This is a genomic window from Streptomyces sp. NPDC050504 (assembly GCF_044458065.1).
In the GTDB taxonomy this organism is placed as follows: Bacteria; Actinomycetota; Actinomycetes; order Streptomycetales; family Streptomycetaceae; genus Streptomyces.
In genome coordinates this window covers 173015-227562 of sequence record NZ_JBITHO010000011.1, presented here as the reverse complement: position 1 = coordinate 227562, position 54548 = coordinate 173015, and the positions used below count along the sequence as shown (strand labels likewise).

General features: G+C 71.9%; 57 protein-coding genes and 2 pseudogenes (2 of these 59 running past the window's edge). 29 read left to right on the top strand and 30 right to left on the bottom strand.

Features of this window, described 5'->3' with window-relative positions:
- Positions 1-928 carry the 3' portion of a winged helix DNA-binding domain-containing protein gene (locus ACIBNE_RS34400; protein ID WP_399278707.1) on the top strand. It extends 290 nt beyond the left edge of the window, so the window shows 928 of its 1218 coding nt (coding positions 291-1218); the start codon falls outside the window, past its left edge; the stop codon is at positions 926-928.
- A gap of 329 nt (positions 929-1257) precedes the next feature.
- Here ACIBNE_RS34400 and ACIBNE_RS34395 read toward each other — a convergent pair whose 3' ends face one another.
- Positions 1258-2253 carry a GlxA family transcriptional regulator gene (locus ACIBNE_RS34395; RefSeq protein WP_399278705.1) on the bottom strand — a complete coding sequence of 332 codons (996 nt, stop codon included), beginning with the start codon at positions 2251-2253 and terminating at the stop codon, positions 1258-1260.
- Between the two features lie 168 nt (positions 2254-2421).
- Between ACIBNE_RS34395 and ACIBNE_RS34390 the strand changes: the two genes are divergently transcribed.
- The gene (locus ACIBNE_RS34390) at positions 2422-3012 is read left to right on the top strand and encodes a cysteine hydrolase family protein (RefSeq protein WP_399278703.1); all 591 of its coding nucleotides are present in this window, start codon (positions 2422-2424) and stop codon (positions 3010-3012) included.
- A gap of 802 nt (positions 3013-3814) precedes the next feature.
- Positions 3815-4957 carry a twin-arginine translocation signal domain-containing protein gene (locus ACIBNE_RS34385; RefSeq protein WP_399278701.1) on the top strand — a complete coding sequence of 381 codons (1143 nt, stop codon included), beginning with the start codon at positions 3815-3817 and terminating at the stop codon, positions 4955-4957.
- Positions 4958-5223: 266 nt separating this feature from the next.
- On the opposite strand, the gene ACIBNE_RS34380 is transcribed toward ACIBNE_RS34385, so the two are convergent.
- Positions 5224-7881 (bottom strand): Helicase associated domain protein, encoded by a 2658-nt coding sequence (locus tag ACIBNE_RS34380; RefSeq protein ID WP_399278933.1) that lies wholly within the window; start codon positions 7879-7881, stop codon positions 5224-5226.
- Between the two features lie 61 nt (positions 7882-7942).
- Positions 7943-8402, bottom strand: a pseudogene (locus tag ACIBNE_RS34375) (GntR family transcriptional regulator).
- Positions 8403-8405: 3 nt separating this feature from the next.
- Between ACIBNE_RS34375 and ACIBNE_RS34370 the strand changes: the two are divergent.
- Positions 8406-8813: an NUDIX hydrolase gene (locus ACIBNE_RS34370; RefSeq protein ID WP_399278931.1), complete on the top strand. Its 408-nt coding sequence runs from the start codon at positions 8406-8408 to the stop codon at positions 8811-8813.
- A 104-nt stretch (positions 8814-8917) separates the two neighbouring features.
- Here the strand turns inward: ACIBNE_RS34370 and ACIBNE_RS34365 are convergent, their stop codons facing one another.
- Together ACIBNE_RS34365 and ACIBNE_RS34360 are read right to left on the bottom strand one after the other, a co-directional pair.
- Complete coding sequence (locus ACIBNE_RS34365) at positions 8918-9355, bottom strand: ATP-binding protein (protein ID WP_399278699.1); 438 nt, start codon at positions 9353-9355, stop codon at positions 8918-8920.
- A gap of 162 nt (positions 9356-9517) precedes the next feature.
- Entirely contained in the window at positions 9518-10258 is a 741-nt protein-coding gene (locus ACIBNE_RS34360; protein WP_399278697.1) for a GntR family transcriptional regulator, read from the bottom strand.
- 80 nt (positions 10259-10338) lie between these two features.
- Between ACIBNE_RS34360 and ACIBNE_RS34355 the strand changes: the two genes are divergently transcribed.
- Positions 10339-11424, top strand: coding sequence for a DUF1152 domain-containing protein (locus tag ACIBNE_RS34355; protein WP_399278695.1), 1086 nt, complete (start codon positions 10339-10341; stop codon positions 11422-11424).
- Positions 11425-11560: 136 nt separating this feature from the next.
- Here ACIBNE_RS34355 and ACIBNE_RS34350 read toward each other — a convergent pair whose 3' ends face one another.
- The gene (locus ACIBNE_RS34350) at positions 11561-12280 is read right to left on the bottom strand and encodes a DUF5677 domain-containing protein (protein ID WP_399278693.1); all 720 of its coding nucleotides are present in this window, start codon (positions 12278-12280) and stop codon (positions 11561-11563) included.
- A 308-nt stretch (positions 12281-12588) separates the two neighbouring features.
- Between ACIBNE_RS34350 and ACIBNE_RS34345 the strand changes: the two genes are divergently transcribed.
- Positions 12589-13044 carry a nuclear transport factor 2 family protein gene (locus ACIBNE_RS34345; RefSeq protein ID WP_399278691.1) on the top strand — a complete coding sequence of 152 codons (456 nt, stop codon included), beginning with the start codon at positions 12589-12591 and terminating at the stop codon, positions 13042-13044.
- A gap of 298 nt (positions 13045-13342) precedes the next feature.
- On the opposite strand, the gene ACIBNE_RS34340 is transcribed toward ACIBNE_RS34345, so the two are convergent.
- On the bottom strand, positions 13343-14059 hold the full coding sequence (locus ACIBNE_RS34340) for a class I SAM-dependent methyltransferase (protein WP_399278689.1): 717 nt from the start codon (positions 14057-14059) through the stop codon (positions 13343-13345).
- A 224-nt stretch (positions 14060-14283) separates the two neighbouring features.
- Between ACIBNE_RS34340 and ACIBNE_RS34335 the strand changes: the two genes are divergently transcribed.
- A complete protein-coding gene (locus ACIBNE_RS34335) occupies positions 14284-14640 on the top strand; it encodes a hypothetical protein (RefSeq protein ID WP_399278686.1) in 357 nt (118 codons plus the stop codon).
- Positions 14641-14732: 92 nt separating this feature from the next.
- Here the strand turns inward: ACIBNE_RS34335 and ACIBNE_RS34330 are convergent, their stop codons facing one another.
- Both ACIBNE_RS34330 and ACIBNE_RS34325 read right to left on the bottom strand, forming a co-directional pair.
- A complete protein-coding gene (locus ACIBNE_RS34330; RefSeq protein ID WP_399278683.1) occupies positions 14733-15440 on the bottom strand; it encodes a DinB family protein in 708 nt (235 codons plus the stop codon).
- 119 nt (positions 15441-15559) lie between these two features.
- Positions 15560-16327 carry an NAD(P)-binding domain-containing protein gene (locus ACIBNE_RS34325; protein WP_399278681.1) on the bottom strand — a complete coding sequence of 256 codons (768 nt, stop codon included), beginning with the start codon at positions 16325-16327 and terminating at the stop codon, positions 15560-15562.
- 132 nt (positions 16328-16459) lie between these two features.
- Between ACIBNE_RS34325 and ACIBNE_RS34320 the strand changes: the two genes are divergently transcribed.
- On the top strand, positions 16460-17221 hold the full coding sequence (locus ACIBNE_RS34320) for a DNA alkylation repair protein (protein ID WP_399278679.1): 762 nt from the start codon (positions 16460-16462) through the stop codon (positions 17219-17221).
- Positions 17222-17261: 40 nt separating this feature from the next.
- On the opposite strand, the gene ACIBNE_RS34315 is transcribed toward ACIBNE_RS34320, so the two are convergent.
- Together ACIBNE_RS34315 and ACIBNE_RS34310 are read right to left on the bottom strand one after the other, a co-directional pair.
- Positions 17262-17468, bottom strand: a complete 207-nt coding sequence (locus ACIBNE_RS34315) for a hypothetical protein (RefSeq protein ID WP_399278677.1) — start codon at positions 17466-17468, stop codon at positions 17262-17264.
- Between the two features lie 31 nt (positions 17469-17499).
- Positions 17500-18177, bottom strand: a complete 678-nt coding sequence (locus ACIBNE_RS34310) for a hypothetical protein (protein WP_399278675.1) — start codon at positions 18175-18177, stop codon at positions 17500-17502.
- A gap of 221 nt (positions 18178-18398) precedes the next feature.
- On the opposite strand from ACIBNE_RS34310, the gene ACIBNE_RS34305 reads away from it, so the two are divergent.
- Entirely contained in the window at positions 18399-18704 is a 306-nt protein-coding gene (locus ACIBNE_RS34305; protein ID WP_399278673.1) for a hypothetical protein, read from the top strand.
- A 394-nt stretch (positions 18705-19098) separates the two neighbouring features.
- On the opposite strand, the gene ACIBNE_RS34300 is transcribed toward ACIBNE_RS34305, so the two are convergent.
- The 3 genes from ACIBNE_RS34300 to ACIBNE_RS34290 all read right to left on the bottom strand — a co-directional run bounded on the left by ACIBNE_RS34300 (position 19099) and on the right by ACIBNE_RS34290 (position 21365).
- On the bottom strand, positions 19099-19506 hold the full coding sequence (locus ACIBNE_RS34300; protein WP_399278671.1) for a rodlin: 408 nt from the start codon (positions 19504-19506) through the stop codon (positions 19099-19101).
- 165 nt (positions 19507-19671) lie between these two features.
- Positions 19672-20733, bottom strand: coding sequence for an LCP family protein (locus ACIBNE_RS34295; protein ID WP_399278669.1), 1062 nt, complete (start codon positions 20731-20733; stop codon positions 19672-19674).
- 224 nt (positions 20734-20957) lie between these two features.
- The gene (locus ACIBNE_RS34290) at positions 20958-21365 is read right to left on the bottom strand and encodes a rodlin (protein WP_399278667.1); all 408 of its coding nucleotides are present in this window, start codon (positions 21363-21365) and stop codon (positions 20958-20960) included.
- A gap of 253 nt (positions 21366-21618) precedes the next feature.
- Between ACIBNE_RS34290 and ACIBNE_RS34285 the strand changes: the two genes are divergently transcribed.
- Complete coding sequence (locus ACIBNE_RS34285) at positions 21619-22014, top strand: rodlin (protein ID WP_399278929.1); 396 nt, start codon at positions 21619-21621, stop codon at positions 22012-22014.
- A gap of 138 nt (positions 22015-22152) precedes the next feature.
- On the opposite strand, the gene ACIBNE_RS34280 is transcribed toward ACIBNE_RS34285, so the two are convergent.
- Positions 22153-23259, bottom strand: coding sequence for a hypothetical protein (locus tag ACIBNE_RS34280; protein ID WP_399278665.1), 1107 nt, complete (start codon positions 23257-23259; stop codon positions 22153-22155).
- A 203-nt stretch (positions 23260-23462) separates the two neighbouring features.
- Here ACIBNE_RS34280 and ACIBNE_RS34275 point away from each other — a divergent pair, with 203 nt between their 5' ends.
- Complete coding sequence (locus ACIBNE_RS34275) at positions 23463-23696, top strand: chaplin (protein WP_399278663.1); 234 nt, start codon at positions 23463-23465, stop codon at positions 23694-23696.
- Positions 23697-23969: 273 nt separating this feature from the next.
- Positions 23970-25205 (top strand): glycoside hydrolase family 26 protein, encoded by a 1236-nt coding sequence (locus tag ACIBNE_RS34270; protein WP_399278661.1) that lies wholly within the window; start codon positions 23970-23972, stop codon positions 25203-25205.
- A 38-nt stretch (positions 25206-25243) separates the two neighbouring features.
- Here ACIBNE_RS34270 and ACIBNE_RS34265 read toward each other — a convergent pair whose 3' ends face one another.
- From ACIBNE_RS34265 to ACIBNE_RS34230, 8 genes are read right to left on the bottom strand one after another with little or no spacing between them, the layout of a single operon-like run.
- Complete coding sequence (locus tag ACIBNE_RS34265; RefSeq protein WP_399278659.1) at positions 25244-26416, bottom strand: GNAT family N-acetyltransferase; 1173 nt, start codon at positions 26414-26416, stop codon at positions 25244-25246.
- Complete coding sequence (locus tag ACIBNE_RS34260; RefSeq protein WP_399278657.1) at positions 26413-27147, bottom strand: lipopolysaccharide biosynthesis protein; 735 nt, start codon at positions 27145-27147, stop codon at positions 26413-26415. Before ACIBNE_RS34260 ends, ACIBNE_RS34265 begins: the two co-directional genes overlap by 4 nt.
- A 7-nt stretch (positions 27148-27154) precedes the next feature.
- Positions 27155-28291, bottom strand: a complete 1137-nt coding sequence (locus ACIBNE_RS34255) for a glycosyltransferase (protein WP_399278656.1) — start codon at positions 28289-28291, stop codon at positions 27155-27157.
- Positions 28288-29007 carry a polysaccharide deacetylase family protein gene (locus tag ACIBNE_RS34250; protein WP_399278653.1) on the bottom strand — a complete coding sequence of 240 codons (720 nt, stop codon included), beginning with the start codon at positions 29005-29007 and terminating at the stop codon, positions 28288-28290. The genes ACIBNE_RS34255 and ACIBNE_RS34250 overlap by 4 nt, the downstream gene beginning before the upstream one ends.
- Positions 28976-30748, bottom strand: coding sequence for a lipid II flippase MurJ (locus tag ACIBNE_RS34245; RefSeq protein ID WP_399278652.1), 1773 nt, complete (start codon positions 30746-30748; stop codon positions 28976-28978). Before ACIBNE_RS34245 ends, ACIBNE_RS34250 begins: the two co-directional genes overlap by 32 nt.
- Entirely contained in the window at positions 30741-32099 is a 1359-nt protein-coding gene (locus ACIBNE_RS34240; protein WP_399278650.1) for an O-antigen ligase family protein, read from the bottom strand. Before ACIBNE_RS34240 ends, ACIBNE_RS34245 begins: the two co-directional genes overlap by 8 nt.
- Complete coding sequence (locus ACIBNE_RS34235; protein WP_399278648.1) at positions 32099-33574, bottom strand: exopolysaccharide biosynthesis polyprenyl glycosylphosphotransferase; 1476 nt, start codon at positions 33572-33574, stop codon at positions 32099-32101. Before ACIBNE_RS34235 ends, ACIBNE_RS34240 begins: the two co-directional genes overlap by 1 nt.
- Positions 33571-34743, bottom strand: a complete 1173-nt coding sequence (locus tag ACIBNE_RS34230; RefSeq protein ID WP_399278646.1) for a glycosyltransferase — start codon at positions 34741-34743, stop codon at positions 33571-33573. The genes ACIBNE_RS34235 and ACIBNE_RS34230 overlap by 4 nt, the downstream gene beginning before the upstream one ends.
- A gap of 489 nt (positions 34744-35232) precedes the next feature.
- Here ACIBNE_RS34230 and ACIBNE_RS34225 point away from each other — a divergent pair, with 489 nt between their 5' ends.
- The 6 genes from ACIBNE_RS34225 to ACIBNE_RS34200 all read left to right on the top strand — a co-directional run bounded on the left by ACIBNE_RS34225 (position 35233) and on the right by ACIBNE_RS34200 (position 39153).
- Positions 35233-35472, top strand: a complete 240-nt coding sequence (locus ACIBNE_RS34225) for a chaplin (protein WP_399278644.1) — start codon at positions 35233-35235, stop codon at positions 35470-35472.
- 824 nt (positions 35473-36296) lie between these two features.
- A complete protein-coding gene (locus tag ACIBNE_RS34220) occupies positions 36297-37100 on the top strand; it encodes a hypothetical protein (RefSeq protein WP_399278642.1) in 804 nt (267 codons plus the stop codon).
- Between the two features lie 244 nt (positions 37101-37344).
- Positions 37345-37620, top strand: coding sequence for a hypothetical protein (locus tag ACIBNE_RS34215; RefSeq protein WP_399278640.1), 276 nt, complete (start codon positions 37345-37347; stop codon positions 37618-37620).
- A gap of 152 nt (positions 37621-37772) precedes the next feature.
- Positions 37773-38024 carry a chaplin gene (locus ACIBNE_RS34210; RefSeq protein ID WP_399278638.1) on the top strand — a complete coding sequence of 84 codons (252 nt, stop codon included), beginning with the start codon at positions 37773-37775 and terminating at the stop codon, positions 38022-38024.
- 188 nt (positions 38025-38212) lie between these two features.
- Entirely contained in the window at positions 38213-38731 is a 519-nt protein-coding gene (locus ACIBNE_RS34205; protein WP_399278636.1) for a hypothetical protein, read from the top strand.
- A 158-nt stretch (positions 38732-38889) separates the two neighbouring features.
- Positions 38890-39153 (top strand): chaplin, encoded by a 264-nt coding sequence (locus ACIBNE_RS34200; RefSeq protein WP_399278634.1) that lies wholly within the window; start codon positions 38890-38892, stop codon positions 39151-39153.
- Positions 39154-39283: 130 nt separating this feature from the next.
- Here ACIBNE_RS34200 and ACIBNE_RS34195 read toward each other — a convergent pair whose 3' ends face one another.
- Together ACIBNE_RS34195 and ACIBNE_RS34190 are read right to left on the bottom strand one after the other, a co-directional pair.
- Positions 39284-40132: a tyrosinase family protein gene (locus ACIBNE_RS34195; RefSeq protein WP_399278632.1), complete on the bottom strand. Its 849-nt coding sequence runs from the start codon at positions 40130-40132 to the stop codon at positions 39284-39286.
- Positions 40116-40604 carry a tyrosinase family oxidase copper chaperone gene (locus ACIBNE_RS34190; protein WP_399278630.1) on the bottom strand — a complete coding sequence of 163 codons (489 nt, stop codon included), beginning with the start codon at positions 40602-40604 and terminating at the stop codon, positions 40116-40118. The genes ACIBNE_RS34195 and ACIBNE_RS34190 overlap by 17 nt, the downstream gene beginning before the upstream one ends.
- A 267-nt stretch (positions 40605-40871) precedes the next feature.
- Here ACIBNE_RS34190 and ACIBNE_RS34185 point away from each other — a divergent pair, with 267 nt between their 5' ends.
- The gene (locus tag ACIBNE_RS34185) at positions 40872-41372 is read left to right on the top strand and encodes a DUF5949 family protein (RefSeq protein WP_399278628.1); all 501 of its coding nucleotides are present in this window, start codon (positions 40872-40874) and stop codon (positions 41370-41372) included.
- A gap of 73 nt (positions 41373-41445) precedes the next feature.
- On the opposite strand, the gene ACIBNE_RS34180 is transcribed toward ACIBNE_RS34185, so the two are convergent.
- Complete coding sequence (locus ACIBNE_RS34180; protein WP_399278626.1) at positions 41446-41679, bottom strand: hypothetical protein; 234 nt, start codon at positions 41677-41679, stop codon at positions 41446-41448.
- 223 nt (positions 41680-41902) lie between these two features.
- On the opposite strand from ACIBNE_RS34180, the gene ACIBNE_RS34175 reads away from it, so the two are divergent.
- From ACIBNE_RS34175 to ACIBNE_RS34140, 8 genes are all read left to right on the top strand, one after another.
- On the top strand, positions 41903-42535 hold the full coding sequence (locus ACIBNE_RS34175; protein ID WP_399278928.1) for a vitamin K epoxide reductase family protein: 633 nt from the start codon (positions 41903-41905) through the stop codon (positions 42533-42535).
- A 72-nt stretch (positions 42536-42607) separates the two neighbouring features.
- A complete protein-coding gene (locus ACIBNE_RS34170; RefSeq protein WP_399278624.1) occupies positions 42608-42895 on the top strand; it encodes a hypothetical protein in 288 nt (95 codons plus the stop codon).
- Between the two features lie 178 nt (positions 42896-43073).
- The gene (locus ACIBNE_RS34165; RefSeq protein ID WP_399278622.1) at positions 43074-44276 is read left to right on the top strand and encodes an FAD-dependent monooxygenase; all 1203 of its coding nucleotides are present in this window, start codon (positions 43074-43076) and stop codon (positions 44274-44276) included.
- A gap of 190 nt (positions 44277-44466) precedes the next feature.
- Positions 44467-45027 (top strand): GtrA family protein, encoded by a 561-nt coding sequence (locus ACIBNE_RS34160; RefSeq protein ID WP_399278620.1) that lies wholly within the window; start codon positions 44467-44469, stop codon positions 45025-45027.
- A 285-nt stretch (positions 45028-45312) separates the two neighbouring features.
- A complete protein-coding gene (locus ACIBNE_RS34155) occupies positions 45313-45825 on the top strand; it encodes a hypothetical protein (protein WP_399278618.1) in 513 nt (170 codons plus the stop codon).
- Positions 45826-45913: 88 nt separating this feature from the next.
- A complete protein-coding gene (locus tag ACIBNE_RS34150; protein WP_399278616.1) occupies positions 45914-46756 on the top strand; it encodes a DUF4097 family beta strand repeat-containing protein in 843 nt (280 codons plus the stop codon).
- A gap of 144 nt (positions 46757-46900) precedes the next feature.
- Positions 46901-47929, top strand: a complete 1029-nt coding sequence (locus tag ACIBNE_RS34145; protein WP_399278614.1) for an ATP-binding cassette domain-containing protein — start codon at positions 46901-46903, stop codon at positions 47927-47929.
- On the top strand, positions 47926-48714 hold the full coding sequence (locus tag ACIBNE_RS34140) for an ABC transporter permease (protein WP_399278612.1): 789 nt from the start codon (positions 47926-47928) through the stop codon (positions 48712-48714). The genes ACIBNE_RS34145 and ACIBNE_RS34140 overlap by 4 nt, the downstream gene beginning before the upstream one ends.
- 76 nt (positions 48715-48790) lie before the next feature.
- On the opposite strand, the gene ACIBNE_RS34135 is transcribed toward ACIBNE_RS34140, so the two are convergent.
- Positions 48791-49243: a DUF6299 family protein gene (locus tag ACIBNE_RS34135; protein ID WP_399278610.1), complete on the bottom strand. Its 453-nt coding sequence runs from the start codon at positions 49241-49243 to the stop codon at positions 48791-48793.
- A gap of 207 nt (positions 49244-49450) precedes the next feature.
- Here ACIBNE_RS34135 and ACIBNE_RS34130 point away from each other — a divergent pair, with 207 nt between their 5' ends.
- Positions 49451-49828, top strand: a complete 378-nt coding sequence (locus ACIBNE_RS34130; RefSeq protein ID WP_399278608.1) for a hypothetical protein — start codon at positions 49451-49453, stop codon at positions 49826-49828.
- Between the two features lie 82 nt (positions 49829-49910).
- Positions 49911-50969: a methyltransferase gene (locus ACIBNE_RS34125; protein ID WP_399278606.1), complete on the top strand. Its 1059-nt coding sequence runs from the start codon at positions 49911-49913 to the stop codon at positions 50967-50969.
- A 7-nt stretch (positions 50970-50976) separates the two neighbouring features.
- On the opposite strand, the pseudogene ACIBNE_RS34120 reads toward ACIBNE_RS34125, so the two are convergent.
- From ACIBNE_RS34120 to ACIBNE_RS34110, 3 genes and pseudogenes are all read right to left on the bottom strand, one after another.
- Positions 50977-51369, bottom strand: a pseudogene (locus ACIBNE_RS34120) (helix-turn-helix transcriptional regulator); the annotation flags it as partial.
- A 72-nt stretch (positions 51370-51441) separates the two neighbouring features.
- A complete protein-coding gene (locus ACIBNE_RS34115) occupies positions 51442-53094 on the bottom strand; it encodes an alpha/beta hydrolase (protein WP_399278604.1) in 1653 nt (550 codons plus the stop codon).
- A 120-nt stretch (positions 53095-53214) separates the two neighbouring features.
- A protein-coding gene (locus tag ACIBNE_RS34110; protein WP_399278602.1) for a collagenase crosses the window boundary here: on the bottom strand, positions 53215-54548 show its 3' portion. The gene runs 997 nt beyond the window's last position; 1334 of the gene's 2331 nt are visible here — the last part of the coding sequence; its start codon lies off the right edge, out of view; its stop codon occupies positions 53215-53217.

Below are 54548 nucleotides of genomic sequence, written 5' to 3'. Positions count from 1 at the left end.
CCTGCGCGGCTCGCGCCTCGGCGACGCCCGGTTCCGCTCGTCGGGCCTCACCGCGGACGACGTCCACGCGGCGCTGCCCGACCTCCTTGCGTACGCGGAGCAGCCGCGTGCGGCGGCCGAGTTGAGTGCCTGGCTCACCGAGCGCTTCGGCGCGCCCGCCGACCCCGCCGCCTGGCGCATGCTGCGGCACTACGCCCCGCTGTGGCACGCGCCGACCGGCGGCCCCTGGCTGTTCGACACGAAGCAGTCGTACGTGGCGGCCACCGCGCAACCCGCACTGACGGAACCCGCACTGACGGAACCTGGGGCGGCCGAAGCCGGGGCGGGCGAACCTGGGGTGGTCGAACCCGGTGCGGCCGAAGCCGCCGCGGCAGGCTTGCGCGTCCTCGTCCGCCGCTACCTCGCGGGCTTCGGCCCCGCGTCGGTCGCGGACGTCGCGCAGTTCGGACTGCTCCAGCGGACCCGCGTCCGCGCCGCGCTCGCGGCGCTCGCCGCCGACGGCGAGGTCGAGGAGGTCCGGGGCGCGGACGGCACGGTGCTGTACGACGTACCGGGCGCGCCGCGCCCCGACGGCGACACGCCGGTGCCGCCCCGGCTCATGGCGATGTGGGACAGCACGCTGCTGGCGTACGCCGACCGGAGCCGCGTCATCCCGCCCGAGTACCGCAAGCACGTGACGCGGATGAACGGCGACGTGCTGCCGACGCTGCTGGTGGACGGGTACGTGGCGGGCGTGTGGCGCGTCGTCGACGGCACTGTCGAGGCGACCGCGTTCCGTGCGCTCCCCGAGGGCGCCTGGGCGGGGCTGGGGGAGGAGGCGGCGGCGCTCACCGCGTTCCTCGCGGACCGGGACCCGGAGGTCTACCGCAGGTACGCCCACTGGTGGACGAAGCCGCTGCCGGGGGTCGAGGTGCGGAAACTGGGGTGAGGGCCCGCGTCTGGACCGGGGTAGCGCGGGAGTCGGACGGGCCGGTGCCCCCGTGACCGCCCCCGCCTCAACGAGCCCTCGGGGCCCTCAGAGCCCGCAGCGCCCTCAGTCCCGAGGCGGCTCCCACTCCGCGACCGGTCCGGTGCCGTACTCGCCCTGTTGGCGGTCGCGGGCGGCGCGGTCGTCACGACGCGCGCACGGCAGCGCGGCTGAGCCCAGGCCGTACGGCCCCGAAGACCGCCCCGCGCCCCTCCACACCTCAAGCCCCCGCCCCGCGCCCCCCCACGTCTGAAGCCCTCACGCCCCCGCCCCCGTGTCCCCCCCACAGCTCACGCCTCGCCCGACGACCTGAACCGCAGGCGGTACTCCGTGGGCGTCGTGTTGAGCCTCCGGCGGAACGCCCTGATCAGGGTGTCCGTCGTACCGAAGCCGCAGACCGTCGCGATGCGGTCCAGCGTCACGTCCGTGGACTCCAGCTGGTTGCGCGCCAGCTCCACGCGCGCCGACTCGATGTACACGCTCGGCGTCGTCCCCAGCTCGGTCTTGAAGATGCGGGTGAGCTGCCGCTCGCTGACGTGCGCGTGCGCCGCCAGGTCCGTGACGGTGAGCTGCTTGCCGATGTTGCGCGTGATGAAGTGGCGCAGGTCCTCGATGCGCCGGGTGGTCGAGACCGGCTCCAGCGGCACGCTGAACTGGCTCTGTCCGCTCGGCCGCTTCAGGTACATCACGAGCTGCCGCGCCACGCGCAGCGCGATCGCCTCGCCGAAGTCGTCGGCGACCAGCGCGAGCGACAGGTCCAGGCAGGCGCTGATGCCCGCGCCGGTCCACACGTCGCCCTCGCGGATGAAGATCGGGTCGGCGTCGACCTCGACCAGCGGATGGTCGGCGGCGAGCTGCTGCGCCGTGGACCAGTGCGTGGTCGCGCGCTTGCCGTCGAGCAGTCCCGCGGCGGCGAGGATGTGCGCGCCGACGCAGACAGACGTGACCCTGCGTGACTTCCCGGCGAGTTTCCGCACCCAGTCGACGACGACGGGATCGACGAGGGCGTGCACCCGGCGCCGACTGTCGACCTCGACCGACCCCGGTACCAGAAGGGTGTCAATGCTTCTTTTGGCCGCCTCGTGAAAGGTCATGTCGGGGAGGATGCGCACCCCGGCGGAAGTGGTGACCGGGTCCATCGTCCCGGCGGCCAGGACGACTTGATAACCCGTCACGTCGTCCGTCTCGCGCTGGACCAGCGCGAACACCTCCGGCGGGCCCGTGACGTCGAGCAGGTCGACGCCCTCGAAGAGGGTGATGACTATGAGTCGTCTGACGGTGCTCATGGTTCTCCGTCTGGGTCGGGCAAACGTCGGTGTCCGGATCTGCATGTTAGATGACATTGCTGACGCACCTCGAATGGCCGTAACTTCCTTCTCGTAGCCACTCACCGCGCGGGGCGGGCTACGAGAAACACCTTGGAACATTGCAAGATACCTGTGGGGGGTATTCCAATGGCTACGACGACTCTGCGTGAGCTGAACGGCTTCGATCAGACGCCGGCGACGCTCGCCGATTCCACTCTCATCCTCGTGGACTTTCAGAACACCTACGTCGAAGGCGTGATGGAGCTGGAGGGCTGGCAGGCCGCCCTCGATTCGGCCGCCACGCTGCTGACGCGGGCCCGTGAACTCGGTTCGAGCGTCATTCACGTCATCAATGACGGCGGAGAGGGGACTCCGTACGACATCCGCGCCGAGATCGGGCAGATCCACCCGAGCGTCGCCCCCGTCCAGGGCGAGCACGTCGTGGTGAAGAAGACCCCGAACGCCTTCTTCGGCACAGATCTGGGGGAGCACGTCGACGCCGCGGGAAACACCGACGTCGTCGTCATCGGATTTATGACGCACATGTGCGTCTCCTTCACCGCCCACGGTGCCTTCCTGCGTGGAAACCGGCCCACCGTGGTCGCCAGCGCCTGCGCCACCAGGGCGCTCGACTCGGTCACCGCCGAGCTGACCGCCGAGCAGGTCCACGACAGCGCGCTCGCCACGATCGCCGATCTGTACGGCGTGGTCGTGGAGTCCGAGAAGTCCCTGGTCTGAGCGTTCCCGCGAGCCCGGCCCGAGGGGGGGGACCCGAGGGGACCGGCTGCTGGGGAGCGGCCGGTCGACCACGGACTCAAGCGGAACGCGCGGCGCGCGGGATTCCACGCGCGCCGCGCCAGTGACGTCTCACTTCTTCCCGTCCCTCGACGGGGGTCGTCCGTAAGGACGTTGGTTCGGTACGGGTGTCGACTCCGTAGAGGCGCCGACTCAGTAAGGGCGCCGACTCCGTAAGGCCGTTGAGTACGTAAGGCCGTTGAGTCCGTACGGGCATTGAAAGCACCGCGCCCGCGCCCATACCTGCACCCGCACCCGCACCCACGCTCGCCACCATTACCGCTGGATTCCACACGCTTCCGGACGGCTCACGCCCTGTTCCGGCGAGCGTTCTCCCGCCGCCCGCACCTCCGCGCGCGCCGCGTCGCACCACACCCCAGCGCCTCACATTCCCGTACGCGATCCAGCTTTCGTACGCGAATCAGTACGGCACCCCGCGCGCGCCACGCCCACGCGACCGTACGCGCATCTTCCATACACGCACCTTTTACGCACCTTCGCACACCTTTTAACGCACCTTTTGACGCACCGTTTCACGCACTTTTCCACGCCTCCGTGCGATCTCCGGCCGAGGCGTTTCCCGAGAGGCCGCCGCGCGCTCCACCGCGTCCCAGGCCCTTTCGTCACACGCGAGCGCCTTTCCGCGCGCCGCCACACACCCCGAAACACATCCGTACTCGCTTCACCTCCTGTTCCGACGTTCAGCGGGAAATCCGCCCACTGAATGAAGATCGAAAGGCAGAAAATGACCACTCGCAGAGGCTTCCTCGGTGGCGCAGGCGCGGTCGGCGCCGCGACCCTCCTCGGTGCGGTCCCGTCCACCGCGAACGCCGCCGAGCCCGCGGCGGCGGACACGGCGAGCCTGCAGCTCCAGGCGCGCAACGCGATGCGCGCCGTCAACAGCGGCATGCGCTCGAACTACGCCGTGCTGAAGTCGGACCTGATCAAGCAGCTGAACCCGGTCATCGTCGTGCAGAACGACGCCAAGGGCGGCAGGTTCACCCTCGTGCACAACGGCACGCAGGTCTCGGAGAACCCGGTCTCCGAGATGTTCGAGCTGGCGAAGTCCATCGCCCACGTCCCGCTCGGCGTCTTCTCGGTCATCGCGCCCTACCTGAGCGACCAGGTCCCGAACCTCCCGAACGCCGCCCGCATAGACCCGCACGACCTGGACATGGTCGCGTTCAAGTCCCCGACCTCGCTGGACTGGATCGCCCCGCTCACCAAGTTCTCGACCACCCTCACCACCGCCCGCGTGCAGCTCAGCTACGCGAACCTGCCCGCGGCGCTGGCGACCTCCTGCGGCGCGATCATCGACGCCGCGAACAAGTTCATCAACGACTCGATCCGGCTGCGCTCCTTCGACATGAAGTCCTTCGAGGACTTCTCGGGCAGCGTGTACCCCCACATCCGCACGAACATGACGCACGCCGCCAACGCGCAGATCGCCGGTGTCCTGGACGTCATGAAGCGCTGGCGCACCAAGGTCGGCGAGGAGGCGTGGAAGGACCTCTACACCGTCGTCCTCTCGCAGTGGACGACCTCCGAGCTGAACCAGAACTCGATCATCATCAAGCCGTGCATGAACCCGGCCAAGGTGAACACCCACCTGATCGACCTGGCCACCGTCGAGCCCCCGGCCGACCCCATCTTCGTCGCGCTGGACAACCTGGCCCGCATCGTCCAGGACAACATCGCCGCCGAGATGGTCTTCCCCGTGGACCAGAAGGTCGCCGACGCCCTCAAGGGCAAGGAGGACCTGCTCTCCGACGAGATCCTGAAGCAGATCGGCGGCACCGCGACCACCGCGAGCACCGCGTCCCTTGCGACCGGCGCGGCGGCGGGCGGGGACGCCTGCCCCTTCCACCAGAAGACGGCCCAGGCGTAAGGCACGGAGGCGTATGGCACGGTGCGTGCGCCACCGGCCGTACGCCGCAAGGACCGGCTTCCCCGCCCGGAGCGGCACGCGCCGCCGCCCCCGGGCGGGGAAAGCCCTCAGAGCCTCAGACCCTGACGACGGACCCCGACGACAGATCACGTCGACAGGTCCCGGCACCAAGGTCCCGACACCGGGTCCCGGCACCGAGGTCCCGCACCGGGTCCCGACACCAAGGTCCCGCACCGGGCCCCGACACCGGGCCCCGACGACAGGCCCTACCCCCACCACATCCCGATCGCGTCGAGCAGCCGCCGCCGCTCCTCGGTCAGCGCCCCGGCCCGCGAGCGCTGGTTGGCGACCCACGTCCCGGTCGCGTACGACGCGTCACCGACCGCCTCGACGTGCTTGCGCGGCACGCGCAGGTCGCCCTCGCGCTCGAAGTACTGCCGGGCGGCACCGTAGTTCGCCGCCCACCGCTCGGCATGGCCCACCCGCCCGCCGCTCCGCCCGCCGCCCCGCCCGCCGCCCCGCGCGTCGCCGTCCGCCGCGGGCTCCACGCCCAGCAGTTCGAGCAGCATCCGCTGCGGCGCGGTCAACGGCTCCCGGCCGGCCTCCTGATCCCGTACCCACGCGCCCAAGTCCTCGCCCTGCACGACGAGTTCACCCGGCTCGCGCGGCACCGCGCCACCGGCCCGCACGTGCACCCTGAGCAGGGTCAGACAGCGCTGCCAGCCCACCGGCCACACCGGACACCAGCCCGGATCGACCTCGTCGAGCAGCCACTGCCGCTGCTCCGACAGCTCGCCCCCGCGCGCCTCGGGCAGCCCCTCGGCACGCCGCCGCACGTTGTCCCTGGCCCGCCGGGCCGCGGCCCGCTGGTTGCGCAGCCACGTACCGACGGGCCGCCCCTCCCACACCGCGTCGACCGGCGCGAGCAGATGCCCGCCGTGTGCCGCGGCCCAGGCCCGCGCGACCGCCAGGTTCTCCTCCCAGGACGTGTCGAGGTGCGACCAGACCATGCCCAGAGCGGCCAACTGCCGTACCCGCGCGGCCCCCAGGGTGCCCTGGGCGTAGCCGTGGCGCGCCCCGGCGATCCAGTGGCCGAGCCGGAACCCGCCGGGGGAGCGGTAGGCGTACGGCACCCGCAGGTCGCCGCGTTCGCGCGCGTACGCGGCCGCCGCCTCGTACCCCCGCCGCCACAGCACCCGCTCGGGCGCGATCACCCGCAGTTCCATGAACCGCGCGAGCCGAGCCGGGTCCACAGGGGCGGAGAACCGCAGGATCTCCCCGGCCCACGCCTCCAGCGCGGCCGGCCCCGCCCCGCTCTCCGGCCCAGCCCCGCCTCCCGGCCCAGCCCCGCTTCCCGGCCCCGCGCCGAAGGCGCCCGCGCGCTCTCCGGCCCTTCCCGACTCGCCAGCCTCTCCCGGCAGGGGCTGGGCGAGCCGCACGTCGTGGGCCCGCAGCGCGATCAGCAGCTTCGCGAGGCCGTTGTACGCGGGCGAGGTGAGCATCGCGTCCCGGGGCTCGCCCGCCCGGTGGAAGATCGGTACGACCAGCGAAGCGACCTTCCCCTCGCCGGGCCCGATCCGCAGCGCCCGCCCCACCGCTTGGACGAGGTCCGGCATGGACCCGCGCACGTCCGCGAAGAACACCCCGTCGCACGCCCGCGAGTCGATCCCCTCGCCCAGCACCTTCACCGAAGCGAGCACCGCCCGCTCGACCGGCGCCCCGCCGCGCTCGAACTCCGCCAGCACCCGCCGCCTGTGCTCGGTCGGATGCTCCCCGTACAGCCACCGCGCCCACACGCCACCGGGCTTCGGGTACCGCGCCCGGTCGGCGGACCACAGCGCGGCCGCCACGTCCGGCAGCCCCTCCGCGAACGCCCGCGCCTCGGCCACCCGCTGGTGGAACGAGAGCACCCGCGTCAGCCCCCGGTCGGCCGCGGCCTTCAACACGGCGGTCTGCAACGCGGCGACCCGAGCGCCCCGCACCGCGGCCAACGACGCGCCCCCATCGCCCCCGTCATCCCCCTCATCCCCGTCCTCCCCCTCATCCCCTTCGTCCTCGACCTGAACGTCGACGCAGACGACCTGATAAGGAGCCACGACCCCGCGATCGATGGCCTCCGAGAGGGACAACTCGTACGCCACCGAGCCGTACGGCCCATCGGGATCGTCGGCCATGGAAGCAACGAGCCCCCCACCGGATCCAGCCCCCGAGCCACCAAGGCCAACCTCCAGAGGCCCCCCAAGACCCCCCAGGCTCCCCAGGCCCCCCACATCACCCACGCCCCCTACATCCCCCACATCCCCGAGGTCGAGCAACTCCTGCTCGACCCCGTCCCCGGCCCGCTCCCGCAACCGCGCGCGCCGCTGCTCCCCGCTGGTGTCGGGCGCGTCCCACAGCCGGGGAGTGGCGGTCATGTACAACCGGCGCTCGGCCGGTACGCGGTCGTCGTCGTGGACGACGGCCCACGGCTTCCCGGCCCGCCCGGAGGTCCGGTGCGCCTCGTCCACGACGACCAGGTCCCAGGGCGCGAGCCCGTACGACAGGTGCGCGCGCTCCAGCACGCCGAGCCCGAGCGAGGCGTACGTGCCGAACACGGTGACCCGCCGCAACCCCTCGGTCCACGCCGCGAGCTCGGCCGGCGCCGTAGTACTGGCGAAGCCGAACCCGTCACCCCGGATCGAACACACCCCGAACACCGGCCCGCCCCGCCCACCGGCCCGCCACGCGTCCACGGTCTGGGCCAGCAGGTCCAACGAGGGCACGAGCACCAACACCCGCCCGGCCCGCAGTTTCGCGGCGGCCTTCACGGCGACGAGCGTCTTGCCCGCCCCGGTGGCCATGACGACCTGACACCGGGACCCCCCACCCCCGAGCGCCCGCACGACGGCATCAACGGCCTCCACCTGATGCCCCCGAAGACCCACCACGAAAAACTCCTCCACGACCGCCACACCACTCCGCCGAGACGCTACAACGCCCCACCGCTCACGTTGCCGGTAGCTGATACGCCAACACGTACGCGTCGCCCGCCATCACGGTGTCGCAGACCTCGACGGCCCGTCCTCCGGTGTCGAAGGCGGTGCGGACGAGACAGATCACGGGCACGCCGGAAGCGAGGTGCAGCGCCTTGACCTCGGCGGGCGAGGGCATCCGGGCCCGGATCTCCTCCTCGAAGTGGTCGAGGCGGCGGACGAAGACGCCCTTGTCGTGCTCGGCGTGGACCGGGCCCTCGGCCTGGAGGATGGAGAAAGAGTCGCGGACGGTCGTCTGGGAAACACCGTAGTAGTCGACGATTTCGGCTTCCGAAGGGAAGCTTCTCGCCCTTGCGGAGCTGGTCGGCGATCTGCCTGAAGACTGCGCGGCCGCTCATGAGGGCGAGATCGCCGAGGAGGATATTCGTGGGAGTTCGAGAGGGCCGAGCACCGTGAGCAGCGAGCGCCCGCATTCGGTGAGCGTGGCCGGGGTCGTCGTGGACGAGTCGGGCCGGGCTCTGCTGATCCAACGCCGCGACAACGGCCACTGGGAGCCGCCGGGCGGTGTCCTCGAACGCGAGGAGACCATCCCCGAAGGACTGCAACGGGAAGTCCTCGAAGAAACCGGCATCAAGATCGCGCTTCCCGCGACGCTGACCGGCGTCTACAAGAACATGACGGGCCTGATCGTCTCGCTGGTCTTCCGCTGCGAGGCCGCCGACGGCACACCCACCACGGGGAGCGAGACCCGCGCACTGCGTTGGGCCACCCGCGAAGAGGTGTCCGCACTGGCCGACGAGGCGTACGCGATCCGTGTCCTGGACGCGCTCGACGCAGCATCCCCACCGGCGGTCCGCGCCCATGACGGCGTGAAACTCGTCTAGCCCGAACTCGCTGCACATGGTGGCCTACCAGCACAGCGAAGGTCTGGGGGCTCAGCTCCCCAGCATTCCCGGAGGAGGTGCGCTGGAAGGGCTTCGTGGGCGGGTCAGGCCGGCCACGCGTCGGCGACCACGAACGAGACGACCGTTCCGCCGAAGTCGCTGGGGCCGGAGCACCAGGAATCGGCGATGGAGTCGACCAGGAGCAGCCCCCTGCCGTGGGCGTCATCCGCCTCCGGGTGCCGTAGCCGTACGCCTGCCGGGAAGCCCGGGTTGTGCACGTCGACACGGAGCGAGCTTCCCTCGCGGTACCACTCGACCCGCACCACCCACGGTTCGTCCGACCTCCCGTAGCGGATGGCATTGGTCACCAACTCGGAGATCAGCAGCACGCAGTCATCGACCGAGCAGTCCGGGCCGTACGGAGCGATGAACCTCCGGAACCAACGCCGGGCCCTCGGTACGGACTCCGGCTCCGGATGCAGGGTCATCGCTCCGAGCCGTGGCGACCCCTCACAGGGGTACCGATCAATTGTGTAAGCCATCCGCGCTCACTCCTCACCGCTGCCGTCGCGGTCCGGGCGACGCCGCTTCACCGTGACGCGATCACCGCCGCCCCCAAGTGGCATTAGCCACTTACTGGATGGTGGCATTAGCCACTTTGGAGGCGCAAGCGGTTCGCCGTAAACGACGGGCAGGGGCAGTGGTCAGGTCAGCGGATAGCCCTGCTCGAACGCCCAACGGTGAGGCGGGTAGGTGGCTTCCGCGAACTCCAGCGGCCGGTCCTGAAGGTCGAAGACGACGTGGTGGACGACGAGGACCGCGGATTCCGGCGTCAATCGCAGGTCGGCCGCCTCCTCGTCCGTGGCTGTCCGGGCGCACACGCGGTCCTCGGCATAGCTGCCTTGACGACCCGTCATCCGCTCGACGTACATGAGCGTGCCCTCCTGAATCCGGTCGGAGCTCAGGAGCCTGGGCGCACGCTGCCCGACGTCTGCCGCGAACCAGGAAACGGACAGGTTGATCGGGCCGTCCTGGTTGTTCGTCACCCGCCGACGGTGCACGGCCCGACGGTCCTTCACGAGCCCGAGGGCCTCGGCGACGTGATCCGGCGCCTCCAGCCACCCGGCCGAGGTGATCACCGCATACTCGCCGGGCGCGTAGATCTTCCCGGTCTGCCGGGCACGCCCGTACAACTCGCGTGCACGTCGGTTCACTTCCAGGCCGCGCACGTACGTCCCCGAACCTTGGCGCTTCTCGACCAGGCCCTGACGGCTCAGCGCCTCCAACGACCGCGCCGCCGTGGGCCGGGACACGTTCCAGTCCGCGGCGAGCTGCCGTTCCGAGGGCACCTCGTCACCGGGCCGCAGGTCGCCCCGGAGGATCTGGTCACGAATGTAGTGAGCGATCTGAAGATACTTCGGCTGGGCCTCTTCGATCTGCGGCATGTCCCCTCCTCGATCAAGTGGCTAGGGCCACTGGCCACTATAGGGTGAGCGGCCAATCCCCAGGCCCGTAGCCTGAGCGCATGACGCGGTTGATCGTGGCAGCGGGAGGCGGGGGCGACGCGGTCGCCGCCGCCCTGCTTTACACCGCTCTCTACGACGACGAACACCAGGCCGTGATCCTCACCTACTCCTGGGACCGACTGCTGATCGACCCGCTCCCGGGACCACGAGGAGCCGACGCCTTCACAGGACTCGAACGCATCACCCAGTCCGTTGGCGCGGTGACCGCCAAGACCCGGCCGGTCTCCCCGGCGGGCTCCACCCTCCCTCGGCTCGCGGCAGAACTTCCGCACACACTGGCGCTGCTGGATCCGTACCGGGGCGCCGAGGGCATCACCCGCCAGCTCGAAGAGTTGGTCTCCTGTTTGGCACCGGTATCGATCGACCTGCTCGACGTCGGCGGCGACATCCTCGCCCGAGGTGACGAGCCCACCCTCAAGAGCCCGCTCGCCGACGCCCTCACTCTTGCCGCCTGCGGTCGGCTCGACGCTCCGGTCCGACTCCTGATCGCGGGACCGGGATTGGACGGCGAAATCCCTCCCGCCGACCTGCGCCCCCTCTTCGGCAGCCTCGTCCACACCTTCACACCCCAGGACGTGAAAACGATCGACAGCATTCTGGAGTGGCACCCCTCAGAGGTCACCGCCATGCTCGCCGCGACAGCGCGAGGAACACGCGGCACCTGCGAGGTACGCGACACCGGCCTGCCCGTACCCCTCACCGACGAAGGCCCCACGCTCCACGAAGTCGACCTGGAACGCGCGTTGAACCACAACGCCCTGGCGCGCGCCATCATGCCGACCTCCACCCTGGACGAGGCCGAGGCATACAGCCGCAAGATCTGCGGCTTCTCAGAAATCGACTACGAGCGCGACAAGGCGCTACGACGCAAGCACCCCCAACCCACAGAGCTGGACCCGGCCCTGATCCTGTCCCGGTACGACCGGTTCGCGGCCGAGGCACGGGCGCGCGGAGCCACCCACACAACGCTCCGCCGCATCGCGGAAACCCTGCCCCTCGACGGCTCACAGCTCGACGAACTTCGCCAACTCCTTGTTAGTGACCGTCCGGAGCGGGGTACGGCGCCGTTGTGGCAGGTCGCATGACAGGAGAGGGCGGATCTCAGGCTTTCAGGGAAACGGATAATTCCTGACACCTTGAGCACTGACCTGGCACATCACCCTCGAACCCACTATGGGAATAAGCTCACTACCCCGACAGGTGTTTAGCCCTTCTGGAGTACTAGCTGACTGGCGGTAGCATCGGGTGTAGCCCCACTTTCTTGGCCACCGAGCGCAGGAACTGCTTGCGCGGCTTCCCGCTGACCATTTCGTCGAATGCGTGCCCCGCCCAAACGAGGCACATAGCGACAGTCGCCTCCACCACCGAAGTACCCACCCTCGGCTCTGAGCGGAGGCTAGGCGGCTCGGTCGTCGGCTCAATGAAGGCAAAGGCACCGGATGTACTCGGGTGTGCGTAGCCACAAAGGTGGCGGTAGACCGAGTACAACTCCCGCTTAGGATCGATCGCGTCACACTGCGCCTGAAACTTACGGAAGATCTCACTCTCGTCGGTCTTCTCGACCGCCACCTTCTTGATCGCGTCGGTGAGGTCCTGCGGCAGTCGGAAGGCCTTCTCCAGGTCCGTCAGAGCGGCTCGGTTCGCCCGGTCGCCCTCGGCCAGTACACCGAGTGCGCCGGCGTCGCCCTTCTGAGAGAGCCAATGAAGGCTGATGGTGGTCTCGAACATAGTCCGGAGCAGAATCAGCGCTTCATGGGCATATCCACGATCGACGAGAAGAAGTGCGGACTCGGCCAGGCGATGTACCTCGGCGCACCATCCGTGCCCGATCAGAACCGACCGATACTTGGGCTGCTTTGCCTTGATCGCCCCCGCCGCTCGATAGTTGGCGATCATCTTCTCGGCAGCCTCACGGTACTGCTGCGGGGTGACCTTGCTCATGCGCTTTTCCCATCTTCATAGGAATTACACGCTACTTGATTGAAGTCCGGTCGGTTCGCGAATTCCCAAATAGCGGCCACGGCGAGGACGCTGCCTCATGGGAGTCGAAGGGAGCCGTCCGTGGTAGGCGTTGGCCGACGGCCGTGGGCACCGACGGCCGTGGGCACCGACGGCCGTGGGCACCGGCGGCCGTGGGCACCGGCGGACAGGCGTGCCGCCGGGCCGGGCCGACGGCGGTCCCGTACGTACCCGGCGCATTACCTCGCGGGTAATCGACCCGCCCCCGGCCCCCTGACAGGCTGGGCTCCATGAACGCCACCCCCGCCACCCCCGCCGCCACGAAGTCCATCACCCCCACCACCGCCGACGTCACCCGCGCCACCGTTCAGAAGTTCCTTGACCTGCGCATCGCTGGTGACACCGCAGGGCTTGCCGCGCTCTTCTCCGACGAGGTCGACTGGCTGCTCGCCGAGAACCCCGGCGTTCCCTGGATCCGGCCCCGTACCACCGCCGCCGAGTGCGCGGCGCAGGCCGACGAGTTGGGGGCGCACACCGTGCCCGAGGACGCCCGGGTGTCCCTGGACACCTTTCTCGTGGACGGTCACGACGCGGTTCTGATGGGTCACCTCTCGGGGACCGTACGCGCGACCGGCAAGTCGTTCGAGGGGCCGTTCGCGCTGCGCCTCACCGTCGAGGACGGTCGCATCGTCCGCCACCACCTCTACGAGAACAGCCTCTCGATCGCCGAGGCCTGCCGGTCCTGAGCAGGGCGTGCCGACCTCGGGCCGTGGTGCGCCGGTCCCCGGGCCGGGCATGCCGCCCCTCCGGCCACGGTGCGCGTGCTCTGAGCCGGGTGCGCCGCCCCTCCGGCCACGGTGCGCAGGCCCCCAGGCCATCGAGCGCGGGCCCCGGGCCGAGGCGCACCGGTCCCGGGCCGGGGCACACCGGTTCCGGGCCGATGCACACCGTTCCCGGGCCGGGGCGTACCGCCCCGGTCCACGGTGCGCCGCCCCCGCGCCGAGGCACCCCGGCCCCGAGGATCCCCGGCCCCGAGGATCCCCCTCACCCCACCGCCGGCTTGCGCGCGATTATCTGGATCCCCGTCGAACCGTTCCCGTTCCCGTTCATCGTCGCCACCGCGACCGTACGCGTGTCGACGGTCTCGAACCCCGCGAGCAGCGCGGCCAGCCACTCCCGCGCGTGGTGCCGGCACACCGCGCCGTCCCCCGTCTCGAACACCCCGTAGCTGCTGCCGGATTCGCCGTAGTGCTCGGCGTGGCTGCGGTACCGCTCGCGGTTGCGCGCGTCCTCCTGCAACAGCAGGTCGCTCACGTACAGCAGCCCGCCCGGACGCAACACCCGCTCCAGCTCGGCGACCAGGAGCCGCTGCGCCGCGTCCCCGGGCACGCAGGTCAGCACCGCGAACAGCAGGACGGCGTCGAAGGAGGCGTCCGGGTACGGCGAGCGGGGCGGCGCGTCCAGGGCCTCGAAGCGCAGACCGGGGTGCAGCCCCCGCGCCCGCTCGACCATCCCGGGCGAGACGTCGACGCCGGTCAGGTCGTCGAAGCCGAGCCGCTGGAGCTCGCCCATGGTGCGCCCGTACCCGCACCCGTAGTCGAGGACGGCCGCGCGCCTGTCGACCGCGTCGAGCCACGGCAGGTGGAGCGGATGCGTGAACGTCTTCGTGGTGGCGGCGTCCCAATAGGGGACCTGACGGTCGAGGTCGGTCGGCACGGCGGACGCTCCCTGGTGGTGGCGGGTCGAGCGGGGTCCGGTCATGCTGCCACGCCCGCCGCGAGTACCACTCGGAGGGCGGCTGAGTACGCCTCGGTACGGAGATGAGTACGCGCCCCCACGCCCCGCGCCGCCCCCGGGGCGAGGATCGGAGGAACCCGGAACGGCCGCCCGGGAAGGACGACCGCGCGGCCCCCCGCCCCGCACGGCCCCCTGCCCCGCAGGGCCCCGCCCCGCACGGGCGACCGACGGAAGGAAGGCAGCCGCTCATGAACCCCCGTACGTACGCGACCCTCTACGGCCCGTGGCGGCCCGCGCCGCCCCCGCGCCGCACGGGCACCGTGCTGCTGTCGTTCGTGGTGTGGTCGCTCGCCCTGGGGCTGTTGGGCCTCTTCACGGCCTGCGTCGGGCTGCTCGCGCTGCTGTTCGTGGAGTCGGGGAACGCGACGGACCGGCTCCTGTGGGGCTGGGCGCTGACCGTTGCGGCGGTGGGGGCATCGGCGGCCGCCACCGCGTACGTACCGGCCGTCCGCCGGATGACCAGCCCGAGCACCACGCTGGTCCTGGGCGTCGTAACGCTGCTCGCGTCCGTGATCGCGGTGGGCTGCTGCCTGGCCCAGCTCTGAGCGCCCGCCAGGCCGCAGCCGCAGCCGCCGCACTCAGTACTCAGCTCCGCACCCGCACCCGCACCCGCACCCGCACCCGCACCCGCAGGCTCTCAGCCCCGCACCCGCCACAAGTCGCGCAGCAGCGCGATCTCCGCCATGTGGTGGATGAGTTCGATGTTGTCGCCCCACAGCACGGCGACGAACGGGTCGTCGGGGTCCGAGCCGTACGGGTACTGCGAGAAGCCGACCGTGTCCAACTGCTCGTCCGTGACGCTCGCGACGCTCTCGCGCCAGAGGTCCAGCGTCGCCCAGAAGCGCTCCAGCGCCAGACCGGCGGAGGGCGTGAAGTCGACGAGTTGGTACGGGTCCTGCCGCCGCCCGCCGAAGGTCCACTCCCACCGTCCCGCGAAGGTGGAGTGCAGGTGCCCGAGGCGCCACGCGATGGTGGTGATCGGGGTTTCGTCGGGCTCGGGCTCCCCGGTGTGGGCGAGCACCTGCTCGACCCGCTCGACGCCCACGCTCCAGTCCTCGGCGATCTTCTCGACCGTCATGCCGCTCGCGGCCTGCCGCGCGACCTCGGCGTACTCGTTCGCCGGGATGTCGGGTGCGCCCTTGTCGATCACCCACTCACCGGGCCCGTACGCCCGGGGCGTCACCGCGTCGCCCCGCCGCCGGATCGACCAGGAACCGGGCGCGGGCTCCCACAGGTACTCCTCGTCGCCGAGCCCGGTCAGCCGAACCTGAGCCATCTCCCTGGCCATGTCGAACTGGTCGAGCAACAGACCCAGCCGATCGGTCCGTACGCCTCCGGTGCCCATGCCGTGCTCCCCTCGCCGGGACGCCCGGTGCGCCCCGGCGGAAGGTAACGGACCACCGGGGGAGAAGCGACCGAATTCCACGTACCGCTTCCTCCCCCGCTCCCCCTCCCCGCTACCCGCTACCCGTTCAGATCGTCGAGGAGCCCGTCGAGCGCCTTGCCCAGCGCCGCGGAGTTGTCCGCGTCGAACCAGGTCGTCCGGATGCGCTCGTTGCTGCCCCCCGGGGTCTCGTGGTCGGCGGCGAGCTGGTGCAGCGCGCGGGTCCCGTCGCCCAGGGTGCGCCCGACGCCCTGGAAGAGCCCCCGTACGTACCGGTCGGCGTCACCGGCGTCGATGCCCTGGTCCGCGGCCCACGAGGTGAGCGCGGTGAGGTACGCGTAGTGCGTGGTCAACGTGCCCGTCAGCGCGGACAGCACGTTGAACGCGGCCTCGTCCGCGACGGGCAGCGCCCCGCCCGTCCGCTCGAAGAGGGCGTCCACCTCGGGGTGGGAGGGGAAGGTCACCGTGACGGAGCGGCGCTCGCGTACGGCGGGCAGCGGGATGGCCCGTACCAGCGCGGCACCGGTGTCCAGCGTCCCGCGCAGCTCGTCGTTGCCGACCCCGGCCATCACGTTGACGACCACCTTGTCGTCGCCCACCCGCACGCCCGCCAGCGCCTCGTGCCGGTCCTGCCTCCGTACGGCGACGAACACCAGGTCGGAGCGGTCCGCCACCTCCTGGTTGTCGGCGCACACCCGTACGCTCGCGTAACGCGCGGCCAACTCGGCTGCCGTACGCGCCCCCCGGGGCGAGAGGAACACCTCAGGCGCCTCCTCGACCCCCTCGCACAGCCCCACCACGACGGCCCTGCCGATCTCGCCCACCCCGATGATGCCGATGCGCTTCACTTCGTCTCCCTCCCCGTCTCTCCCCGATCAGTGCGCCGATCGTGCCCCACGCGCCCCGCGTCCGCGATGCCGGATCCGCGCCCGCCACGGCCATAGGCTGCGATTTCCCCGCGCAACGGACAGGAGACCGCCATGGCCGCACCGAAGCAACCGAAGCCGAAGCAACCGAAGCAACCGGAGCAACCAAAGCAACCGGAGAAGCAAGAGAAGGCGGGCGCCGAACCGGCCGTGCCCACGGTCGACGAGGTACTGGCCGAGCTGGCCGAGCTCGACGACCCGAAGGCCCGCGCGGTCAACGCCGGGCACGGTGACGACCACGGCGTGAACCTCGGCGCGCTGCGCGCCCTCGCGAAGCGGCTCAAGACGCGGCCCGACCTGGCGCGCGTGCTCTGGGAGACGGGCGACACGGCCGCGCGCCTGCTGTCGCTCCTGATCTGCCGCCCGAAGGCGTTCTCGCGCGAGGAGCTGGACGTCATGCTGCGCGGGGCGCGTACACCCAAGGTCCACGACTGGCTCGTCAACTACGTGGTGAAGAAGAGCCCGTACGCCGATGAGCTGCGCGTCGCCTGGCTCGCCGACCCGGACCCGGTGGTCGCGAGCGCGGGCTGGGCGCTGACCACCGAACGCGTCGCGAAGGAGCCCGAAGGACTCGACCTCGCGGGGCTGCTCGACGTCGTCGAGGCGCGCATGAAGGACGCCCCGGACCGGTTGCAGTGGGCGATGAACCACTGCCTGGCCCGGATCGGGATCGAGCACCCCGAGCACCGCGCCCGTGCGATCGGCATCGGCGAGCGCCTGGGAGTGTTCGAGGACTACCCGACGCCCCGGGGCTGCACGTCCCCGTACGCGCCGGTCTGGATTGCGGAGATGGTGCGTCGGCAGCGGCAGGCGTAGCGGTACGGACCCGCACCGCCCCGTACCGCGTGGGGCGCCGTCACCTGCCGGGCCACGGGGCGCGGTTGGTGAGCGCGGTCCACTCCTCGTCGTACCGGCCGGGCACGAGCCGCCCCGCCGCTTCCCACTGCTGCACGAGCTGGGTGTAGATGGGCTCCCGTTCGGCGTGGAGAACCGATTCGTCTCCCCGGCGGGGAGCGCTGCTGACAGGGATGAGCCGTATGGTCGTCGTGGTCGTCGTGGTCACGCAGGGCTCAACGCGGTCTGGGCCGTCCGGGTTACCGCCGCGGACCGCCCGGGACCGGCGGGGCGAAACGGTCCCTCAGGAGGTCGAGCGGCCGGTCCAGGCCGCCGAGCTCCCGCGCCCCGTCGACCGCCCCGGCCAGACTCAGCTCCGCCGCCAGGGCACGGGCCGCGGTCCGCAGGACGCTGGCGACGCCGAGCACGTAGAGGTCGGACTCAGCGGCGCGGGGCTGCCCGCCGCGCGGCGCCGCGCGGTTGTACGCCGTGGCCAGCTGCCCGACCGCCGCGCGGAGCAGCGCGGCCCCCGCGTGCAGCCCGCCCGGCCCGCCCTGCTCACCCGGCCCGCCCGGCTGACCTGGCTCACCTGAGTGCGGCCCGCCCGGCCTTTCGGGGCCCGGCGGCCGACGCGCCTCGGCGGTGAGCTCCGCGACGGCGGCGGCGAGCTGCGCCCCCGCCTTGCCGACGGCCAGCGACGTGCGGTGCGCTGCGGCGGCCCGCGTCAGCAGCCTCTGGTGCTCGACCGACAGCAGCCGGCACGCGGTCAGAAGGGCGTCGACGGCGGTCCCCAGGTGGTTGCCCTCATCGGCGCCGCACCGACTGGGCGTGAAGTCCGGCGTGAAGTCCGGCACGGAGCCTGGCGTGAAGTCCGGCACGGAGCCCGGCACTGAGCCCGGCACGGAGTTGACTACGGAGCCCGGCACGAAGTCGCGCACGAACACCTCCTGACTCGACCCGTCGCGCCGCTCGCCGACCGCCCGGCACACGGCTGCGCCTTTCGAGTAACGGCCCCTTGAGCAGGGAGGACACGGGCCCGTCGGCAAGGACGCGCGGAGGATGTCACTCGCACACCGCGACCGCCAACCGTTGGGGTGAACTTCGGGCGTGCGGGGCGCCGTCCACATGCCCGCACGGGTCGCGCGGTCGTTTCCCTGGCATGACGGACTTCCAGGAGGACCTCCCGCGGTCGCCGCACATCCTGCGGCCTGAGCTGTACTGGCAGGATCCTCCCGCGCTCGGCCCCGACCCCTGCCCCCGGTGCGCCGACCTGCGCAGGTCGGAAGGGCTCGCAGAGCTGGCCAACGCCGTACGAGAGGCGAGAAGGAACGGTTCTGTACGCGGCTGGCCGGAACTTCCCCTGGCCCTGCGGGGAAGCGACGAGCGGGTGCTCCGCACGCTGGCCGCCGCCGCGGTGCTCGTGGCGCTCGCGGTCGCCGCGAGACACGCGGTGAGGCCCGAGTGAGGCCTGAGTGAGGCCCGAGTGAGGCTCCCCTCCCCGTAGCCGTTCCGCGCCGCCGTCCGGAGCGCACCACGCTCCGGACGGCCAGAGGATTTCGGCGGGGAACTCCCGGCGCAACGAAAAACGGGGTGTTCGTAAAACCAATCGGTTTCACGAACACCCCGTCGGGCGCCACCGTGCCGGGAGCGGTGTCTCTCACAGCGCTGAGCGCTGACGGCTGGCCAAGAGAGCGGCTCCGGAACCGGCTCACGAATTCATTGGACCGTGCGCGGCGGCCGAGGGAGTGGGAGGTTCACCCGTTCACCGAACAGTTCACGGGTTCGGTGTCGGCCACCGCACGGGCCGGGAAGCGCAGGCCCGCAGGGGCGAGCGTGAGCCGGTGCCAGGCGTACGGCTGTCAGTGGTTGCCGGCGCCGTTCCCGGACAGGACCGGGATGTCCTCCAGGATGTGCGACAGCGGCTCGTCGCCCTTGGCCTGGGTCGAGTTCTCGACGCACTGCTGGTTCTGCGGGGCCGACAGGACGGGGATGTCCTGGACGGAGACCGGCACGACGCCGACGAGCGAACCCAGGTTGGCCTTGGCCGGCAGGCCGATGCAGGGCTTGTTGAAGGAGCCCTGGATGAGCGCCATCTGGGGGCTCATGTTGCCGTTGGTGGTCGAGTTGCCGTAGGACTGCACGGCGCCGTTGCCGCTCAGGGACGTGGTGCCGCCGTCGTCACCGATGGCGAGGGCCTGGGGGGCGGCGATCGCCGAGGCGCCCACGATGGACGCGGCCATGGCCGTGGTGGCCAGCAGCTTCTTCATTGTGTGAATCCCTTTCGATATCGACACCGTGATCCGGAGCCGAGCCCCGCGAGTGGAGCCGTGTTGACCAACTCCCGCGGCGGGAGAAAGTTTCGTCAACCCATCCAGATGGGTTGCACATCCCTTGGCGTTCGTCTTTTAGTCGGACGTAATACCGGCTTGTGATCAACGGCAGTCGAGCGAAGAACCGGACACGGGTTTGTACGAATCGAGAATCGGGTGCCCGGGGTGCTGGGGCTCCGTCTTCTTCGGCAGCGGACGGTCCCGGCCCAGCTCGGCGAAGATCCGGGCCGCCGCCTCCTCGTCCCACTGCAGGGTCGACCCGGTGCCGTCCCGGTTGTCGTTGAACCCGCTGATCGGCACGATCGCGAACTCGACCTCGGACGGGGTGAGTCCGCGCAGCCGGTAGGCGAGGTCCACGATCTCCCCCGAGGCCAGGGCACGGCCCGCCGACTTCTTCGGCACCAGGACCGAGGCGAACGAGCTGACGCCCTTCTTGCCGAGCCGGTCGCGCAGCTCCTGCCCCAGGGCCAGGACGAAGCGCTGCTGGCGCTTGATGCGGCCGAGGTCGGCCGAGGCGTCGACGTGGCGCGAGCGGACGTACTGCAGGGCGCGCCCGCCGCTGAGGCGGTGCGCGCCCTTGGCCAGGTTCAGCGCGGTCACCGAGTCCTTGAGGGGCTTCGCGGTGCAGACGGGGACGCCGCCGATGCTGTTCACGCTGTCCATGAACCGGCGGAAGTCGACCTGGAGGACCCGGTCGACGCGCAGGCCGGTCATCAGCTCCACCGTCCGCGCGGAGAGGTCGGAGCCGCCCTCCGCGTACGCGCCGTTGATCTTCGAGGCGTGCTCGGGGTGGAGCTCCCCGGTGCGCTCGTCGCGGTGCTCGGGCAGCCGGGCGTAGGAGTCCCTGGGGAGGCCGACCACGCTGACCCGGTCCCCGCGCGCGGCGACGTGCACGAGCATCATGACGTCGGTGCAGTTGCAGGCGACGCCGCCGAGCCGGTACCGCTGCTTCTCCTGCCGGGTGATCGTGTCGCGCCCGTCCGTGCCCACGACCAGGAGGTTCAGGCCGTCCTTGGGGGTGGGCAGGCCGCTGAGGCCGCCGGCCGGGACCGCGCCGACGGCCAGCCCCAGCGCGAGCGCGCCCAGCAGGACGGTTCCCGACCGCCTTCGGAAACGGGTCCCGCCCGTCGGAGCGGTTTCACTCGCCGAACTGCGCAATACCACGACGCACCACCAGATCCACGGAATGAGAACGCGTGAACCATAAGGCGGCGAAACGGGCCGATCGGCGCCGGGACGAGGCGGCGCGCTGCAATCAGCCCGTTTGTATCAATCGGTTGTAGCAATAAAGGAATCCGGCGGGGACTTCCGGTGCCGTTCGCACGGCGGAGACGTCGGGTGGGTGACCACAGGACAGGGAAGGAGCCACCCACCCGGGGCGGCTCGGATCAGTGGTTGGCCACGCCGTTGCCGGAGAGCACCGGGATGTCGTTGAGGATGTGCGACAGCGGCTCGTCGCCCTTGGCCTGGGTCGAGTTCTCGACGCACTGCTGGTTCTGCGGGGCCGACAGGATCGGGATGTCCTGGACCGCGACCGGCACGACGCCGACGATGGAACCGGCGTTCAGCTTGGCCGGCAGACCCACGCAGGGCTTGTTCAGGGAGCCCTGGACGAGGCCCATCTGGGGGCTCATGTCACCGGTGATGGTGGTGTTGCCGAACTCCTGGACGGCGCCGTTGCCGCTCAGGGACGTGGTGCCGCCGTCGTCGGCGATCGCCATCGCCTGGGGCGCGGCCGCCATGGCGAGCCCGAGCACCGAAACCGAGGTGGCGGCGGCCTTCATGGTCTTGTTCATTTTCTCTTCCCTCTTCATCGATTCTGGCTCTTCCCGGGAGCTCGCTGACCAACGGGGTGGTGCGGCAGAGGTTTCGCACGCTCACCTCAATGGCTCAACCCCCGTGAACCGATGCGACGGCGTGAGCCGTACGGGTGGAGTCGGCTACCGATCGAGTGGTTGGGCGCAACGCGGGGAATGCGGCGGCGTTGACAGGGCGCACCGGTCGCGTCGCGTGATCGGCCGAGAAAGGGAATGAACTGTGAAGAAGACCATGAGGGTCGCCGCCACCTCCGTTTCGGTCCTCGGGCTGGCGATGGCCGCCGCGCCGCAGGCGCTGGCGATCACCGACGACGGCGGCACCACCTCCCTGAGTGGCAACGGCGCCGTCACGGAGTACGGCAACACCACGATCACCGGCAACCAGAGCCCCCAGCTGGGTGCGGTCCAGGGCTCGCTCAACAAGGCGTGCATCGGCCTGCCCGCGAAGGTCAACGCCGGTTCGATCGTCGGCCTCGTGCCGGTCGCGGTCCAGGACATCCCGATCCTGTCCGCCCCGCAGAACCAGCAGTGCACCGAGAACTCGACCCAGGCCAAGGGCGACGAGCCGCTCTCGCACCTGGTCAACGACATCCCGGTCCTCACCGGCAACGGTGTGCAGAACGGCTAGTCGTACCTCTTGGCTCTCGCGCCGGTGTTCCTCCTCCGAACACTGACGGCGCGGGAAACGGCCGGCGGGATCCTGGTGGCTGGACCCCGCCGGCCGTAGCTCGTCGATCACCGGGTACGTCGATCACCGGGTACGCGATCATCCGGTACGTCGATCACCCGGTACGAAGTACAGCGCGTACCGCCCCAGCCGCCCCTCCCACCGCTCGCCGCGGGTCCGCAGCTCGGCGGCCCAGCCGCTCGCGAGCAACCCCTCGCACACCGCGGGCAGTTCCCGCACCTCGACCGCGCAGGCCCGCGCCATCTCCCGCTCCCCGATGCGGAAACCGCCCCCCGGCTCCGCGTGGGCGGCCAGACAGAGCGCGGCCAGCCGCACCGAGGCGTTCTCGGGCCGCAGCCCCCGGAACGACTTCCCCTTCGTGGCCCACCCCGAGATCCGCGCCCGGTCCTTCTCCTCCAGCGGGAACTCGCCGCGCAATTCCGCCGGACGGCTCACTCGGACGACCGCGGGATCGGCCGGGGGAGCGGTCAGCATTTCGGCCACGGAAAAGGCGGCCCAGCCGGAACTCAGACACTCCGTCAGGGCGGATCGCGGATTTTCCAGGCGCAATGCGTTCAGATCGCCAGCGCAGAAGGCGGTGACGCCGGTGCGGGCCATGCGAAGCACCAGGAAAAGCGCGAAGAGTCGGGCATCGGGCGAGACGTCGGGAAAAATGTCGGCGAGTTGGAAGAAAACCCGCCGGGCGAAAACGCCCTGACGGCGGGTGAGAATGCGCGGAGCGGTGTCGGCGGAGCCGGCGTTGCCGCTTTCGGCCGCCGGATCGCGCACCGGGCCGGTCGGGCCCGCCCGACCCGTCCGGGGGCGGGAGCTCGCGATGGCCTCGGCGCCCTCGTTGGCCGCGACGCAGGCGGAGCACGCCTCGATGGCCTCCCAGCCGTCGGGCGTGGAGAGGAGCGCCAGTTGTACGGGGCCGTGGCAGAGCAGGCTCAGCTCGTGGTGGCGGCAGCTCTGGGCGCGGCACCGGCAGAAGGCCCCGGCGCTCGGGGCGCCGGCCGCGCGCGCGTGGGCCAGCAGATGGGCGCCGGCCCACTCCTTGGGGGTGCCGCACGGAATGGGGGTCTCGATTTCACAGCCCGTCAGTGCGCAGTGCACCTCGACGGAATCGTGGACGGAGCTGGACGAGGGGGCGGTGTGGACTTCCCACATTCGGCCCGGCGGACGCCAGAGCAGAGTGTCCGAGTGCATTGAATCCCCATCCTGAAAAATTCAGTGGCGCGCACGAGATCGTAGTCCATTTGGCCTCGACGGCCCTAACGGCATTCGGGTGAATAAGGCACCCATTCGCCCCGTGATGGTTTCTCCGAGTTCGCTGCGTCGTTTGTCATGACGCAGCGGGAGCCAGCCACGAAATCCGTGAGTCGTCTCTCCTGCAGATCGGATCGTGTGCAATGAAGTGCAAGAAGGCTGCCGTCGTCGTCGCCGGACTCGTCATGGCTCTCGGTGCCGCCGCCCCGGCGATGGCCGACGCCGGCGCCGAGGGTGTCGCCCAGGGTTCGCCGGGCGTCCTGTCGGGCAACCTCGTGCAGGTCCCGGTCCACGTGCCGGTGAACGTCTGCGGCAACAGCGTCAACGTCATCGCGCTCCTCAACCCGGCGTTCGGCAACACCTGCTCGAACAGCTGACCCTCGGTCAGGAACGCGGGTTCCGCTCACCGCTGAGAGCCGGGAACCGTCAGGGATACACGGGACGGCCCCCGAAGCACACCGCTTCGGGGGCCGTTCCGTTGTTCGGGCGCCAATTCCCGTGCGTACGAATCGTGCTGAAAGTACGGCCATTCGAGGGATGAAAATCACTAACGGTCCATCAGAATTACTGAGCGGGTGGTCCGTCGGCCCCGTAGGAATACTTTCAAGAGGTGTCCCCTGTCGAAGAAGGCATCTCGCGAAGGAGCGGTCATGGCCGAGCGGAAGCAAAGACCTAGGCGCGCGTGGCTGGGGACGGCAGCGGCGAGCCTGCTGGTTTCCGGCTTCGTCCTCCCCCAGCCGTCCGTCGCCGCGGGGCTCGGCGACCCCTCCCCGCCGGGCCCGGTGGTGCGGGAGTCCGCCACGGCCGACGTGAACGGCCTCTCCGTCGGCAAGGAGACCTCCGTGGGGGAGGAGCCGGGCGAAGGGCCGGACACGGCCAACGGCGCCTACCTCGACTACGGCCCCCGGGGCGTCAAGCGCATGGCCGAGCTGGAGAAGTGGCTCGGCGGCGCGGAACTCAAGGTCGGACACACCTACCTGCCCGGGGACCTCTGGACGAACATCGAGGGCACGCCCGGCTTCCTGGAGGACTGGGCGGCCTGGCGCAAGGCCGACCCCGAGCGGATGTTCGTCCTCAACGTCCCCATGCTCGAACGCAACGAGGACGGCGTCCCCGACTTCCTCGTGCGGCGGTGGCTGCGCGACGGCGCCGCGGGCGACTACGACCACCACTTCAGGGCCCTCGCGCAGCGCCTGGTCGACCTCGGGGTGCCCGACACCGTCGTCGTCCTCGGCTGGGAGATGAACGGCACCACCTACACGCACCGCTGCGCGCCCGACCCCGAGGCGTGGAAGACGTACTGGAAGCGGATCGTCACCGCCATGCGCGCGGTCCCCGGCCAGAAGTTCAAGTTCGACTTCACCCCCAGCAGGGGCCGCGACGCCATCCCGTGGACGGAGTGCTACCCGGGCGACGACGTCGTGGACATCCTGGGCATGGACTCCTACGACCAGCCGCCCGACCGCAGCTTCGAGGAGCAGATCAGCGAGCCGTACGGGCTCCAGCACCACGTCGACTTCGCCGCCGCGCACGACAAGCCCATCTCGTTCCCCGAGTGGGGCCTGTTCCGGCAGGGCGACAACCCCGAGTACATGCGGGGCATGCTGAAGTGGATCGAGGAGCACAAGCCGCTCTACCAGACCATCTCCGACTACTGTCCGCACGGCGTCTGGCAGTGCGACGAGAACCCCGAGTCGTCCAAGGTGTTCCGCGCGATGCTCTCCAAGGAGCCCGAGCCGACGAAGCCGCCGGTCGAGCCCACGAAGCCGCCCGTGCAGCCCAACAGGCCGCCGAACTGCGTACCGCTGGAGCTCGGCTCCTGGGTCGAGTACTGGATGGGCGGCAAGCTGTGCCTGCGCTTCGACTGGTGGGACAAGTGGCGCTGACCCGCTGACCCGCCCGTCGGAGGCGGCCGCGCCGGCCCTCAGCCGGTGCGGCCGCCCCCGCGCAGTCCGCGCACCCACGCCCAGTCCCGGGCGGTGTCCGCGGCCCAGGCGCGGCCGCGGGCCCGCGCCACCAGCAGGGCCAGCAGCGGCGCCGTGCGCCGCCCGGCCAGCAGGATCCGCCGGTTGCCCACCGTCTCGGGGCACCAGTGGTCCTTGTACGGTTCCGTGCCGCGCAGCATGCTCAGCGTGGCGCTGCCCCCGGCGCCCGCCTCCCGCGCCCCGTGCCGCAGCAGCATCGTCGCCACGTCCAGCTTCATCGAGCGCAGCACCGGATCGGCCCCGTACAGGTAGCCGCCCGACAGTCGGGGCGACACCAGCGTCAGATCGGCGGCCACCACCCGACCGTCGAGGCTGAACTCCGTCACCCGCGCGTCGCCCCCCGCGACCATCGGCGCCACCGCGCGCCGCAGGTGGTCCGCGAACCGCGCGCTCAGGTGCTCCGCCGTCACGCCGCGCCCCTGCCACTGGCGCCTGTGCAGTTCCAGCAGCCGGTCCAGGGCCTGCGGCACCTCGGCCGCGCCCACGTCGCGGTGGACGACGCCCGCGGCGTCCAGCTTGCGCAGCTTGGCGCGGGTGCGCTGGGCCCGGGACGAGGGCAGCCGCTCCACCAGCCGTTCCATCGGTACGGCTGGCAGTTCGAGGCAGACCGAGTCGGGCAGCACCCGCGAAGGTCCGCGCCACACCTCCCGTACGCGCTCCAGCGCCGCGCCGGGCCGCACCTCGCGGAAGTCGACCACGGCGGATCCGGCGAGCCGGGCGAGTCCCGCCGCCAGGGCCTCGGCCGCGCCCGCGCACTCCTCGTCGAGCAGCACGTCGCAGAAGTCCGTGATGCCGCCGCCGAGCGGTGCCAGCACCATGCTGCCCGTCCGGTGCAGCGGCGCGGCCCCCACCAGCCGCCCCTCGTGCCGCACCAGCACCAACCGCAGCCGCCCGGCCGTTCCGTACGACCGCCACCACGAGTACAGCCAGGCGTGGTGCTGGAACGGAGTCGCCGTCGGCGAGGCGCGGCACAGCCGCTGCCACTCCTCGGCGAGCGCCCCGAACTCCGCGCCGTCCCGGCACACCGTCACCGTGCACGGCGACAGCGCCGCGCCCGTCGCCGCGCCCGTCGCTTCGTCCGCCGACGTGCCCGCCGTCACGGGCGCGCTCACACGGGCTCCTTCTGCGAGGACGCCTTCCGCACGGGGGCCTGCGCGGGCGCGGTCTGCGCCGGGGCCGACTGGGCCTGTACGGCACCTGCCTGTACGGCACCCGCCTGTGCGGGCCCCGGCACCGCCGCGTACGGCTCGTCGGGCTCGCGGCGGGGCCGCACCAGCAGCCCGAGCCCGCCCAGCAGCCCGCCCGCGCAGCCGCCGACCAGCACCGACACCGCGACGGACGGCGACACCGGCTCGGTGGGCTTCGTGGCTCGGGAGAAGTTGAGCACCTTCACGCCCGTACTGCCCTGGGTCAGCGAGCTGTTGGTGACCACCGCGCGCGCCACCGCGTCGGCCATCTCCACCGCGCGGCCCGGGTCCTCCGAGCGGGCCGTGAACGAGATCATCGGGGCGTCGGGCGACGTCGCCGCCTGGACTCCGGCGCGCAGCGTCGCCACCGGCACCCGCGCCGCGACCGCCGCGTCGCCCGTCACCGCCACGTCCATCGCGACCCGCCCGTACGCCTGCGCGAAGCCCAGCGCGGCCGACGCGTCCCCCTTCTCGGCGGGCACCACCACGACGTAGCTCGTCGCCGCGTACTGCGGCGCCTTCACCACCCCGTACACGAGCCCGGACAAGGACCCCAGCGCGATCGCCCCGGGCAGCAGCCACACCGCGCGCCGCGACCACGCCCGCGCGGCGCCGCCGGTCCTCCGGTGCTGCGTCGGTCCGGATTCCTGGTTCATCCATACCTCACTTCGAAGAAGAGACGGTCCGCTGGAGGACGTCCTCGTACAGCGACATCAACTGCCGGGTGCTGTGGGCGATGTCGTAGCGCAGCACCCCGTCGGCCACCGGCCTGCGGGCGGGCCGCTCGGCCGCGAACTTCCGCAACAAGGAGGCGAGTTCATCGGGGTCACCGCTGATGGGCCGCGCGGCGGGCACCGCGTCGCGCGGCAGGTCGGCGATCGCCGGGCACGCCGCGTACAGCACGGGCAGCCCCGCGGCCAGCGCCTCGACGACCGCGAGCCCGAACGCCTCGTCGGGGGAGGTCGACACGAACACGTCCATCGCGGCGAGCAGCGCGGGCAGGCCGCTGCCCGCGGGCGCGCCCGGCTCCGGCGGGTCCGCGCAGGCACCCGTCAGGACGACCCGGCGGCGCACCCCGTGCTTCTGCGCCGCCCGCAGCAGCCGTACGCGCTCGTCGCCCTCGCCCACCAGCACCAGGTGCGCGTCGGGCACCCGCGCCACCGCCCGCACCAGCAGGTCGAACCGCTTGCCCGCCGCCAGGCGCCCCACCCCGCCCACCACGAACGCGTCCGGCGCGATCCCCAGCCGCCGCCGCGCCGCCGCCCGCTGCTCCGGGTCGAAGGCGAAGCGCCCCGCGTCGATGCCGTTGGGCACCACCCTGATCCGCGCCCCGTCCACGCCCCAGTCCTCCAGGCGCCGCGCCACAGAGGGGGAGACGGCCACCGTGCACTGCCCGAGCCGCTCACTGGCCAGGTACAGCCCCCGCGTCCCCGCGCTGAGCGGCCTGCCCTCGATCTGGCTGCCGCCCAGCGAGTGCTCGGTGGCGACGACGGCCGGCACCCCGGCCAGCCGCGCGGCGAGCCGCCCGTAGACGCACGCCCGGTACAGGTGGGTGTGCACCACGTCGTAGCGCCCGCGCCTGATCAGCCGTACGAGCCGGGGCAGCACGGACAGGTCGCGGTTGCCCTCCATCCCCAGGTGGGCCACCGGCACTCCGTCGGCGCGCAGCCCGTCCGCCACCTTGCCGGGGTTGGTCAGCGCCAGCACCCGCGTCTGCGTCGGCATCCGCGAGGCCAGCAGCCGCAACTGCTGCTCGGCGCCGCCGATCCCCAGCCCCGTGATCACGTGCAGCACCCTCATGGCTGAACCGCCCCCCGCCCTTGCCGCTTCAGATCCGTCGGCGCGGTTCTGCGCACCCGGTGCAACTTGTGCTTGGCGAACAGCCGGAACCTGTTGTCCCGCTGGTCGATGTGGGCGCGCGGCAGCGCGAACACGCTGGACAGGCCCTTGGGGTCCACCGCGCAGGCGTACGAGTAACCGGCGTCGCGCACCGCCTTCACCGCGCGCGCGTCCAGGTGCCCGTACGGATAGCAGAACCCGTCCACCGGCACCCCGATCATCCGGCGCAGCGCCACCCTGCTGTCGACCGTCTCCGCCCGCAGCGTCGCCCCGTCCGAGGTCGGCAGCGACACGTGGTGCAGGCCGTGCGAGGCGATCTCCATCCCGGCGTCCGCCGCCTGCCGCACCTCGTCGACGGTCAGCAGCGCCTTGCGCGGCCCCTTCGCGTCCCAGGAGTTGTCCTTGCCGAGCAGCCCAGGCAGCACGAAGACGGTGCCCGTGCAGCCGTAGCGGCGCAGCAGCGGCACCGCGTGCGCCAGGAAGTCGCGGTAGCCGTCGTCGAAGGTCAGCCCGACCAGACCGGCCGCCCGGCCGCGGGCGTGCGCGCGCAGCAGCTCGCGCATGCTCACCCCGCGCAGCCCGCGCCGCCGCAGCCACAGCAGCTGCTGCTCGAAGCGGTCGGGCGAGACGGTCACCCGGTACGGGTCATGGGTGGGGTCGTCGATCGAGTGGTACATCCCGATCCACATCGGGGTCCGGGGCACCTGACGTACGGCTCTGGCCAAGGAACGGGCTGCGTGCGACATGGGCAAGCCTTCGGGAAACGGAAGCGAGCAGAGAGACAACCTCGGTGGCCCCGACCAGCGAGGCGACCGTCAGGAAGGCCGCGGCGGCGGCGACGGCGGCCAGGGCGATGGCGGCCGGGGAACCGTCCGGCACGCCCGCGGCGAGCGTGCCCGCCGCGGTGGCGGCCACCGCGGCGACGGCCAGCCTGGCCAGGCTGCGGCAGATGTCGCCGGTCGCCAGCGGTATGCCGTGGCGGCGCACGCCGCACAGCAGCAGCACCGCCGTCGTGCTGATGCCCAGCGCGTTGGCCGCCGCGATGCCCGCGGCGCCCCACCAGCCCGCGGTGACGACCCCGCAGACGACGTTCACCGCGATGCCCGCGAGCATCGCCACCGCCGGGTACCACAGCGGTCTGGCCGCCGAGAAGTAGCAGCGGGTGAGCGCCCCGACCAGCGTCTGGCCCAGCAGCCCCAGCGCGTACACCCGCATGATGGCCGCCGTCGCGGCCGTGTCCCGCGCGTCGAACGCGCCGCGCTGGAACAGCAGGCCGATGATCTGCGGGGCCGCCGCGATCACCACGGCCGTCCCCACCAGCACGATCGCGGCGGCCGCCACGAGGTCGCGCTCCATCCGGCGCTGTGCGAGGCCCGGCTGCCCCGCGGCCAGCGCCCGCGCCACCACGGGGAAGCTGACCGTGCACAGCATCAGCGACAGGACCATCGGCAGCTGCGCGACCTTCTGCGCGTAGTTCAGGTGCGAGATCGCGCCCTCCGGCAGCGGCGACGCCAGGAACCGCTCGACCAGGACCTGCGACTGCCGGAACACCGCGAAGACCACCACGGGCGCCACCAGCGCCACCGCGAACACCGGCCCCGCGCCAGGATCCGAGGGCCGCGCGGCCCCCGCCGATGGGGGCTCGGCGGCCTGCGGCGGCCTGCGCAGCACGCGCCACAGCGCGGGCGCCTGGACCGCCGCCATCAGCAGCCCGCCGATCGCCACCCCGGCCGCCGCCATCCGCACCCCGCCGCTGCCGCCGGCCAGCAACAGGGTGGAGATGATGCCCACGTTGTACGCCACGTAGATCAGCGCAGGCGGAAGGTACCGGCCGTGGGCCCGCAGCGCGGCGCTGAAGTACCCCGTCAGCGCGAAGGTGAACACACAGGTCGCCGTGAGCCGCGTGCAGTCCGTCGCCAGCTGCGGCTGCGGCAGCCCCGGCGCCAGCACCCGCACCAGCACGGGCGCCGCCCACACCACGAGCGCCGCCACCGCCCCCGTGACCAGCGCCAGCTGCGGCAGCGTGCCCCGCAGCAGCCGCCGCACCGGATCCCCGTCCGCCGCGCCGAAGACGTCCCGGCGTGCCAGCGCCCGGCTGAACGCCGGGACCAGCAGCAGCGCCATCGCCTCCTCGATGAGCAGCGTGGAGGCGAACTCCGGCACCGTCCACGCCACCAGGAACGCGTCGGTCTCGCCGCCCGCCCCGAACACGTGCGCCAGCGTCTGGTCCCGTACGAGCCCCAGCAGCGCCCCCGCCGCGGTCAGCACCGCCGTCAGCAGGGCCGCGCGCGCCAGCCACCCGGGCCGCCGCCCGCCCTGCGCGGCCGACGCCGCACCGCCCGGGGACGCCTGCTCCGGAACCCGGCTGCGGACCGGAACCCGCCCCGTGCGGGCGGCCGGTGACTGCCCGTCACCCACGGAGCGCCCCCGGCTCCCCGGCCCGCCCGCGCAGCGCCCAGGCGGCCGCGAGCCCCAGCACCACGGACGTCAGCACCGTCGAGGGACCGCCGATGTCCGCGTACGCGAAGTCCACCAGCTGCCAGACCAGCAGCCCCAGCGCGACCAGCGCGCAGTGCGCGTCCCGGCCCGTGCGCACCGCGCCCGGCAGCCGCCGCAGCGCCAGCACGAGCAGCGCGGCCCAACTGCCCGCCAGGGCCGTGAGCCCCACGAGGCCCTGCTCGCCGAGGACCAGCAGGTACATGTTGTGCGGCGACAGCAGCGGCTGCTTCTTGAACGCCTGCCCGGCCCCCGCGGTGTCGCTGCCCGCCGACAGCGCCAACGAGGCGTTGCTGTCGCGGTACTGGGGGAAGCCCTTGAGCCCCACCCCGGTCACCGGATCGTCGCCCCACATCCGTACGGCCGCGGCCCACATCGTGTACCGGTCCGTCACCGACTGGTCGGGCGCGCCCGAGACCTGCGAGATGCTCGCCGCCCGCTCCTTGACCATCGAGGAGCCCACCCCCAGGCCCAGCACCAGCACCACCCCGAGCGCCGCGACCGTCGCCAGCACCCGCACCGCCCTGCGCCCGCCCGACAGCAGCAGCTGGAGCGCGCACGCCACGACCGTCGCGATCCACGCGCCCCGGCTGAACGACAGCACCAGCGGCACCACCAGCAGCACCGCGCAGACCAGCGCGGCCCTGCGGGAGGCCGCGCCGTCGTCGCGGCCGAGTCCCAGCGCCAGGCCGACGGCGACCACGAGGCCGTACGACACGACGGTCGACATCCCCATCACGTCGGACGCGCCGAAGGTCCCCACCGCGCGGACTTCCGAGCCCATGTACGAGGCGCCCGTACCGGTCAGGAACTGCCCGACCCCGATCGCGCCCTGTCCCAGCGCGAGGGCGACCAGCGCCCACGCCACCACCGCGAAGTCCCGCCGGGTGCGCACCAGCAGCAGTACAGCCGTCGGCACCAGCACGAAGACCTGGAGGTAGCGCCCGACGCCCGGCAGGCTCGCCCAGGGGTCGGCCGACGTGACGCAGGCCAGGCAGATGCCCAGCACCGGCAGGCCCAGCACCAGGGCCGCGGTGGGGGAGAGGGGCCGGCTGCGCCGCCGCAGCAGCCGCAGCGCGCAGTGCACGACGACGACGCCCGACGCGGCGTCCGCGAGCGTCGCACCGCCCGAGGCGCCGTCGGCCACCGGCGCCATCAGCAGCGCGATCAGGGCCAGCAGGGGCGCCAACGGCGCCACGGCCCGCAGCCGGGACGGCCACGGACCGTACCGGCCTGCGGGGGAGTGGTGGACGACGCCGCTCGCCGTCGCCATCAGCTGCCCGTCGGGCGGATCAGGGACAACGCGGTCCGCAGGAGGATGCACATGTCCTGCCACAACGACCACTGGTCGATGTAGTGATTGTCGAAGCGGCACCGCTCCTCGATGGAGGTGTCGCCCCGCAGGCCGTTCACCTGCGCGAGCCCGGTCAGCCCGACCGTCATCCGGTGCCGCGCCGCGTACCCGGGGTAGGCCCGGCTGAACTGGGCCACGAAGTACGGGCGCTCGGGCCGCGGCCCCACCAGGCTCATGTCACCTCGCACCACGTTCCACAACTGCGGCAGCTCGTCCAGCGAGGAGCGCCGCAGGAACCGCCCCACCGGGCTCATCCGGGCGTCGTGGGCGACGCTCCACTTGGTGTTCGCCTCCCGGTCGTCGGCCGGGCGCAGCGTACGGAACTTCAACAGCACGAACAGCCGCCCGTGCTGGCCCACCCGCTCCTGCCGGAAGAGCACCCCGGGGCCGTCCGAGAGCCGCACGGCCGCCGCGCACACCAGCAGCAGCGGCAGGACGCACACCAGCAGCAGACCGGCGGCGGCCGCGTCCAGGGCCCGCTTGGCCTTCAGCCCGGGACGGTCGCCCGACGGCGGTTCGAGACGCCGGAACCCGTACCCCCACAGGTGCGCGCCCATCCGCGGCGCCGTGCCCTGCCCGGGAACCGCCGTGCCCTGCCCGGGAACCGGGGCGCCGAGCAGCCACACCGTGCAGCCGTACCGGTGCAGCAGCTCGATCATGCCCGTACGGTCCTGCTCGCCCTCCGCGGGCGCGAACAGCACGTCGCGCACGCTGTTCTGGATGATCGCGCGGAGCATCTCCGCCTCCGACGTCAGCACGGGCAGCGCCGAGCCCTCGGCCGCCTGCTGAGCGGCCCCCTTGCCCCAGGCCACGGTCCCCACCGGGCGCAGCCCGTACTCCGGGTGCTGCCCGAGCAGCGCGCACACCCGCTGCGCGGCCGGGACGGTCCCCAGCACCAGCGCCGACCGGGGCCGCGCCCGCAGTCTGCGCCGCCGCCGCGCGAAGATGACCCACCGCAGGGAACACACCACGGCCAGGTGTACGGAGGCGGTGCCCGCGACGTCCGCGAGGTCCACGCGGCCCGCGAGGGGCCCGCGCGCGCTCAGCGCGGCGGCCCCGCACCACACCACGGCGATCCGGCCGGCCAGCACGGGCAGTTCGTCCAGGACGCTGGGCAGGACCCGGTCCCGGTAGAGCCGGGCCTGGACGTTGAGCAGCACCGCGAGCACCGTCAGCTGCAACAGCAGGGCGCCGCCGCGCTGGGCCTCCTCCAGCACCGTCCCGGCCAGGAGCACCGCCGTGCAGTCCGCGGCGATGAGGGGCGCGGCCGTGGAAGCGGCGGGCGTCTGCGGTCTGGCCGGGAGCACCCTGCGGGACGTACGGCGCGCCCGCTGCGGGGCCACGGAGGGCACGAAGGTGCTCTGCGACGGCATGCGCGAGCTGTCTGTAGTCACGGGGAAACGAGCTCCCTGCCCGTGTGGGGTCCGCAGGTCACCTCGCGGTAGACCTCTGCAACGGCCGCGCCTGAGCGCCGCACATCGAACTGGCCGACGACGTGACGACGGCCCGACTCGCCCTGTGCGGAACGCAGATCGGCCCGCTCCAGCAGCCGCGTCACGGCCTTCGCCAGGGCGAGGGGGTCGTCCGGTGGCACCAGGCTCAGCGCGTGCTGCTCAGGGGGCAGGCTCTCCCTGGCCCCGTCCACGTCGGTGACCACCAGCGCGCGGCCCGTGGCCATGGCCTCCAACGGGGCCACCGCGAGCCCCTCCCACCGGGAGGGGAGCACCACCAGGTCGGCCGCGCGGTACCAGGGCGCCGTGTCGTCGACCGCGCCCGCGAACGTCACCGAAGCGGGGGCCGCGCGGCGCAGCGCCGCCTCGTCAGGACCGTCCCCGACGAGCACCAGGTGGGCCCCGGGGAACCGCTCCACGACCCGCGGCCACGCGTCGAGCAAGGTGTCCTGCCCCTTCTGGAGGCACAGCCGCCCCACGCACACCACCGTGAGCGCGTCGTCGGGCAGCGCCGCCAGCGCGGGCAACTCCCGCCGCGCGCCCCGTACGTCGGTGTCCACCGCGAACCGGTCGAGGTCGACCCCGTTGAGCACCACCGACCAAGGAGCCCTGATCCCGGCCCGCTCGCCCCTGCGCCGCTCGGCCTCGCTGACGCACACCACCCGGTGCGTCCAGCGCGCGGCCCACCGCTCCCAGCGCAGCGCCAGGGCGCACACCCGGCTGTCGGCGGCCTCGAACGACCAGGCGTGCGGCTGGAAGACGGTCGGCACCCGGCCGCGCAGCACCGCCCTGGCCACCAGGCCCGCCTTCGCGCTGTGCGCGTGCACCACGTCAGGCCGCACCGACGCGACGATCCGGGCGAGCGACCGGCCCTCGCGCACCAACCGGCGCGCCGGGCTGCGGACCGCGGGCCACGGCACCAACGCGCAGTCCAGCCGGGCGGCTTCCTCGGCCAGCCGCGTCCCCGCCGGACAGGCGAGGACCACGGTGAGACCCAGGGCGGTCTGCGCCGCCACCTGGTCCAGCACCACCCGCGCCACGCCGCCCTCGCCGGGCTGGACGACATGCAGGACGGTGTAATCCGTCGCATCGGAGGGCCGCTGGGGGCGCACTCTGCCTCATTTCATTCCGCGAAAAAGGGAAAAGCCCGTGCTCAAGAAGCCCGGCGTGGAAAACAGGCCGAGCCAATGCGTGTACGTCCGGGGGGTCCGCGGGGAATGCCAGAGAACGTTATAGCCCAACATTCCTCCGCTCAGTGTGATTACCGCCCGGCCGGTCTATCTGTCGTATCCCTAACGCCCGGCCCCTGGTTTCGGGCACGATCCGCGCCCCGAAACCCGAAAGGGCCCTGCTTGGAAGAAGCGAATCGTCAAGCTTCTGATGACGCCGGGCACCGGCGCGGCGCCCCTCGCGGGCCTCGGCGGCCGGGCGGGAACGGGCCTCCGCGCCGGGCGCCCGCGGACGGCCGGGCCGCCCCGGCGGGCCGCGGTTCGCGGTTCACCCGTTTGGTAGCGCAACCGGCTCCGGGGTCCCGCGTTCTCATCAAGAGCCGACCTTCGCGGTCGGCTTCTCCATCGTTTCCATCCTCCTGGAGAGATCTCATGTCTCGTATTGCCAAGGCCGCCGTCCTGACCGGTGCCGTCGCCGCCTCCCTCGCCGGTGCCTCCGGCGTCGCCATGGCGGACGCGGGCGCCCAGGGTGCGGCCACGCAGTCCCCCGGCGTGCTGTCGGGCAACCTGGGCCAGGTCCCGGTGCACGTCCCGGTCAACGTCTGCGGCAACACCGTCGACGTCATCGGTGTGCTGAACCCGGCCTTCGGCAACCAGTGCGCCAACAGCTGACCTTGAGCTGAACCCGCTCGCGCAGGCGCGAGGATCGGTCCCGGGCCGGAGTGCTGACCTGAACGGCGTCAGCACCCCGGCCTTGCTCGTACCCGCGTGCGAATCACTCGTTCGGCGGCAGCCGAAAAAGCCGCAACTCCCGCTCGTCGCGGGCGGTTTACGCAGGTCAGTGGGGCACTTGCACCCACATGGCGCAATGGTTACTTGGTATGGCCAACTTCTTTCCCTTTGCGCCCCCACAACCCGAAACGCACGGTGATGCCTAGTCCCCCCGACTCGCGGAGAAAAGGAAAACCATGCGTTTCAAGGCATCCAGCCGTGTCGCGGCGGCAATGGTCTGCGCCACCCTGACGCTCGGAGCAGCCGCCCCCGCTGTCGCCCACGCCCAGTCCCGACCCCCCTCCTCGGCCTTCAGAGCGCCCGCCCCCGGAGCGGAGGCACTCCTGAGCCAGGCTCAGACGCTCGGTGAAGTGGGCGGACTCCTCGGCCCCGTAACCGACTTGCTGGAGGCCGCGCTCAAGGCGGACGGCCACAAGCTCGGCCCCGAGGAGGTGGCGAAGCACGCCGAGGCGGTGAAGAAGGCCGTCGAGGAGGTGAAGAAGGCGGCCCCTGCGGTCCCGGAAACCCCGGCGGTACCGGAAACCCCGTCACTTCCCGAAACCCCGACTGTCCCTGAGGCCCCGGCAGTACCTGAAATCCCGGCAGCCCCGACAGTCCCGGAAACCCCAGCCGTCCCAGAGACCCCTAAGCTCCCCGAGACCGGCCTGCCGATCCCGGAAAAGCCCGCGGTCCCGGCCGTACCGGAAAATCCCGCGGTTCCCGCGGTGCCGGAAAAGCCCGCGGCGGAAGCCGTACCCGAGAAGCCCGCCGCACCGGAAAAGCCGGCGGTCGAAGCGGCGCCCGAAAAGCCCGCCGCCGAAGCCGAGAAGCCCGCCGCTCTCCCGGAGACCCCCGCGCTCCCGGCCGCACCCGCGGCGCTCCCGGTCGTCCCCGTCGCGCTTCCGGAGACGCCCGCCGTCCCGGCCGTGCTCCCGGCCGTTCCCGCGGCGCTTCCGGAGACCCCCGCCGTCCCCGCCGTACCCGCCGCGCTTCCGGCCGCACCGGCCGTTCCCGCCGCGCTTCCGGAGACGCCCGCCGTCCCCGCCGCCGCCCCGGCGGTGCCCGCGCTGCCCGAGGCGGCCGCCGTACCCGCGCTGCCCCTGCCGAAGGCTCTGCTCCGGGCCGAGGGGCCCAAGCCCGGTACCCCCGCGGACCTCAAGGACGACGCACTGGCCACCGTGCAGAAGAGCGTCGCCGCCCTCCTGGCCGCCGTCACGAAGGGGGACGCCACCGGGGCGCTCGCCCAGGCCCAGGCCACGGTCAACGCGCTGGTCAACTTCGTGGTCGCCACGGTGCTTTCCGGCGGACTGCCCACTCCGCAGCTGCCCGGCATGCCCGAGCTCCCCAAGGTCCCCGGCGCGGGCCTGCCCGAGACGCCGAAGCTCCCCGAGACGCCGAAGCTCCCCGAAACCCCTGCCCTGCCCGAGACCCCGAAGGTCCCCGAGACCCCCGCCCTGCCCGAGACCCCGAAGCTGCCCGACACCGGTCTGCCGGTCCCGGCGGTGCCGAAGCTCCCGGGCGCCAACTGATCCGTACCCCGGTGCCGTGCCCGCGCGAACCACAGCGCGGGCACGGCACCTTCATGTGTCCGCGCCCCGCCGCATTGTTCCGAGAATAGGACCGGAACCTGTCATCCGGGTGTATGGGAGCAGATTCTTCGACTGTGGAGTTTCCGCAGCGCCGGGGGCTCGTTACAGAAGGCAAGAGCGCCTTGCGGGAACCTCAACGCTCCTGCGAACAACGCCACTTGCCAACAAGTAAAGGAATCGTTTCATGAAGCCCATGAAGGTTGCCGCCGTCGTCGCCGGATCGGTCATGGCCCTCGGTGCCGCCGCGCCCGCCATGGCTGCCGACGCCGTCGCCCCGGCCAGTCTCACCCCGACCAGCCTGACCGGCGCCGTCGACACGCTGAGCAGCCACATGGACGCCGACATGATCCAGTCCGACCTGACGGACGCCCCGGTGGTGGGCGACGTCAAGCAGACGGCCGAGAGCCTGGGCAGCACCGGCAGCGCCGTGCCGCTGCTGGGCGGCCTGCCCCTCTCCTGACCCGGCGGAACACCGGGCGCCTTTCCCGTCGGCAATTCCCGCCGCAATGCGCTGATCGAGGTAATTGGCAGGCCCTCACCGTGTTGTACGGCGGCCGTTGCCGGTGCGTCCATAGGCTTTTTGTGCACGCATCCAAGGGAAGGGTCAGGGAAATGAAGACCGCCAAGAAGGCCGCTCTCGTCATCGCCGCCGCGGGCATGGCCGCGGGTGCCGCGTCGGGCACCGCGCTCGCCATGGACGGCAACGGCGCCACGGCGCAGGGCGCCACCTCGAACTCGCCGGGGGCCGGCTCGGGCAACCTCGGCCAGCTCCCGGTGCACGTCCCGGTGAACGCCACGGGCAACACCGGGAACGTGATCGGCGGACTCAACCCTGCCTTCGGCAACCAGGCCGCCAACAGCTGACGGAGTACGCCTGGTCGGCCCGCACGAACGGATTGGCTCCGCGGCCCCGCCGCGGAGCCAATCCGTTTGTACGGGCTCCGATTCGGGTGACGCATTACTGCACTCCGGCTAATCAAGTACTCCTTTCCGGGTCCCGCTCGTTGTCACGGCAGACAGCCCGAACACCGTCCGCGTGAAAGGTTAAGAGAATGAAGCTCAAAGCGATTGCCGGTTTGGGAATGCTCGCCGCGTCCCTCGCCTCCGCCGCCGTCGCCGCCCCCGCGATGGCGACGGAAGCCCCCGTGATCGTTCCCCTGCAGGGCCTCGCGCCAGCCCTGCCGATGGCTCCGCCGACCCTGGAGACCGGCGTCCCCGTGCCCGTCCCCGGCACCCCCGAGGTCCGGCACGAGCACCCCGGCGGCGAGGAGTCGGCCACCCCCGAGCTGATGCTGCCGCGGACGCCGATCACCAGCGAGCTGCCCTCGACGGTCCTCTCCGCGCCGCTGCCCTCCGGCCTGGACGACGAGAACGACCTGGGCCGCGCCCTGGTCACCACCCCGGCGTCCGAGCTGACCACGCAGACCCCGGGCGCCTCCCTCGGCCGCCCGCTCGCCCCCAGCGCCGAGAAGCTGGGGCTGCCCGAGGTGAGGCTCCCCGAGGCCGCGCTGCTGACCCCCGCCCTGCGCGGCGACTTCGTCTCGGACCTGGGGGTCGAGTCGGCCGTCTGAACGGCCCGCAATCCGGTCCCGAATACCGGAGGGCGCCCTGAACATATCCGTCCCCGGTGACCCCGCGGCCGCACTCGGCCGTTACCCCGGCATTGTCAACGCGTTATAGGAGAGTGACTGCGAACCTGCGGTCACTTTTCGCAACGAAGGAGAATTTGATGTCTCGCATCACCAACGCGGTGGCGGTCCTGGCCGGGACCGGCGCCCTCGCGCTCGCCGGCGCCGGCGTGGCCATGGCCGACGCGGGCGCTCAGGGTGCGGCCACGAACTCGCCCGGCGTCGGCTCCGGCAACAGCGTGCAGGTTCCGGTCCACGTCCCGGTCAACCTCTGCGGCAACACGGTCAACGTGATCGGCCTGCTGAACCCGGCGTTCGGCAACGCGTGCTCGAACAGCGACGCCGATGGCGGCTACGGGGGCTGATCGCTCCCCGGGCGCTTCCCCCAGCGGGACGCGGTCTCCTCGGGACGAACCCGCGGTCGGCCCGCGGCGATGCCGCGGGCCGTTCGCATGCCCTCCGCACGTGTACGGGGGAGGGATCCGGCGCCGTACGTCAGGCGTACCGGTAGACGCGGCTGTGGTCCCACATCGACGCGGGCGTCGTGTCCCACGGCGGCATCGGCTCGTGGCGGCCCACCACCTTGCCGCCGGACGCGCGCTCGGGGAGGTAGACGGCCCCCGGGTTCAGCTTCTGCCAGTGCGACCAGACGGCGTCGATGAACGAGTGGTGCAGCCAGAAGACGGGGTCGTTGACGGACGCCCCGCCGAGCATCAGACCGCTCACCCAGCGGTGCACCCGGTTGTGGTTGCGCCACCGGTCGGCGCCGAACCCCCGGCTCCAGCCCTCCAGCTTGTTGCGGAACCCGTCGGGGCTCGTGGAGTTCCACGGCGCGGAGTCGTAGAGCGGATCGTTGATCGCCCACTCCAGCTCTTCCCTGGTGGGCAGGTTCACGGGCTGCGCGGGACGGCCGAAGTCCCGCGTCAGGAAGCGCCCTTCGGTGACGCTCACCGTGATGTCCCAGTGCCCGCCGCGATGGGCGAAGGGCCCGGTCATCACCTGGTGGTCCCCGCGCCTGCCGTTGCCGCCCATGAAGTCCTCGCCCCAGATCGAGGCGGTCGGCGTGTTGTCCTCCGTCCAGTCCCAGTAGGGCACCGAGACCGTCGGGTCGATCCTGCGCAGCTCGTTCTCGAAGTCCAGCAGGAACTTGCGGTGCCACGGCAGGAACGAGGGCGCCATGTGGGCCGCGCGCAGACCGCTGTCGCCGTCCGCCGTGTAGTACTCGATGTGCGTGCGCACGAAGTCGTCGTAGATCCCCTTCTTCTTCAGGGCCAGTACGGCGCTCACGAACTTCTTGCGCTCCGTGCGCGTCAGGTCGCGCTGGTTCTTACGCGTGTACACCATGGGCCTCTCCCCGCCCTGCTCCACCGTGAGCAGTGCCCGTCGCCAGCTTCGTCGTCCCCAGCTCCACCGCGGCGGCGCGCGCCGCCTCCCGGGCCGTGGGGTAGGACTCGTAGTGGTCCAGCGGGCTCAGGTAGCCGCCTCCCGCACACCGCATCAGATGCAGCGGACGCCCGTCGATATACGCCTCCACGACGGGGTGGGGGCCGCCTCCCCGCGCGTGTGCGGAGTAGCCCTGGAGCCGGTGTCCCCGGTACGTCTCGTCGAAGACCGTGCTGCGTGCCGATCCGGGTCGTCCTTGGCCCCGCGTGCCGCCCGCCGGTGCCCCGGGGGCGTCGACGATCCGGGCGAGTGCGCCGCCCGTGCCCGCGCAGACGGCGAGGACGAAGGCCGTCCGCAACGCCGCTCGCCGGGAAACGCTCTGAACCGAGGTGCTCGAAGTCGCTGACGCATGCCGCTCTGTCCGTTCCTCCACTGGACCTCCTGCCTGAACCCACCGTGTCGCAGGCGCCGGAGATACTCCGGCCCCAGCCAGGCACGAAAAAGAACGTGCCGTCTGGGACAACGAATGCCTGTCGTATCTGTTCTGCCTGCCCGGACACCGACCTCTATCGAACCGAATGATGTGCGCTCGTACGTATGGACGGATTATCGAGGGCCTCTGGAGCCCTTTTCCCGGTGTTCCCGTCCGACCGGGTGACGGAATTGGAGCAGGCTGCTCACGGCATTAGCATCGCGCTTTATGAGTTCAGCTTCCGTAGCAACCGCCATGCCCCAGACCTCCCTTCTGGGAACGGTCGTCGTCCTCCCGTGGGCCAGTGACCCGGACGCCGAGGACCCCAGCACCCCCTTCCTGCTGCTCTATCCCCTCGGGGACGGCAAGGACGGAGCCGACGCCAGTGGTGAGGCGATGAACGCCATGCTCACCGGCCTGGGCCTGCGGTTCGGGGAACAGCTGGATCTCGCCAAGCAGCCCCGCAGCCCCATCTCCCTGCTGGTGGAGGCCGGACAGGCGGCCCTGACGCTCGCCTCCATGAAGGTGCAGTGCGCCGTGCCCGCCGAGTGGGAACAGGCGGCGCGCGAACGCGGCCAGGTCTACCTCATCGGCTCGACCCGGGCCTGGCCCGCCGCGGTTCCCGGCGAGCCCGTGGACGAAGAGTCCCTGAGCGCCTACGTCTCCGACGAGACGCTCCTCGAAGCGAGCGCCCACGCCCTGGTGCCGGTGCGCAGCCTGCGCCGCTGACCTGCCCGGGAGACCGGCGACCCCCGGCGGCGAGTGGGATTCGCTGCCGGGGGCGTACACGATGAGCCGGACGTCAGACCAGCAGGCCCACTCCCAGGCCGAGGCCCACACCGTGGTGGTGGTAGTGCCAGTAGTCCCAGCAGTGGGGGTCGTAGCCGCACGGGTGCAGCTGCGTCGCTGCTGCGGCCGCCGGTGCGACAGCGGATGCGGTCGTCGGCGTCACGGCTCCGGCCGATGTGGCCAGCGGAATCGTCGCGGCGACGGCGAGCACCGCGGTGGCGAACCCGCGGGCGGCAAGCTTTTTCATGTTCCAGCTCCTCGAACAGTGGTGGGGACAGACGTTTCGACGTTAGCCAGCCACTGTCGTTCCGGCGCGGCCACAGGAGTTCCGTTAGTCCAGCCGGGTGGCGGAATTGGCTTGGCAGGACTCCGCACTGACGGCCCGTTCGATGTCGCCCGCCGCACCGGCCCATTCAGAACCTGTGACTCAGCCAACGAGTGCGTGGAGAAGACCCGTGACCGTATTGAGCATGCCCGAGCGCGCCGGACACCGGCCGGACGCACCGGTCCACCGCCCCCCGACGGCGGCGGGCGGCAGCGGCAGGGCACTGGCCGTGCTGCTCGTGCTCACCGGCGCGGCGGGGCTCCTCGCGGCCTGGGTCATCACCCTCGACAAGTTCAGACTGCTCGAAGACCCGGGCTTCACCCCCGGTTGCAGCCTCAATCCGGTGGTCTCCTGCGGGAGCGTCATGGAGAGCGACCAGGCGGCCGTCTTCGGGTTCCCCAACCCGATGCTCGGCCTCGTCGCCTACGGCATGGTCGTGTGCGTCGGGGCCGCGCTCCTGGCGGGCGCGCGGTTCAGCCGCTGGTTCTGGCTCGGCCTCAACGCCGGCTGCCTGTTCGGCGTGGGCTTCTGCGGCTGGCTCCAGTACCAGTCGCTGTACTCCATCAACGCGCTCTGCCTGTGGTGCTGCCTCGCCTGGGTCGCGACGATCCTCATGTTCTGGCACGTGACCGCGCACAACGTCCGCAGCGGACACCTCTTCCGCGGCCGGGCGCCGCGCACGGTGGCCGAGGACTTCCCCTGGGTGCCGCCAGTCCTGCACATCGGGGTCGTCGGCATGCTCGTCCTCACCCGCTGGTGGGACTTCTGGACCGGCTGATCCCGTGTCCGAACGACCACCCGATCGGCCGGGACATCGTGACCGCTCGGTGCCTGAGCCGTTTGCCAGGGCATGAACTCCACACGCCGCATCGCCACGGCCATCGCCCTCATCGCGGGCGCCTCCGGGCTCGCGATGCCCGCAGCGCAGGCCGCGACGCAGCCCGAAGCCATGTCGCTGTCGGCCGCCGACACGCTCGACGAGATCACCACCATGGGCCTCCCGGAGGAGCAGGCCGCCAAGATGCCCTCCGCCACGGAGCAGTTGAACGGGCTGAGCCGGATCAACGAGCTGAACCAGCTGCACCAGATCACCGACCTGGTGGCCCCCGTCACCAACCTGGTCCCCAGCGTCCAGTAGCGGTCCCCGGGCTCCGGCCCCCTCCCGGGTCCCCCGGCCGCGTGAACGGCGAGAACGGATTCAGAGAACCCCATTTCCCTCGTACGTGAAGGGGAATCGATGCGGGCGGGCGATGCGGTGAGGAAATCGCACCGTGCGTACACATCGAACCGCTCGTATCGAATCCAGGGGTTTTCACGTGAAAGTCGCTTGCGTGGGTGGGGGACCGGCGTCCCTCTACCTTTCCATTCTGCTCAAACTGCAAGATCCTCGCCATGAGGTCGCCGTGTACGAACGGCACCCGAAGGGCACCACGTACGGCTGGGGCGTCACGTACTGGCCCGACATGCTGGAGACCCTCGAACGGCACGACGAGCCCTCCGCCCGCCGCATCCTCGCGGACTCGCTGTGCTGGCGGGACGGGGTCGCGCACGTCAACGGCCGGACGACCGTCCACAGCGGCGACACCGGGTACGCCGTCAGCCGCCACCGCCTCCTCGGCATCCTCGCGGACCGCGCCCAGGAACTCGGCGTACAGCTGGAATTCGACCGGGAGGTCGACGGGGATTCCGTGCCCGACGCGGACGTGGTGGTGGCGGGCGACGGCGCCCGCAGCCGGATCCGCGAACGGCACGCGGAATCCTTCGGCACCCGGGTGAGCCACGGTGCCAACCGGTACATCTGGCTCGGCACGACCCGGGTGTTCGAGGCCTTCACCTTCTCCTTCGTCGAGACCGCGCACGGCTGGATCTGGTGCTACGCCTACGGCTTCGGCGCCGAGCACAGCACCTGCATCGTCGAGTGCTCCGAGGAGACCTGGACCGGCCTCGGGCTGCACCGGCTGCCCCAGGACGTCGCGCTGCGCCTGCTGGAGCGGACCTTCTGCGACGTCCTCGAAGGGCATCCGCTCCTCGGTCGCACCGACATCGAGGGGCACGCCCAGTGGCAGCCCTTCGCGACGGTCACCAACGAGCGGTGGGCGCACGGCAACGTGGTGCTCGTCGGCGACGCCGCCCACACCACGCACTACTCCATCGGCGCCGGCACCACGCTGGCCATGCGCGATGCCATGAGCCTCGCCCAGGCCCTCGGCGACGCCCCGCGCGACGGCATCGGGGCCGCGCTGGAGCGCTACGGGCAGGAGCGCAGGAGGGCGCTGCTGCCCGCCCAGAGCGCGGCGCGGCTCAGCGCGCAGTGGTACGAGAACCTGACGCGCTACGTGACCCTCGAACCCGAGCAGATGTTCGCGCTGCTCGGTCAGCGCCACTCGCCGCTGCTGCCCCACGTGCCGCCCCAGCTGTACTACCGGCTGGACCAGGCGGCCGGGAGCCTGCGCGCGCTGCGCTGGCTCAAGCAGCGGGTCGGCTCGCGCCTGGCCTCGGCGCTGGAGCAGCGCCGCTGACCTGCGTACATCCATATCTCTCCGAGCTTCTCTCCCTGCCTTGGCGCCATCGGTGATGCGATGTGGCGCCAACCCTGATGCGCTAGGTGCCATGTGTGTGCCATGATGGCGTCATTGGTGGCGCGGCTCCTCGGCCTGTCGGGTCGAGGGGTGCGCGCCTCGGGGAGAGAGCCGTCGGAGGGGTCGGGTCATGGGGGCAGCGCAGGATCAGCAGCGGTCGGAGTCCGGAGCCTTCGCCGCCTTCGCGCGCTTCGTGCTCTGCGGCGGCGGGGTGGGGCTCGCCTCCAGCTTCGCCGTGGTGGCCCTCGCCTCCTGGATCCCCTGGGTCCTGGCCAACGCCCTGACGACCGTGGTCTCCACGCTCCTCGCCACCGAGCTGCACGCCCGCTTCACCTTCGGCGCGGGCGGGCGCGCGACCTGGCGCCAGCACGTGCAGTCGGCCGGGTCGGCGGCGGCCGCGTACCTCCTGACCTGCGTGGCGATGCTCGTCCTCCAGCAGCTGGTCGCGGCGCCCGGGGTGCTGCTCGAACAGGCCGTCTACCTGTCCGCGTCCGCGCTCGCCGGGGTTGCCAGGTTCGTGGTGCTGCGCCTCGTCGTCTTCGCGCGCGGCCGTTCGCGGGCCGGGGATGAGGCTCAGGTCGAGGTCGAGGTCGAGGTCCAGGTCGAGGTCCGTACGGCCCGTCCCGTGTCCGTGCCCGTGGGGCGCGCCGTGGCCCCGGTCGGCCCTGCGGCGCTCTGCCGCGCCGCTTGAGCGCCGGATTCCGCGCGTCGTCGAGACCCCTGGCGGGGTGACCGCCGGGGGTCTTCGCGCGTGCGGGGCCGGAGGGCGCCCCGGCGCGTGTGACGTCATGTGGTGCCAGATGGTGCGCTGTGGCGCCATGGTGTGCCATCTGGGCTCGTAGAGCCTCCGTGGCGCCACGATGACGCAATCGATCTTTTTGCGTTTGCGCAGGTCAGATGGGGTGGATCGAGAGTCGGTGCAGATTTGGTGCCGCCCGGCTTGCGTGTGGCACCATGATGGTGCCATGATGACGTCATGGACCTCACCCCGTATGTCGACAACCTCCGCCGCGAACTCGCGGTGGCCGCCGAAGCCGGCGGGGAAGACGCACGAGAGCTGGCCGAGCGGCTCACCGCCCCCCTGGAGTCGGCGACCCGGCTGACCATGCTCAACGTGCTCTCCGCCGCGATGGACGAGATCACCCGCGAACTCGCCCCCGGCTCGGTCGACGTACGGCTGCGCGGGCTCGACCCCGACTTCGTGGTCACCCTGCCGCCCGTCGACGGCGGCGCCCCCGTCGAGCCCGCCGCGCCCCTCGAACCGCCGAAGGCCCCGGCCGACGGCGACGAGGGCGGCACCGCCCGCGTCAACCTGCGCCTGCCGGCCCACCTCAAGGCCCGCGCCGAAGAGGCCGCGGGGCGCGACGGCCTCTCGGTCAACGCGTGGCTCGTACGGGCCGTGTCGGCCGCGGTCGAGGGCGGCACCCGGCCGCGCACGACGGAGAAGCCCCGCACGATCGGCCAGAGCATCACGGGCTGGGTGCGCTGACCGCGCCCCTTCCCGCACCCGCACCACTTCATCCACACCACGTCCCACCAGCGGGGACGCCCCGAAGAGCCAAGAGGACGGGACAGCCATGCCTTCTTTCGACACCCCCGAAGCGATCTCGGTCACCGCGCAGGTGGAGGCCGGTTCCATCCAGTTCACCGCCGCCGACCGCGCCGACACCGTCGTGGACGTGCGGCCCCGCGACCCGAAGAAGGACCTGGACGTGCGGACGGCCGACCGGACCGAGGTGACGTACCTGAACGGCGTGCTGACCGTCAGGACGCCCAAGGCCAACCTGTTCGGCCGCACCGGTGTCGTCGACGTGACGGTCGAGCTGCCCACCGGGTCGAGCGTGGACGTGACCGGCGCCTGGACCCAGGTGCTCGCCGGCGGCAGGCTCGGCGAGGCCCGCGTGAAGACCTCGGCGGGCGACGTCCGGCTCGACACGACGGGCCCGCTGAAGCTGATCGCGTCGCACGGCTCGATCACCGTGGACCGGGTCGAGGGCGCCGCCGAGATCACCACCAGCTCCGGCAGCATGCGCATCGGCGTCATCGAGGGCTCGGGCGTCCTCAAGAACTCGCACGGCAGCACGACGGTCGGCGCCGCGATCGGCGAGCTGCGGGTCAGCGGCGCCAACGGCGACATCGAGATCCGGCGCGCCGAGGACTCGGTCACCGCCACCACCGCGCACGGCGGCCTGTGCGTGAGCGAGGTCGCCCGCGGCACCGTCCAGCTGGAGACCTCCTTCGGCGCCATCGAGATCGGCGTCCGCGAGGGCACGGCCGCCTGGCTCGACGTCAGCTCGGGCTCGGGCCAGGTGCGCAACATGCTCGCCGCGTCCGAGACGCCGGGGAAGACGGACGACACGGTCGAGGTCCGCGCCCGCACGCGCTACGGCAACATCGACATCCTCCGCGCCAAGGCCTGAGCCCGAGCCGGGGTCCGACCCCGGGCGCCACGTTCCCCACCTTCGGGGCCCGCCCCGCCCACACCACCCGTCACCCCAGCCTTCTCCTAGGAGGGCCCCATGCCTTCTTCTGTCATGCCCATGCCCATGCCCATGCCCATGCCCATGTCTACGTCCAGTCGGGGCGGCGACGCACGGCCCGGTACCGCCGTCTCCGCCACCGGTCTGCGCAAGTCGTACGGCGACAAGGTCGTCCTCGACGGCATCGACCTGCACATCCCGGCCGGATCCGTGTTCGCGCTGCTCGGTCCGAACGGCGCGGGCAAGACCACCGCCGTGAAGATCCTGTCCACCCTCATCACCGCAGACGGCGGCCAGGCGCGGATCGCGGGCCACGACCTGGCCGCCGAACCGCAGGCCGTACGGGCCGCGATCGGCGTCACCGGGCAGTTCTCCGCCGTCGACGGACTGATCACCGGCGAGGAGAACATGCTCCTCATGGCCGATCTGCACCACCTGTCCAAGCGGGAGGGACGGCGGGTCGCCGCCGAACTCCTGGAGCGCTTCGACCTGGTGGAAGCGGCGAAGAAGCCCGCCGCCACCTACTCCGGCGGCATGAAGCGCCGCCTGGACATCGCGATGACCCTGGTCGGCAGCCCGCGGATCATCTTCCTCGACGAGCCCACCACCGGCCTCGACCCGCGCAGCCGCCACAACATGTGGCAGATCATCCGCCAGCTGGTCGCCGACGGCGTCACCGTCTTCCTCACCACGCAGTACCTGGAGGAGGCCGACGAGCTCGCGGACCGCATCGCCGTACTGAACGGCGGGAAGATCGCGGCCGAGGGCACCGCCGAAGAACTCAAGCGCCTCGTCCCCGGCGGGCACATCCGCCTCCGCTTCACCGACCCCGGCGCCTACCGGTCGGCCGCCGCCGCGCTGCGCGAAGCCGCCCGGGACGACGAGGCCCAGGCCCTCCAGCTCCCCAGCGACGGCAGCCAGCGCGAGCTGCGCTCCATCCTCGACTGGCTCGACTCAGCCGGCGTCGAGGCCGACGAGCTGACCGTGCACACCCCCGACCTCGACGACGTCTTCTTCGCCCTCACCAGCAGCACCGGCACCGGAGCCAGCGGCACCGGCACCGGCAGCACCGGCGCCGCAGTCAGCGACCAGACCAAGGAGACCGTCCGATGAGCGCCTCCCTCGCCCTCCGCGACTCGTCCACCATGCTGCGGCGCAACCTCCTGCACGCGCGCCGCTACCCCTCCCTCACCCTCAACCTGCTGCTCACCCCGGTGATGATGCTGCTGCTCTTCGTCTACGTCTTCGGCGACGTGATGAGCGCGGGCATCGGCGGGGGCGGCGCCGACCGCTCCGAGTACCTCGCCTACCTCGTTCCCGGCCTGCTGCTGATGACCATCGGCAGCACCACGATCGGGACCGCGGTCTCCGTCTCCAACGACATGACCGAGGGCATCGTCGCCCGCTTCCGCACCATGGCGATCCACCGCGGGTCCGTGCTCTTCGGGCACGTCGTCGGCAGCGTGCTCCAGGCGGTCGCGAGCGTGGTCCTGGTGGGTGCCATCGGCGTGGCCATCGGCTTCCGTACGACGGACGCCACCGCCCTGGAATGGCTGGCTGCCTTCGGACTGCTCGTCATGTTCGCCACGGCGCTCACCTGGATCGCGGTCGGGATGGGCATGGTCAGCCCCAACGCCGAGGCGGCCAGCAACAACGCGCTGCCGCTGATCTTCCTGCCGCTCATCTCCAGCACCTTCGTGCCCATCGACGCGATGCCCGGCTGGTTCCAGCCGGTCGCCGAGTACCAGCCCTTCACGCCCGCCATCGAGACCCTGCGCGGTCTGCTCCTCGGCAGCGAGATCGGCGACAACGGCTGGATCGCCGTCGCCTGGTGCGTCGGTCTGACGGTGCTCGGTCACCGCTGGGCGAAGGCGGTGTTCGACCGCGACCCGAAGTAGCCCCTTCCGGCGAACCCGGAGCCGTCCCACCGGGCGGCGTACCCGACACCACGTCGGTACGCCGCCCCGCGGGCGTTCAGCGCACCGGTACGGGGCGCAGCTCGACCGGCGCGTCCTCAAGGGCGAGGAAACGGGGGAGGGGCAGGCCGGACTCGGTGGACAGCCGGGTCAGGTTCGCGCGCACGACGGCCGGGCCCGGCCGGTGGCGGGAGGCGTCCGCGTGGCCGGTATTGGTCCACCCGTGGACGCGGCCGTCGCAGCGCGCGGGCATCCCTTCGAGGGTGGTTGACCCGCCGTCCTGGTCCAGGGTGCTGCCGACGAACACCGGGCCAGGACCGTGCGGCAGGCAGCGGTAGGTGCCGGAGAGCGTGAGGGTGCCGTCGGCGGCGACCGTGCCGGTGCCGTGCACGGTCAGGTCGTCGGGCGGGGCCGCCTGCGCGGCCGCGGCGAGCGGGAGGACCGCCGCGCCGGCCAGGGCCAGCGCGGCGAGGGCGCGACGGGCGCCGCCCGGAGTGCGTGTGTTTTTCATGCAGTGAGGAACGATCATTTCCGGCCATGGTCACCGCGGGTTGCGCCGCCCCGCCGACGCGCCGTCAACCTGACGCAGACCTGACGCGGAGTGAAGCCCGCGCGAGTGCGTGCCGCCCGGTGTCTCCGCTAGCGTGCGTGCCTTGAAAAGCCGGGGGGCGGCACACCGACGCCCTCCCGGCCGCCTGCCAGGGGAAGGCGTAGCCGCATGGGAACCATGGACACGGTCCTGGAGGAGGCACTGGCGATCCCCGGTGCCACCGGCGTCGCGATCGTCGACTTCCAGCAGCGCAAGGTCCTGGGATCGCTGGACCGCGGCAGCGGGCTCGACATGGACAAGGTCGCCTACGGGGACAGCGACGTCATGCGCGCCAAGCTCTACACGCTGGAACTCCTCGGCTACGCCCCGGACAGCGTCGAGGACATCCTGATCACCCTGGCCGACGAGCTGCACGTGATCCGGCCCCTGCCGCGGCTGCGCGAGGGCGGCATCTTCGTCTACCTCGTACTGGACCGCGAGCGGACCCCGCCCCTGGACGAGATCCGCCGCCGACTCCACGTCCTGGAACCCCTGTTGGAGCTGTAGGCCGCGCGGAGGCGGTTGCCGGACCCGGCCGTGGGGCAGGGCTGTGCACGACTGATCAGCGGAAGCGGAAGGAGCCGGGCAGATGAGCGACACGGGCACCGTCGACGGGCGGGCGGCGGGCAGCGGGGACAGAGGGGACAGCGGGGAGGCGGCGGGCGCCGCGCTCATCGGGACCGCGCTCGGCTTCGTCCTCCCCGCGGCGCTCAGGGCCGCCGCCGTCGTACGCGTGGCGGACCACATGTCCGACGAGCCGCGCACGCCCGCCGAACTGGCCGCCGCCAGCGGCACGGACGCCCAGGCGCTGACCCGGGTGCTCCGCCTGCTCGCCACCCGCGGCCTGTTCGGGGAGGACGGCGAGGGCCGCTTCCGGCTCGAACCCGCGGGCCGGGCGCTGCGGTCCGACGCCCCCGGATCCGTACGGGAAGCGGTCCTCATGCTCACCGACCCCACGTTCTGGCTCCCGGCCGGGCGGATGGACCACTGCCTCACCACCGGCGAATCCGTCTTCGAGACCGTCTTCGACGCCCCGTTCTTCGACCACTTCGCCCGGGACGCCGAGACCGCGGCCGTCTTCCACGACGGCATGGCCGCCATGTCCGGCGTCGAGAACGGCCCGATCGCCGCCGCCTACGATTTCCCGGAGACCGGCACCGTCGTGGACGTCGGCGGCGGGCACGGCGGGTTCCTCGCCGCCGTACTGCACGCCAACCCCGGCCTCCACGGCGTGCTCTACGACCAGGCCCACGTCCTGTCGGGCAACCAGCTGAGCGACGACGCGGCGCTCACCGGACGGTGGTCCACCGAGGAGGGCGACTTCTTCGCCGACGTGCCCAAGGGCGACTTCCTCGTGCTCAAGCGCATCCTGCACGACTGGCAGGACGACCAGTGCGTCACGCTGCTGCGCGCCTGCGCCCGCGCGCTCGCCCCCGGCGGCCGGATCCTCGTCGTGGACGCGGTCGTCGCCCCCGACAACCGCCCGCACCAGGCCAAGGACCTGGACCTCCTGATGATGGCCTCCCTGGTGGGCCGCGAGCGCACCCACGAGGACTTCGCGGCGCTGTTCGCCGAAGCGGGCCTGACCCTGAGCCGGGTCGTCCCCACCCCCACGGTCCTGAGCATCGTCGAGGCCACCGTGTCCTGACGTACCGTCAGGACGGGTCCTCGTAGCGGGCGGAGAGCGCGGCGGCGCGGTCGCGCAGCCAGGTGCGCAGCGACCGCGGGGCCAGCGCCTCCGCGTCCGTGCCGAGCCGCCACAGCGCCCATCGGGCGTGCCGCTCGTCCTGGAAGGTCGCTTCGAGCCGCAGCCAGCCGTCCGCGTCGGGCTTCCCGGGCCCGTCCGGCTCCTCGGGTCCGTCGGGCCCGTTGGGGTCCTAGGGTTCTTCCGCGCGGACGGCGAGGTGGTCGCCGCCGGAGAGAAACCGCGGGGAGCGCTCCCGCCAGATCCGGTCCAGGCCGACCCGGTCCGGCCGCTGCGCCGCCTCGGGTAGCTCCTCGGCCGCCAGCACCCGCGACAGCCGGTACGTGCGGTCCTCGCCTGACCTCGGCCATCGCGGTGCCGGGCACCTCGTCGGCGGCCGACCTGCGGGAGAGCAGGTCGCTCTCGGGGGAGCGGGTCAGGGGCGTGCCGCGCAGGTCGGGTCCTCGGCCGGGAGGCGGCCCGTACGCAGGTAGGCGTTGACGGTGCCGTCGACGCAGGCGTTGCCGTACTCGCCGTACAGACCGTGCTGGCGGGCGCCGGTCACGGTGAGCAGGCGGGAGCCCGGCCACTGCGCGCGCACGGTTTGGGCACCGGAGTAGCGGGTGCGGGGGTCGCCCGTGGCGGCGACGAGCAGGGCCGGGACGTCGCCGTCGAGCACGGTCGGCGACTCGGCCGGGCGGTCCCAGAACTCGCAGGGGGTGATGTTGTTGGCGAGCGGTCCGGCCAGGGGGAACCTAGCGCGGGAGTCCTGGACCGCGCGCCAGTAGCTGCCGGTGCCGCGCCGCTCGGCCACGTCGCCGCAGATGATCGCGGCCATCTGGCTGGAGGGGGCCGAGCCCGCCGGGGTCAGCAGGAACTCCAGCTGTCCGGCGAGCGCTTCGGACGGCTCGACCGGCTCGCGGTCGGCGGCGCGCGCCAGGACGCGGACGGTCGCGGCCAGGTCGGCGCGCCGCCCGTCGAGGTCGCTGCCGAGGCCGGCGACGAAGAGTGCGGGCAGGACGTGCTCGTCCAGCAGGTACGCGCCCCCGGACCGCTTCCCGCTCTGCTTCCCGCTCTGGTCTTCGGTGCGCTTCTCGATCCGCAGCGGGCGGTCCGTCGCCGCGTCGAGGACGTGCCCGACCTTCGCCAGGACCGCCGTGCGCGTGGCACCCAGCCCGTAGGTGCCGTGCCGCGCGGCGGCCCACGACGCCCAGGCCCGCAGCGCCTCCTCGTTGACCGCTTCGGCGCCGCGCAGCAGCGTCTGGTTGTAGGACTCCGGAGGGTTCACGCCGTCGAGGACAATGCGGCCGGTGCGGCCGGGGAAGAGCTGGGCGTAGACCTCGCCGAGGTAACTGCCGTACGAATAGCCCAGGTAGGACAGGGTGTCGGCGCCGAGCGCCGCGCGGACGACGTCCATGTCGCGGGCGGTGTTGCGGGTGGTGACGTACGGCAGCACGTCGCCGTGGGCGCGCTCGCACCGCGCGGCCAGGTCGCGCGCGAGGGCGACCTCGTCGCGGTACGCGGCCCGGTCGGAGCCCGCCGAGCGCAGGAAGGCCGAACCGGTGTCCCAGCCGCAGTCCAGCGGGGTGCTCCGGCCGACGAAGCGCGGATCCATGCCGATCAGGTCGTAGCGGCCCGCGACCTCGCCCATCGTCTTCGACACCGTCAGCGGCATGTGCAGGCTCGGCCCCGCGGGGCCGCCGTCGTTGAGCAGCAGCGGGCCGACGCGGTGGGCGGTGTCGGTGGCCTTCAGGCGGGACACGGCGACGGTGAGGGTACGGCCGCCGGGGGCGGAATGGTCGAGCGGCACGGTGAGGTCGGCGCAGTCCGCACCGGCGGCGTCCAGCTTCCGCCCGAGCTCGTCACCGGGGCCGGTGGCGCAGGAGCGCCAGTCGACGCGCTGCCCGTGGAAGCGGGCGAGCGGGTCGGGGACGGCGGCGGCGGACGAGGCGGCGGCGGAGGTGGCGGCGGTCGAAGTGGGCGCGGCGGTCGAAGCGACCGTGGCGGTCGTCGCGGCGGCGGTGCCCGCCGTGCCGGCGAGCACCGCCGTACACATCGCGATGGCCTTGACGCGCAGGGAAGTTGACATACCCGCACGCTAGGAGCGGGAACGCCCCGGCACACTCCGGGAAAGCCCGGAGAGGTGCCGGGGTCGTCCCCTAGGCGGTGCCCGGTCGCCGGGGCCCGGTCGGGGCCCCGGCGGAGCGGATCACTTGGCCTGGGTGGAGAGGGTCACGCCGCTGAAGCTCTGCTCGGCGACGAGGGTGAAGTAGACCCAGCCGGACGGCGGGTTGTCGATCGTCAGGGTCTCGGCGTTGCCGGTGTTGGTGGACTTCGCCTTGAAGCTGGTGGGGGTGGCCCAGCTGCTGCCGCCGTAGTACAGGTCGGCGTTGCCGGTGCCGCCGCTGCTGGTGAGCTTCAGCTGCTTGATCCCGGCGGGCAGGTTCACGAAGTGGTAGCTGTAGTTGCCGGTCGTGGCGGCGAGGCCCTCCCTGCGGCAGTTCTCGTTGAACTGGCGCGGGTCGCTGATGGTGCACAGCGGGGCGGTGTCGGGGTCGGGGGTGACCGGACCCTCGGGCAGCGGGCCGCAGTCGGTGGCCGCGCAGGCGTCCAGCCACTTCGCGAAGTCCGCGTCGTAGGAGGTGCCGATGGTCTGCTTCAGCAGGGTGCGGGCCCCGGTCCAGTCACCGGCGCGGTACTTGGTGAGCACGGCCTGCACGTCGGCGGGGTGCTTCTGGAGCATGTAGCGGACCGCGAGGAAGCCCCAGCGGTAGACGCGGTTCGAGTTGACCTCGGGGTCCTCGTCCTGGCCGTAGACGGTGTCGAACAGCTCGCTGAGCTTGTACGTCTTGTTGCCCGCCTCGACGATCGCGTCGTAGTTGCGCTCCTTGCGGTAGCCGAAGGAGATGTTCTCGGCGATGCCCTCGACCCACCAGATGGTCGGCGTGGTCAGGCTCGCCTCGAAGTCGCCGTGCATGTTGTAGCGGCCGTCGAGGTAGTGGGTGTACTCGTGGTTGAGGTTCCAGATCTGGAAGCTCGGGCGCAGCCACTGGGCCTCGTGGGCGATGAAGCGGGCCTGGTTGCCGACCTTGGACGGGTCGCCCTCCTCGTACATGCCGCCGTTGTCGACGTCGATGTTGTAGAAGGCCCAGGCGTACAGCGCGTAGTTCATGTAGTCGTCGAAGACGACGACCTCAAGGTTGGTGTTGACGTCGCCGGGGATGGCGCCCTTGTCGCCGATGACCCGGTGGAAGTACGCGTCCTGGTTGATCAGGCTCGTGCAGGTGCTCGCCAGCTGGCCGGGCGACATGTCCTGGGCGCGGATCTTCAGGTCGGGGTTGCAGGCGTGCTGGGTCGGCAGGACCACGGGGAGCAGGCGCTCGCCCAGGTCGCAGATGCCGTACGTGGCGCAGTTGCCGCGGTCGAACTGGCGCGTGGCCCAGCCCAGGTTCATGGTGATCGGCGCGGTCGGGCCGACGTTCGGGTACTTGTGGATCAGGGTCTTCACCAGCGGCTGGACCCGGGGCTTCAGCTCGGGCACGT

What these genes read in the sequence shown, in the direction of transcription:
- ACIBNE_RS34270 (WP_399278661.1), top strand. Translation starts at nt 23,970, where the DNA reads ATGGCCGAGCGGAAGCAAAGACCTAGGCGCGCGTGGCTGGGGACGGCA.
- ACIBNE_RS34115 (WP_399278604.1), bottom strand. Translation starts at nt 53,094, where the DNA reads ATGTCAACTTCCCTGCGCGTCAAGGCCATCGCGATGTGTACGGCGGTG.
- ACIBNE_RS34395 (WP_399278705.1), bottom strand. Translation starts at nt 2,253, where the DNA reads ATGAGCACCGTCAGACGACTCATAGTCATCACCCTCTTCGAGGGCGTC.
- ACIBNE_RS34390 (WP_399278703.1), top strand. Translation starts at nt 2,422, where the DNA reads ATGGCTACGACGACTCTGCGTGAGCTGAACGGCTTCGATCAGACGCCG.
- ACIBNE_RS34145 (WP_399278614.1), top strand. Translation starts at nt 46,901, where the DNA reads ATGTCTACGTCCAGTCGGGGCGGCGACGCACGGCCCGGTACCGCCGTC.
- ACIBNE_RS34170 (WP_399278624.1), top strand. Translation starts at nt 42,608, where the DNA reads ATGAACTCCACACGCCGCATCGCCACGGCCATCGCCCTCATCGCGGGC.
- ACIBNE_RS34285 (WP_399278929.1), top strand. Translation starts at nt 21,619, where the DNA reads ATGAGGGTCGCCGCCACCTCCGTTTCGGTCCTCGGGCTGGCGATGGCC.
- ACIBNE_RS34225 (WP_399278644.1), top strand. Translation starts at nt 35,233, where the DNA reads ATGTCTCGTATTGCCAAGGCCGCCGTCCTGACCGGTGCCGTCGCCGCC.
- ACIBNE_RS34205 (WP_399278636.1), top strand. Translation starts at nt 38,213, where the DNA reads ATGAAGCTCAAAGCGATTGCCGGTTTGGGAATGCTCGCCGCGTCCCTC.
- ACIBNE_RS34175 (WP_399278928.1), top strand. Translation starts at nt 41,903, where the DNA reads ATGCCCGAGCGCGCCGGACACCGGCCGGACGCACCGGTCCACCGCCCC.
- ACIBNE_RS34355 (WP_399278695.1), top strand. Translation starts at nt 10,339, where the DNA reads ATGACGCGGTTGATCGTGGCAGCGGGAGGCGGGGGCGACGCGGTCGCC.
- ACIBNE_RS34255 (WP_399278656.1), bottom strand. Translation starts at nt 28,291, where the DNA reads ATGAGGGTGCTGCACGTGATCACGGGGCTGGGGATCGGCGGCGCCGAG.
- ACIBNE_RS34350 (WP_399278693.1), bottom strand. Translation starts at nt 12,280, where the DNA reads ATGAGCAAGGTCACCCCGCAGCAGTACCGTGAGGCTGCCGAGAAGATG.
- ACIBNE_RS34155 (WP_399278618.1), top strand. Translation starts at nt 45,313, where the DNA reads ATGGACCTCACCCCGTATGTCGACAACCTCCGCCGCGAACTCGCGGTG.
- ACIBNE_RS34385 (WP_399278701.1), top strand. Translation starts at nt 3,815, where the DNA reads ATGACCACTCGCAGAGGCTTCCTCGGTGGCGCAGGCGCGGTCGGCGCC.
- ACIBNE_RS34340 (WP_399278689.1), bottom strand. Translation starts at nt 14,059, where the DNA reads ATGACCGGACCCCGCTCGACCCGCCACCACCAGGGAGCGTCCGCCGTG.
- ACIBNE_RS34305 (WP_399278673.1), top strand. Translation starts at nt 18,399, where the DNA reads ATGACGGACTTCCAGGAGGACCTCCCGCGGTCGCCGCACATCCTGCGG.
- ACIBNE_RS34320 (WP_399278679.1), top strand. Translation starts at nt 16,460, where the DNA reads ATGGCCGCACCGAAGCAACCGAAGCCGAAGCAACCGAAGCAACCGGAG.
- ACIBNE_RS34130 (WP_399278608.1), top strand. Translation starts at nt 49,451, where the DNA reads ATGGGAACCATGGACACGGTCCTGGAGGAGGCACTGGCGATCCCCGGT.
- ACIBNE_RS34185 (WP_399278628.1), top strand. Translation starts at nt 40,872, where the DNA reads ATGAGTTCAGCTTCCGTAGCAACCGCCATGCCCCAGACCTCCCTTCTG.
- ACIBNE_RS34260 (WP_399278657.1), bottom strand. Translation starts at nt 27,147, where the DNA reads ATGAACCAGGAATCCGGACCGACGCAGCACCGGAGGACCGGCGGCGCC.
- ACIBNE_RS34345 (WP_399278691.1), top strand. Translation starts at nt 12,589, where the DNA reads ATGAACGCCACCCCCGCCACCCCCGCCGCCACGAAGTCCATCACCCCC.
- ACIBNE_RS34330 (WP_399278683.1), bottom strand. Translation starts at nt 15,440, where the DNA reads ATGGGCACCGGAGGCGTACGGACCGATCGGCTGGGTCTGTTGCTCGAC.
- ACIBNE_RS34200 (WP_399278634.1), top strand. Translation starts at nt 38,890, where the DNA reads ATGTCTCGCATCACCAACGCGGTGGCGGTCCTGGCCGGGACCGGCGCC.
- ACIBNE_RS34160 (WP_399278620.1), top strand. Translation starts at nt 44,467, where the DNA reads ATGGGGGCAGCGCAGGATCAGCAGCGGTCGGAGTCCGGAGCCTTCGCC.
- ACIBNE_RS34180 (WP_399278626.1), bottom strand. Translation starts at nt 41,679, where the DNA reads ATGAAAAAGCTTGCCGCCCGCGGGTTCGCCACCGCGGTGCTCGCCGTC.
- ACIBNE_RS34365 (WP_399278699.1), bottom strand. Translation starts at nt 9,355, where the DNA reads ATGGCTTACACAATTGATCGGTACCCCTGTGAGGGGTCGCCACGGCTC.
- ACIBNE_RS34280 (WP_399278665.1), bottom strand. Translation starts at nt 23,259, where the DNA reads ATGCACTCGGACACTCTGCTCTGGCGTCCGCCGGGCCGAATGTGGGAA.
- ACIBNE_RS34140 (WP_399278612.1), top strand. Translation starts at nt 47,926, where the DNA reads ATGAGCGCCTCCCTCGCCCTCCGCGACTCGTCCACCATGCTGCGGCGC.
- ACIBNE_RS34275 (WP_399278663.1), top strand. Translation starts at nt 23,463, where the DNA reads ATGAAGTGCAAGAAGGCTGCCGTCGTCGTCGCCGGACTCGTCATGGCT.
- ACIBNE_RS34210 (WP_399278638.1), top strand. Translation starts at nt 37,773, where the DNA reads ATGAAGACCGCCAAGAAGGCCGCTCTCGTCATCGCCGCCGCGGGCATG.
- ACIBNE_RS34125 (WP_399278606.1), top strand. Translation starts at nt 49,911, where the DNA reads ATGAGCGACACGGGCACCGTCGACGGGCGGGCGGCGGGCAGCGGGGAC.
- ACIBNE_RS34250 (WP_399278653.1), bottom strand. Translation starts at nt 29,007, where the DNA reads ATGTACCACTCGATCGACGACCCCACCCATGACCCGTACCGGGTGACC.
- ACIBNE_RS34215 (WP_399278640.1), top strand. Translation starts at nt 37,345, where the DNA reads ATGAAGCCCATGAAGGTTGCCGCCGTCGTCGCCGGATCGGTCATGGCC.
- ACIBNE_RS34240 (WP_399278650.1), bottom strand. Translation starts at nt 32,099, where the DNA reads ATGGCGACGGCGAGCGGCGTCGTCCACCACTCCCCCGCAGGCCGGTAC.
- ACIBNE_RS34195 (WP_399278632.1), bottom strand. Translation starts at nt 40,132, where the DNA reads ATGGTGTACACGCGTAAGAACCAGCGCGACCTGACGCGCACGGAGCGC.
- ACIBNE_RS34290 (WP_399278667.1), bottom strand. Translation starts at nt 21,365, where the DNA reads ATGAACAAGACCATGAAGGCCGCCGCCACCTCGGTTTCGGTGCTCGGG.
- ACIBNE_RS34300 (WP_399278671.1), bottom strand. Translation starts at nt 19,506, where the DNA reads ATGAAGAAGCTGCTGGCCACCACGGCCATGGCCGCGTCCATCGTGGGC.
- ACIBNE_RS34150 (WP_399278616.1), top strand. Translation starts at nt 45,914, where the DNA reads ATGCCTTCTTTCGACACCCCCGAAGCGATCTCGGTCACCGCGCAGGTG.
- ACIBNE_RS34360 (WP_399278697.1), bottom strand. Translation starts at nt 10,258, where the DNA reads ATGCCGCAGATCGAAGAGGCCCAGCCGAAGTATCTTCAGATCGCTCAC.
- ACIBNE_RS34135 (WP_399278610.1), bottom strand. Translation starts at nt 49,243, where the DNA reads ATGAAAAACACACGCACTCCGGGCGGCGCCCGTCGCGCCCTCGCCGCG.
- ACIBNE_RS34335 (WP_399278686.1), top strand. Translation starts at nt 14,284, where the DNA reads ATGAACCCCCGTACGTACGCGACCCTCTACGGCCCGTGGCGGCCCGCG.